This is a genomic window from Ferrovibrio sp. MS7, from assembly GCF_038404985.1.
GTDB classification, from domain to species: domain Bacteria; phylum Pseudomonadota; class Alphaproteobacteria; order Ferrovibrionales; family Ferrovibrionaceae; genus Ferrovibrio; species Ferrovibrio plantarum.
Genome location: NZ_JBBKBA010000003.1, coordinates 1 through 52845 on the forward strand (window position 1 = coordinate 1; position 52845 = coordinate 52845).

General features: G+C 64.7%; 68 protein-coding genes (1 of these 68 only partly in view). 51 read left to right on the forward strand and 17 right to left on the reverse strand.

Going from position 1 to position 52845, the window contains the following annotated elements; genetic code table 11:
• The 28 genes from V6B08_RS18145 to rplQ all read left to right on the forward strand — a co-directional run.
• On the forward strand, positions 1-262 hold a 262-nt coding region (locus V6B08_RS18145), incomplete at its 5' end, for an EF-Tu C-terminal domain-related protein (protein ID WP_502258303.1).
• 23 nt (positions 263-285) lie between these two features.
• Positions 286-594: a 30S ribosomal protein S10 gene (rpsJ, locus tag V6B08_RS18150; RefSeq protein WP_291002842.1), complete on the forward strand. Its 309-nt coding sequence runs from the start codon at positions 286-288 to the stop codon at positions 592-594.
• A 10-nt stretch (positions 595-604) separates the two neighbouring features.
• Positions 605-1288: a 50S ribosomal protein L3 gene (gene rplC / locus V6B08_RS18155; protein WP_341983545.1), complete on the forward strand. Its 684-nt coding sequence runs from the start codon at positions 605-607 to the stop codon at positions 1286-1288.
• A gap of 22 nt (positions 1289-1310) precedes the next feature.
• Positions 1311-1931 (forward strand): 50S ribosomal protein L4, encoded by a 621-nt coding sequence (rplD, locus tag V6B08_RS18160; RefSeq protein WP_440588828.1) that lies wholly within the window; start codon positions 1311-1313, stop codon positions 1929-1931.
• Entirely contained in the window at positions 1928-2221 is a 294-nt protein-coding gene (locus V6B08_RS18165; RefSeq protein ID WP_341983549.1) for a 50S ribosomal protein L23, read from the forward strand. Before rplD ends, V6B08_RS18165 begins: the two co-directional genes overlap by 4 nt.
• Before the next feature lie 4 nt (positions 2222-2225).
• Entirely contained in the window at positions 2226-3062 is an 837-nt protein-coding gene (gene rplB, locus V6B08_RS18170; protein ID WP_341983551.1) for a 50S ribosomal protein L2, read from the forward strand.
• Between the two features lie 18 nt (positions 3063-3080).
• Positions 3081-3356, forward strand: a complete 276-nt coding sequence (gene rpsS, locus V6B08_RS18175) for a 30S ribosomal protein S19 (protein ID WP_341983553.1) — start codon at positions 3081-3083, stop codon at positions 3354-3356.
• Positions 3357-3358: 2 nt separating this feature from the next.
• Positions 3359-3790 (forward strand): 50S ribosomal protein L22, encoded by a 432-nt coding sequence (gene rplV / locus V6B08_RS18180; RefSeq protein WP_341983555.1) that lies wholly within the window; start codon positions 3359-3361, stop codon positions 3788-3790.
• On the forward strand, positions 3790-4476 hold the full coding sequence (rpsC, locus tag V6B08_RS18185) for a 30S ribosomal protein S3 (RefSeq protein WP_341983557.1): 687 nt from the start codon (positions 3790-3792) through the stop codon (positions 4474-4476). Before rplV ends, rpsC begins: the two co-directional genes overlap by 1 nt.
• Before the next feature lie 17 nt (positions 4477-4493).
• On the forward strand, positions 4494-4913 hold the full coding sequence (gene rplP / locus V6B08_RS18190; RefSeq protein ID WP_341983558.1) for a 50S ribosomal protein L16: 420 nt from the start codon (positions 4494-4496) through the stop codon (positions 4911-4913).
• Between the two features lie 4 nt (positions 4914-4917).
• Positions 4918-5118, forward strand: a complete 201-nt coding sequence (gene rpmC / locus V6B08_RS18195; protein WP_341983560.1) for a 50S ribosomal protein L29 — start codon at positions 4918-4920, stop codon at positions 5116-5118.
• 12 nt (positions 5119-5130) lie between these two features.
• On the forward strand, positions 5131-5367 hold the full coding sequence (rpsQ, locus tag V6B08_RS18200) for a 30S ribosomal protein S17 (RefSeq protein ID WP_341983562.1): 237 nt from the start codon (positions 5131-5133) through the stop codon (positions 5365-5367).
• A gap of 33 nt (positions 5368-5400) precedes the next feature.
• Entirely contained in the window at positions 5401-5769 is a 369-nt protein-coding gene (rplN, locus tag V6B08_RS18205; RefSeq protein ID WP_341983564.1) for a 50S ribosomal protein L14, read from the forward strand.
• A gap of 3 nt (positions 5770-5772) precedes the next feature.
• Positions 5773-6096, forward strand: coding sequence for a 50S ribosomal protein L24 (rplX, locus tag V6B08_RS18210; RefSeq protein ID WP_341983566.1), 324 nt, complete (start codon positions 5773-5775; stop codon positions 6094-6096).
• 11 nt (positions 6097-6107) lie between these two features.
• Positions 6108-6650 (forward strand): 50S ribosomal protein L5, encoded by a 543-nt coding sequence (gene rplE / locus V6B08_RS18215; protein ID WP_341983568.1) that lies wholly within the window; start codon positions 6108-6110, stop codon positions 6648-6650.
• A 20-nt stretch (positions 6651-6670) separates the two neighbouring features.
• On the forward strand, positions 6671-6976 hold the full coding sequence (rpsN, locus tag V6B08_RS18220) for a 30S ribosomal protein S14 (protein WP_341983569.1): 306 nt from the start codon (positions 6671-6673) through the stop codon (positions 6974-6976).
• Between the two features lie 15 nt (positions 6977-6991).
• The gene (gene rpsH / locus V6B08_RS18225) at positions 6992-7387 is read left to right on the forward strand and encodes a 30S ribosomal protein S8 (RefSeq protein WP_341983570.1); all 396 of its coding nucleotides are present in this window, start codon (positions 6992-6994) and stop codon (positions 7385-7387) included.
• Between the two features lie 14 nt (positions 7388-7401).
• On the forward strand, positions 7402-7935 hold the full coding sequence (rplF, locus tag V6B08_RS18230) for a 50S ribosomal protein L6 (RefSeq protein WP_341983571.1): 534 nt from the start codon (positions 7402-7404) through the stop codon (positions 7933-7935).
• Positions 7936-7946: 11 nt separating this feature from the next.
• Complete coding sequence (gene rplR, locus V6B08_RS18235) at positions 7947-8318, forward strand: 50S ribosomal protein L18 (RefSeq protein WP_341983573.1); 372 nt, start codon at positions 7947-7949, stop codon at positions 8316-8318.
• 15 nt (positions 8319-8333) lie between these two features.
• Positions 8334-8912, forward strand: a complete 579-nt coding sequence (rpsE, locus tag V6B08_RS18240; RefSeq protein ID WP_341983575.1) for a 30S ribosomal protein S5 — start codon at positions 8334-8336, stop codon at positions 8910-8912.
• 6 nt (positions 8913-8918) lie between these two features.
• Positions 8919-9101, forward strand: a complete 183-nt coding sequence (rpmD, locus tag V6B08_RS18245) for a 50S ribosomal protein L30 (protein WP_341983577.1) — start codon at positions 8919-8921, stop codon at positions 9099-9101.
• 29 nt (positions 9102-9130) lie between these two features.
• Positions 9131-9667 (forward strand): 50S ribosomal protein L15, encoded by a 537-nt coding sequence (rplO, locus tag V6B08_RS18250; RefSeq protein ID WP_341983579.1) that lies wholly within the window; start codon positions 9131-9133, stop codon positions 9665-9667.
• Positions 9668-9768: 101 nt separating this feature from the next.
• Positions 9769-11118 (forward strand): preprotein translocase subunit SecY, encoded by a 1350-nt coding sequence (gene secY, locus V6B08_RS18255; RefSeq protein ID WP_341983581.1) that lies wholly within the window; start codon positions 9769-9771, stop codon positions 11116-11118.
• Positions 11115-11765: an adenylate kinase gene (locus V6B08_RS18260; RefSeq protein ID WP_341983583.1), complete on the forward strand. Its 651-nt coding sequence runs from the start codon at positions 11115-11117 to the stop codon at positions 11763-11765. The genes secY and V6B08_RS18260 overlap by 4 nt, the downstream gene beginning before the upstream one ends.
• 195 nt (positions 11766-11960) lie before the next feature.
• Positions 11961-12338 carry a 30S ribosomal protein S13 gene (gene rpsM, locus V6B08_RS18265; RefSeq protein WP_341983585.1) on the forward strand — a complete coding sequence of 126 codons (378 nt, stop codon included), beginning with the start codon at positions 11961-11963 and terminating at the stop codon, positions 12336-12338.
• Between the two features lie 95 nt (positions 12339-12433).
• Positions 12434-12826, forward strand: coding sequence for a 30S ribosomal protein S11 (gene rpsK, locus V6B08_RS18270; RefSeq protein ID WP_341983587.1), 393 nt, complete (start codon positions 12434-12436; stop codon positions 12824-12826).
• Positions 12827-12938: 112 nt separating this feature from the next.
• On the forward strand, positions 12939-13955 hold the full coding sequence (locus V6B08_RS18275) for a DNA-directed RNA polymerase subunit alpha (protein WP_341983589.1): 1017 nt from the start codon (positions 12939-12941) through the stop codon (positions 13953-13955).
• Positions 13956-13991: 36 nt separating this feature from the next.
• Positions 13992-14411: a 50S ribosomal protein L17 gene (rplQ, locus tag V6B08_RS18280; protein ID WP_341983591.1), complete on the forward strand. Its 420-nt coding sequence runs from the start codon at positions 13992-13994 to the stop codon at positions 14409-14411.
• Between the two features lie 61 nt (positions 14412-14472).
• On the opposite strand, the gene V6B08_RS18285 is transcribed toward rplQ, so the two are convergent.
• On the reverse strand, positions 14473-14919 hold the full coding sequence (locus V6B08_RS18285; protein ID WP_341983592.1) for a PAS domain-containing protein: 447 nt from the start codon (positions 14917-14919) through the stop codon (positions 14473-14475).
• A gap of 89 nt (positions 14920-15008) precedes the next feature.
• Here V6B08_RS18285 and V6B08_RS18290 point away from each other — a divergent pair, with 89 nt between their 5' ends.
• The 5 genes from V6B08_RS18290 (at position 15009) to V6B08_RS18310 (ending at position 20542) form a co-directional block, all read left to right on the forward strand.
• Positions 15009-16457 carry a DegQ family serine endoprotease gene (locus tag V6B08_RS18290; RefSeq protein WP_341983595.1) on the forward strand — a complete coding sequence of 483 codons (1449 nt, stop codon included), beginning with the start codon at positions 15009-15011 and terminating at the stop codon, positions 16455-16457.
• Positions 16454-17764 (forward strand): replication-associated recombination protein A, encoded by a 1311-nt coding sequence (locus V6B08_RS18295; RefSeq protein ID WP_341983596.1) that lies wholly within the window; start codon positions 16454-16456, stop codon positions 17762-17764. Before V6B08_RS18290 ends, V6B08_RS18295 begins: the two co-directional genes overlap by 4 nt.
• Positions 17765-17845: 81 nt before the next feature.
• A complete protein-coding gene (locus tag V6B08_RS18300; protein WP_341983597.1) occupies positions 17846-18247 on the forward strand; it encodes a hypothetical protein in 402 nt (133 codons plus the stop codon).
• A gap of 13 nt (positions 18248-18260) precedes the next feature.
• Positions 18261-19244: an RluA family pseudouridine synthase gene (locus tag V6B08_RS18305; protein WP_341983598.1), complete on the forward strand. Its 984-nt coding sequence runs from the start codon at positions 18261-18263 to the stop codon at positions 19242-19244.
• On the forward strand, positions 19232-20542 hold the full coding sequence (locus tag V6B08_RS18310) for a DUF3422 family protein (protein WP_341983599.1): 1311 nt from the start codon (positions 19232-19234) through the stop codon (positions 20540-20542). Before V6B08_RS18305 ends, V6B08_RS18310 begins: the two co-directional genes overlap by 13 nt.
• On the opposite strand, the gene V6B08_RS18315 is transcribed toward V6B08_RS18310, so the two are convergent.
• Entirely contained in the window at positions 20539-21312 is a 774-nt protein-coding gene (locus V6B08_RS18315) for an SDR family oxidoreductase (protein ID WP_341983601.1), read from the reverse strand. The genes V6B08_RS18310 and V6B08_RS18315 overlap by 4 nt on opposite strands.
• 55 nt (positions 21313-21367) lie before the next feature.
• On the opposite strand from V6B08_RS18315, the gene V6B08_RS18320 reads away from it, so the two are divergent.
• Entirely contained in the window at positions 21368-21733 is a 366-nt protein-coding gene (locus tag V6B08_RS18320; protein ID WP_341983603.1) for a winged helix-turn-helix transcriptional regulator, read from the forward strand.
• On the opposite strand, the gene V6B08_RS18325 is transcribed toward V6B08_RS18320, so the two are convergent.
• Positions 21730-22614 carry a LysR family transcriptional regulator gene (locus tag V6B08_RS18325; protein ID WP_341983605.1) on the reverse strand — a complete coding sequence of 295 codons (885 nt, stop codon included), beginning with the start codon at positions 22612-22614 and terminating at the stop codon, positions 21730-21732. The two genes, V6B08_RS18320 and V6B08_RS18325, sit on opposite strands and share 4 nt — an antisense overlap.
• Before the next feature lie 79 nt (positions 22615-22693).
• Here V6B08_RS18325 and V6B08_RS18330 point away from each other — a divergent pair, with 79 nt between their 5' ends.
• Together V6B08_RS18330 and V6B08_RS18335 are read left to right on the forward strand one after the other, a co-directional pair.
• Entirely contained in the window at positions 22694-23290 is a 597-nt protein-coding gene (locus V6B08_RS18330; RefSeq protein ID WP_341983607.1) for a cysteine hydrolase family protein, read from the forward strand.
• A 3-nt stretch (positions 23291-23293) separates the two neighbouring features.
• On the forward strand, positions 23294-23851 hold the full coding sequence (locus V6B08_RS18335; protein WP_341983609.1) for a histidine phosphatase family protein: 558 nt from the start codon (positions 23294-23296) through the stop codon (positions 23849-23851).
• Positions 23852-23853: 2 nt separating this feature from the next.
• Here the strand turns inward: V6B08_RS18335 and V6B08_RS18340 are convergent, their stop codons facing one another.
• A complete protein-coding gene (locus V6B08_RS18340; RefSeq protein WP_341983611.1) occupies positions 23854-24672 on the reverse strand; it encodes a hypothetical protein in 819 nt (272 codons plus the stop codon).
• A 3-nt stretch (positions 24673-24675) separates the two neighbouring features.
• Positions 24676-25164: a preQ(1) synthase gene (queF, locus tag V6B08_RS18345; RefSeq protein WP_341983613.1), complete on the reverse strand. Its 489-nt coding sequence runs from the start codon at positions 25162-25164 to the stop codon at positions 24676-24678.
• Positions 25165-25376: 212 nt separating this feature from the next.
• On the opposite strand from queF, the gene V6B08_RS18350 reads away from it, so the two are divergent.
• The 4 genes from V6B08_RS18350 to V6B08_RS18365 all read left to right on the forward strand — a co-directional run bounded on the left by V6B08_RS18350 (position 25377) and on the right by V6B08_RS18365 (position 29586).
• Complete coding sequence (locus V6B08_RS18350; protein ID WP_341983615.1) at positions 25377-25712, forward strand: hypothetical protein; 336 nt, start codon at positions 25377-25379, stop codon at positions 25710-25712.
• Positions 25713-25854: 142 nt separating this feature from the next.
• Positions 25855-26550: an HAD-IA family hydrolase gene (locus V6B08_RS18355; protein ID WP_341983617.1), complete on the forward strand. Its 696-nt coding sequence runs from the start codon at positions 25855-25857 to the stop codon at positions 26548-26550.
• Positions 26551-26567: 17 nt separating this feature from the next.
• Positions 26568-28889 (forward strand): AsmA family protein, encoded by a 2322-nt coding sequence (locus V6B08_RS18360; RefSeq protein ID WP_341983618.1) that lies wholly within the window; start codon positions 26568-26570, stop codon positions 28887-28889.
• A 7-nt stretch (positions 28890-28896) separates the two neighbouring features.
• Complete coding sequence (locus V6B08_RS18365) at positions 28897-29586, forward strand: ATP12 family chaperone protein (RefSeq protein ID WP_341983620.1); 690 nt, start codon at positions 28897-28899, stop codon at positions 29584-29586.
• Here the strand turns inward: V6B08_RS18365 and corA are convergent.
• The 3 genes from corA to V6B08_RS18380 form a co-directional block, all read right to left on the reverse strand.
• Positions 29583-30551 (reverse strand): magnesium/cobalt transporter CorA, encoded by a 969-nt coding sequence (gene corA / locus V6B08_RS18370; RefSeq protein ID WP_341983621.1) that lies wholly within the window; start codon positions 30549-30551, stop codon positions 29583-29585. The two genes, V6B08_RS18365 and corA, sit on opposite strands and share 4 nt — an antisense overlap.
• A gap of 64 nt (positions 30552-30615) precedes the next feature.
• Positions 30616-31263, reverse strand: a complete 648-nt coding sequence (locus V6B08_RS18375) for a uracil-DNA glycosylase (RefSeq protein WP_341983622.1) — start codon at positions 31261-31263, stop codon at positions 30616-30618.
• Between the two features lie 18 nt (positions 31264-31281).
• Positions 31282-31947: a LabA-like NYN domain-containing protein gene (locus V6B08_RS18380; RefSeq protein WP_341984473.1), complete on the reverse strand. Its 666-nt coding sequence runs from the start codon at positions 31945-31947 to the stop codon at positions 31282-31284.
• A 95-nt stretch (positions 31948-32042) separates the two neighbouring features.
• On the opposite strand from V6B08_RS18380, the gene folK reads away from it, so the two are divergent.
• The 9 genes from folK (at position 32043) to era (ending at position 40062) form a co-directional block, all read left to right on the forward strand.
• Complete coding sequence (gene folK / locus V6B08_RS18385) at positions 32043-32588, forward strand: 2-amino-4-hydroxy-6-hydroxymethyldihydropteridine diphosphokinase (RefSeq protein ID WP_341983624.1); 546 nt, start codon at positions 32043-32045, stop codon at positions 32586-32588.
• 73 nt (positions 32589-32661) lie between these two features.
• Positions 32662-33039 carry a DNA-directed RNA polymerase subunit omega gene (gene rpoZ, locus V6B08_RS18390; protein ID WP_430398544.1) on the forward strand — a complete coding sequence of 126 codons (378 nt, stop codon included), beginning with the start codon at positions 32662-32664 and terminating at the stop codon, positions 33037-33039.
• Positions 33040-33416: 377 nt separating this feature from the next.
• Positions 33417-35609, forward strand: coding sequence for a RelA/SpoT family protein (locus V6B08_RS18395; RefSeq protein ID WP_341983626.1), 2193 nt, complete (start codon positions 33417-33419; stop codon positions 35607-35609).
• 94 nt (positions 35610-35703) lie between these two features.
• Complete coding sequence (gene pyrE / locus V6B08_RS18400; protein WP_341983628.1) at positions 35704-36291, forward strand: orotate phosphoribosyltransferase; 588 nt, start codon at positions 35704-35706, stop codon at positions 36289-36291.
• An 11-nt stretch (positions 36292-36302) separates the two neighbouring features.
• The gene (locus V6B08_RS18405; protein WP_341983630.1) at positions 36303-37049 is read left to right on the forward strand and encodes a pyridoxine 5'-phosphate synthase; all 747 of its coding nucleotides are present in this window, start codon (positions 36303-36305) and stop codon (positions 37047-37049) included.
• 7 nt (positions 37050-37056) lie between these two features.
• Positions 37057-37482 carry a holo-ACP synthase gene (gene acpS, locus V6B08_RS18410; RefSeq protein ID WP_341983632.1) on the forward strand — a complete coding sequence of 142 codons (426 nt, stop codon included), beginning with the start codon at positions 37057-37059 and terminating at the stop codon, positions 37480-37482.
• Positions 37483-37650: 168 nt separating this feature from the next.
• Positions 37651-38412 carry a signal peptidase I gene (lepB, locus tag V6B08_RS18415; RefSeq protein WP_341983633.1) on the forward strand — a complete coding sequence of 254 codons (762 nt, stop codon included), beginning with the start codon at positions 37651-37653 and terminating at the stop codon, positions 38410-38412.
• Position 38413: 1 nt separating this feature from the next.
• On the forward strand, positions 38414-39160 hold the full coding sequence (gene rnc / locus V6B08_RS18420; RefSeq protein ID WP_341983634.1) for a ribonuclease III: 747 nt from the start codon (positions 38414-38416) through the stop codon (positions 39158-39160).
• Positions 39157-40062 carry a GTPase Era gene (gene era, locus V6B08_RS18425; RefSeq protein WP_341983635.1) on the forward strand — a complete coding sequence of 302 codons (906 nt, stop codon included), beginning with the start codon at positions 39157-39159 and terminating at the stop codon, positions 40060-40062. Before rnc ends, era begins: the two co-directional genes overlap by 4 nt.
• Here era and V6B08_RS18430 read toward each other — a convergent pair.
• The 5 genes from V6B08_RS18430 to V6B08_RS18450 form a co-directional block, all read right to left on the reverse strand.
• Positions 40059-40982 (reverse strand): AEC family transporter, encoded by a 924-nt coding sequence (locus V6B08_RS18430; RefSeq protein ID WP_341983637.1) that lies wholly within the window; start codon positions 40980-40982, stop codon positions 40059-40061. The genes era and V6B08_RS18430 overlap by 4 nt on opposite strands.
• 9 nt (positions 40983-40991) lie before the next feature.
• Positions 40992-41498 (reverse strand): hypothetical protein, encoded by a 507-nt coding sequence (locus tag V6B08_RS18435; protein ID WP_341983638.1) that lies wholly within the window; start codon positions 41496-41498, stop codon positions 40992-40994.
• Positions 41499-41583: 85 nt separating this feature from the next.
• Positions 41584-42816 carry an ABC transporter permease gene (locus tag V6B08_RS18440; RefSeq protein ID WP_341983640.1) on the reverse strand — a complete coding sequence of 411 codons (1233 nt, stop codon included), beginning with the start codon at positions 42814-42816 and terminating at the stop codon, positions 41584-41586.
• Positions 42813-43535, reverse strand: coding sequence for an ABC transporter ATP-binding protein (locus V6B08_RS18445; RefSeq protein WP_341983642.1), 723 nt, complete (start codon positions 43533-43535; stop codon positions 42813-42815). Before V6B08_RS18445 ends, V6B08_RS18440 begins: the two co-directional genes overlap by 4 nt.
• A gap of 10 nt (positions 43536-43545) precedes the next feature.
• On the reverse strand, positions 43546-45087 hold the full coding sequence (locus tag V6B08_RS18450; protein ID WP_341983643.1) for an efflux RND transporter periplasmic adaptor subunit: 1542 nt from the start codon (positions 45085-45087) through the stop codon (positions 43546-43548).
• Between the two features lie 216 nt (positions 45088-45303).
• Here V6B08_RS18450 and ilvD point away from each other — a divergent pair, with 216 nt between their 5' ends.
• Both ilvD and V6B08_RS18460 read left to right on the forward strand, forming a co-directional pair.
• A complete protein-coding gene (gene ilvD, locus V6B08_RS18455) occupies positions 45304-47091 on the forward strand; it encodes a dihydroxy-acid dehydratase (RefSeq protein ID WP_341983644.1) in 1788 nt (595 codons plus the stop codon).
• 128 nt (positions 47092-47219) lie between these two features.
• The gene (locus tag V6B08_RS18460; RefSeq protein WP_341983645.1) at positions 47220-48728 is read left to right on the forward strand and encodes a M81 family metallopeptidase; all 1509 of its coding nucleotides are present in this window, start codon (positions 47220-47222) and stop codon (positions 48726-48728) included.
• A gap of 2 nt (positions 48729-48730) precedes the next feature.
• On the opposite strand, the gene V6B08_RS18465 is transcribed toward V6B08_RS18460, so the two are convergent.
• The 4 genes in view from V6B08_RS18465 to ggt are tightly spaced (at most 40 nt apart) and all read right to left on the reverse strand, a layout consistent with a single transcriptional unit that may run on beyond the window.
• Positions 48731-49150: a VOC family protein gene (locus V6B08_RS18465; protein ID WP_341983646.1), complete on the reverse strand. Its 420-nt coding sequence runs from the start codon at positions 49148-49150 to the stop codon at positions 48731-48733.
• A gap of 2 nt (positions 49151-49152) precedes the next feature.
• The gene (pcaF, locus tag V6B08_RS18470; RefSeq protein WP_341983647.1) at positions 49153-50355 is read right to left on the reverse strand and encodes a 3-oxoadipyl-CoA thiolase; all 1203 of its coding nucleotides are present in this window, start codon (positions 50353-50355) and stop codon (positions 49153-49155) included.
• A gap of 40 nt (positions 50356-50395) precedes the next feature.
• The gene (locus tag V6B08_RS18475; protein ID WP_341983648.1) at positions 50396-51409 is read right to left on the reverse strand and encodes a threonine ammonia-lyase; all 1014 of its coding nucleotides are present in this window, start codon (positions 51407-51409) and stop codon (positions 50396-50398) included.
• Between the two features lie 30 nt (positions 51410-51439).
• On the reverse strand, positions 51440-52845 hold the 3' portion of the coding sequence (gene ggt / locus V6B08_RS18480; protein ID WP_341983649.1) for a gamma-glutamyltransferase. 310 nt of this gene lie beyond the right edge of the window; only the last 1406 of its 1716 coding nucleotides appear in the window; its start codon lies off the right edge, out of view — the gene reads right to left on this strand; it ends in the stop codon at positions 51440-51442.

The following is a 52845-nucleotide window of genomic DNA, read 5'->3' on the forward strand; positions in this document are numbered from 1 at the left end:
AGCCTACATCCTGACCAAGGAAGAGGGCGGCCGCCACACCCCGTTCTTCACCAACTACCGTCCGCAGTTCTACTTCCGCACCACCGACGTGACCGGTGTGGTGTCGCTGCCGGAAGGTGTCGAGATGGTGATGCCGGGCGACAACGTGACCATGCAGGTCGAGCTGATCGCGCCGATCGCCATGGATGACGGCCTCCGCTTCGCTATCCGCGAAGGCGGCCGCACCGTCGGCGCCGGCGTCGTCGCCAGCATCTCCGCCTAAGCGGGAACCGGAAAGCGAAAGTCATGGACAGCCAGAATATCCGCATCCGCCTCAAGGCTTTCGATCATCGCGTGCTCGATCAGAGCACCAGCGAGATCGTCAGCACGGCGAAGCGCACCGGGGCCCGTGTGCGGGGCCCGATCCCCTTGCCGACGCATATCGAGAAGTTCACCGTGAACCGCTCGCCGCACGTCGACAAGAAATCCCGTGAGCAGTTTGAAATCCGCACGCACAAGCGGTTGCTCGACATCGTCGACCCGACGCCTCAGACCGTGGACGCGCTGATGAAGCTCGACCTGGCTGCTGGCGTCGACGTCGAGATCAAGCTCTGAGGTGGATGTGATGCGTACCGGATTGGTGGCACGCAAGCTGGGCATGACCCGGCTGTTCGCGGACGATGGGAGCCATGTTCCCGTCACCGTGCTTAAGGTGGACAACCTGCAGGTCGTTGCTCAGCGCACGGCCGACAAGGATGGCTACAACGCAGTGCAGCTCGGTCTTGAGACCGTGAAGCCGAAGAACGTCTCGAAGGCCATGCGCGGCCACTTCGCCAAGGCGAATGTGGAACCGAAGCGCAAGCTGGTCGAGTTCCGCGTCGAGGCCGATGGCCTGGTCGATGTCGGTGCTGAACTGTCGGTCGAGCATTTCGTCGTCGGTCAGTTCGTCGATGTGACCGGCACGACCGTCGGTAAGGGCTTCGCCGGTGCGATGAAGCGGCACAATTTCCGTGGTCTGGAAGCCAGCCACGGTGTGTCGATCAGCCACCGCAGCCATGGTTCGACCGGTAACCGCCAGGATCCGGGCCGTACCTTCAAGAACAAGAAGATGGCCGGCCATATGGGCGACCGTCAGCGGACCCAGCAGAATCTGGTCGTGGTGCGCACCGATGCCGCCCGGGGCCTGATCATGCTGAAGGGCAGCGTTCCGGGTTCGGAAGGTCAGTATGTGCTGGTCAGCGATGCGGTGAAGAAGCCGCGCGCCAAGGACCTGCCGATGCCGGCCGCTCTGAAGTCGGCCGAGAAGTAAGGGTTAGACCATGACCGAGACCATCGAAGTCAAGGTGACGGACCTGGACAACAAGGCGAGCGGCACGCTCGCCCTGTCCAAGGCTGTCTTCGGCCTGCCGGCGCGTGCGGATATCCTGCAGCGCATGGTGATCTGGCAGCTTGCCAAGCGCCAGCAGGGCACCCACAAGACCAAGACCTACGGCGAGGTCGCTGGTTCGACGCGTAAGATCGTCAACCAGAAGGGTTCCGGTGGCGCCCGTCACGGCGGCATCCGTGCCCCGCAGTTCCGCGGCGGCGGCAAGGCCTTCGGTCCGGTGGTGCGCAGCCATGCCATCGACCTGCCGAAGAAGGTCCGCAAGCTGGCGCTGAAGACCGCGCTGTCGGTCAAGCTCGCCGAAGGTAAGCTCGTGGTGCTGAACGACGCCGCCATCGGCGCTGCCAAGACCAAGGAACTGGCCGGCAAGCTCAAGACCCTCGGCCTGCAGAGCGCCCTGGTGATCGACGGCAAGACGCTGAACGACAACTTCGCGCTCGCGGCCCGCGCGATCCGCAACATCGACGTGCTGCCGGAGCAGGGCGCCAATGTGTATGACATCCTGCGCCGCGACACCCTGGTCCTGACCAAGGCCGCGGTCGAAGCCCTGGAGGCTCGCCTGAAATGAGCACTCTGAACCACTACGATGTGATCATCAGCCCGGTGATTACCGAGAAGGCCACCCGTACTTCCGAGTACAACCAGGTGACCTTCCGCGTGCCCCTCGATGCCACTAAGCCGCAGATCAAGGCGGCCGTCGAGGCTCTGTTCAAGGTTAAGGTCAAGGCCGTCAACACCCTGCGGGTGAAGGGCAAGACCAAGTTGTTCCGTGGCCGTCCGGGCCAGCGCTCGGACTACAAGAAGGCGATGGTCACCCTCGCCGAAGGCCAGCGGATCGACGTGACGACGGGGATCTGAAGTCATGGCGTTGAAGAACTTTAAGCCGGTCACGCCGTCCACCCGCGGCCTGGTGCTGATCGATCGCTCGCAGCTCTACAAGGGCCGCCCGGTCAAGGAACTGACCGAAGGCCTGAAGAAGAGCGGCGGCCGCAACAATTCCGGCCAGGTGACCACCCGCCATATCGGCGGTGGCCACAAGCGCCGTTACCGCATGGTGGATTTCAAGCGTCGCAAGTTCGACGTGAGCGCCACCGTGGACCGCATCGAGTATGACCCGAACCGTACCGCTTTCATCGCGCTGCTGAAGTACGATGACGGCGAGGTGGCTTACATCCTGGCGCCGCAGCGCCTGAAGGTGGGCGACCGCGTGGTGGCCGGCGACAAGGCCGACATCAAGCCGGGCAATGCGATGCCGATGAAGTCGATCCCGGTCGGCACCATCATCCACAATGTGGAACTGAAGCCGGGCAAGGGCGGCCAGATGGCCCGTTCCGCCGGCGCCTATGTGCAGCTGGTCGGCAAGGACCAGGGCATGGCGCTGGTGCGCATGCCGTCTGGCGAGCAGCGCCTGGTGCGGGCTGAGTGCATGGCTACCATCGGTGCCGTGTCCAACCCGGATAACCAGAACCAGAATCTCGGCAAGGCTGGCCGCAAGCGCTGGATGGGCATCCGCCCGACCGTGCGTGGTGTGGCCATGAACCCGATCGACCATCCGCATGGCGGCGGCGAAGGCCGCACCTCGGGCGGCCGTCATCCGGTCACCCCGTGGGGCAAGCCGACCAAGGGTAAGCGTACGCGTACTAATAAGCGTACACAGAAGATGATTCTGCGCCGCCGTCCGGCGGGCGCGCATAGCTGATCGGCTTAGGAGGCTGTCGTGGCACGTTCTGTTTGGAAAGGCCCGTTCGTTGACGGGTATCTGCTGAAGAAGGCCGACACCGCGCGTTCGTCGGGCCGCAAGGAGGTCATCAAGACCTGGTCGCGGCGTTCGACTGTGATGCCGCAGTTCGTTGGTCTGACCTTCGGTGTTCACAACGGGCACAAGTTCATCCCGGTGATGGTGACCGAGGAAATGGTGGGTCATAAGCTGGGCGAATTCGCCCCGACCCGCAGCTTCCCCGGCCACACCGCCGACAAGAAGGCGAAGAAGTAACCATGAGCAAGCAGGCACACGAATCCCGCCTCGGCGAGAACGAGGCCATGGCGATTGGTCGCAACATCCGCGTCAGCCCGCGCAAGCTCGGCATTGTTGCCGGCCTGATCCGTGGCATGCGCGTCGAGGCTGCCCTGTCGGAACTGACCTTCTCCAAGCGCCGCATCGCGCAGGACGTGAAGAAGGTGCTGCAGTCCGCCATCGCCAATGCCGAGAACAACCATCAGCTCGACGTCGATCGTCTGGTGGTCTCGGAAGCCAGCGTCGGCAAGGGCCTGGTGATGCGCCGCTTCCATGCGCGCGCCCGCGGCCGTGGTACCCGCATCGAGAAGCCGTTCAGCCATCTCACCATCGTGGTGCGTGAGCGCAGCGAAGAAGAGAAGAAGGCTAAGGGCAAGAAGGCTGCTAAGGCCAAGGCCGAGGAGCAAGCGTAATGGGTCAGAAAGTCAATCCGATCGGTCTCCGCCTCGGGATCAACCGCACCTGGGACTCCCGCTGGTACGCCAGCGACAAGGAGTATTCCACGCTGCTGCATGAAGACCTCAAGATCCGCAAGTATCTTGAGCAGCGTCTGGCCCAGGCCGGCGTCGCCCGCATCGTCATTGAGCGTCCGGCGAAGAAGGCCCGCATCACCATCCACTCGGCGCGTCCGGGCGTGGTGATCGGCAAGAAGGGCGCCGACATCGAGAAGCTGCGCGCCGAACTGGCCAAGATGACCAAGTCGGAAGTGCATCTCAACATCGTTGAGATCCGCAAGCCGGAACTGGATGCCCGCCTGGTGGCCGAGAACATCGCGCAGCAGCTCGAGCGCCGCGTGGCGTTCCGCCGCGCCATGAAGCGCGCCGTGCAATCGGCGATGCGTCTGGGCGCCGGCGGCATCCGTATCAACTGCTCGGGCCGCCTCGGCGGCGCCGAAATCGCCCGCATCGAGTGGTATCGCGAGGGCCGCGTGCCGCTTCACACCCTGCGCGCCGATGTCGATTTCGCTCGTGGCACCGCCAAGACCGCCTATGGCACTTGCGGCGTCAAGGTGTGGGTGTTCAAGGGCGAGATCATGGCCCATGACCCGATGGCCCAGGACAAGCGGCTGGCCGAACAGCCCAGCGGCCGTCAGGGCTGAGACCGGAGTAACGCGTCATGATGCAACCGAAGCGTACCAAGTTCCGCAAGGCCTTTAAGGGCCGTATCAAGGGCGTCGCCAAGGGCGGCACCGATCTGAATTTCGGCGCCTATGGCCTCAAGGCCCTGGAGCCGGCGCGTCTCACCGCGCGTCAGATCGAAGCCGCGCGCCGTGCGATCACCCGCCACATCAAGCGTCAGGGCCGCATGTGGATCCGCATTTTCCCGGATCTGCCGGTGTCCTCCAAGCCCGCCGAAGTGCGCATGGGCTCGGGCAAGGGCTCGCCGGAATTCTGGGTGTGCCGCGTCAAGCCGGGCCGCGTGATGTTCGAACTCGACGGCATTCCGGGCCAGCTGGCCAAGGAAGCCTTCCTGCTCGGCGCCGCCAAGCTGCCGATCAAGACCCGCGTCGTCACCCGTCTCGGTGAAGGAGCCTAATGCCATGAAGACCAGCGACCTGGTCGGCAAGACCAAGGATGAGCTTAAGGCCAAGCTCGTCGACCTGAAGAAGGAGCAGTTCAACCTGCGCTTCCAGAAGGCGACCGGCCAGCTCGAGAACACCGCGCGCGTCCGCCAGGTGCGCCGTGATATCGCCCGTGTGCGCGGCCTGCTGGACAAGCAGACCGCCGCCGCCCGGGCTTAAGGAGAGCAAGAGATGCCGAAGCGCGTATTGCAGGGCGTCGTCGTGAGCGACAAGGGCGAGAAGACCATCGTGGTCAAGGTCGAGCGTCGCATCATGGACCCCATGTACAAGAAGTTCATCCGCCGCTCGAAGCGCTATCATGCGCATGATGAGAACAACGCCCACAAGGTGGGCGATGTAGTCTGGATCGAAGAGACCCGCCCGCTTTCCAAGTTGAAGCGGTGGATCGTCGTCGAGAACCAGGCCTGAGCCGCAGTTAAGTAGAAGCGAGGTACAGGTCCAATGATCCAAGTGGAAACCAATCTCGACGTCGCCGATAATTCGGGCGCGCGCCGGGTCCAGTGCATCAAGGTGCTGGGCGGCTCCAAGCGCAAATATGCCCAGGTCGGTGATGTCATCGTCGTGTCCGTGAAGGACGCCATTCCGCGCGGTCGCGTGAAGAAGGGTGACGTGCATCGCGCCGTCATCGTCCGCACCGCCAAGGAAATCCGTCGTGCCGATGGCAGCGCCATCCGCTTCGACCGCAATGCCGCTGTGCTCATCAACAAGCAGAACGAGCCGATCGGCACCCGCATCTTCGGGCCGGTGACGCGCGAGCTGCGCGCCAAGAGCCATATGAAGATCATCTCGCTGGCCCCGGAGGTGCTCTAAGCCATGGCTGAGAAGCTGAAGATCAAGAAGGGCGACAAGGTCGTCGTCACCACTGGCCGCTCCAAGGGCGTCAAGGGTGAAGTGCTGAGCGTCGACCGCGACGCCGGCCGTGCCGTGGTTGCCGGCGCCAACAAGCTGACGCACCACACCAAGCCGAGCCGCACCGCGGCCGGTGGCATTGAGCAGCGCGAAGCTTCCATCGACCTGTCGAACCTGATGCATCAGGATCCGAAGGACGGCAAGCCGACCCGCGTGGGTTACAAGTTCCTGGATGACGGCCGCAAGGTGCGCTTCGCGAAGCGTTCCGGCGAAGTCATCGACCGCTAAGGAGGCAGACAATGGCTACCCGTCTGCAAGACTTCTACCAGAACGAGGTGCGCAAGCAGCTCATCGAGAAATTCGGCTACACCAATCCGATGGAAGTGCCGAAGATCGAGAAGATCGTGGTCAACATGGGCGTCGGCGAGGCCGCTTCGGACTCCAAGAAGGTCCAGGTTGCCGCCGTCGAACTCGCCGCCATCACCGGCCAGAAGCCGGTGCTGACCCGGGCCCGCAAGGCGATCGCGAACTTCAAACTCCGCGAAGGCCAGGCGGTCGGCTGCAAGGTCACGCTGCGCCGCGACCACATGTACGAATTCCTGGACCGTCTGATCAACATCGCGCTGCCGCGCGTCCGCGACTTCCGCGGCGTCAACGGCAAGAGCTTCGATGGTCGGGGCAACTACGCCCTGGGTCTCAAGGAACAGATCATTTTCCCTGAGATCGATTACGACAAGGTCGATGCCGTGCGCGGCATGGATATCATCATCTGCACGTCGGCGAAGACGGATGAGGAAGCCAAGGCGCTGCTCGCCGGTTTCCGCATGCCGTTCCAGAACTGAGCCGGAAAGGATCGCTGATCATGGCGAAGAAGAGTTCCGTCGAAAAGAATGAGCACCGCCGCAAGCTGGCGGCCCGTTATGCTGCGAAGCGCGCCCGCCTGAAGGCGGCCGTGTCGAGCAAGACCGCCGAACCGGAAGAGCGTTTCGCGGCGGCCCTTAAGCTGGCGGAGATGCCGCGCAATTCCGCGAAGATCCGCGTGCGCAACCGTTGCGAACTGACCGGCCGTCCGCGCGCCTTCTATCGCAAGCTGAAACTGTCGCGCAACATGCTGCGTGAGCTGGCCTCGAACGGCCAGATCCCCGGCATGGTGAAGTCGAGCTGGTAAGGAGGGCAGAGGAAAATGGCTCTTTCCGATCCGTTGGGCGATCTGCTCGCCCGTATCCGCAATGGCCAGCAGGCCGGCAAGTCGAGCATTGAATCGCCGGCTTCCAAGCTGCGCGCCAATGTGCTCGAGGTCCTGAAGAAGGAAGGCTATATCCGCGGCTACGAGCTGCTGGAAGATGGCAACAAGCGCAACCTGCGCATCGAGCTGAAGTATTTCGAGGGCGAGCCGGTGATCAAGGCGATCAACCGCGTCTCCAAGCCTGGCCGTCGCGTCTATTCCGGCATCTCCGAGTTGCCGAAGGTGCGTGGTGGCCTTGGCATCTCGATCCTGTCGACCCCGCGCGGCGTGATGTCGGATATCGAGGCTCGTTCCGCCAATGTCGGCGGCGAAGTCCTCTGCCGCGTGTTCTAAGGGAGTAGGGGAACATGTCGCGTATCGGCAAACATCCCGTTGCGGTGCCCCAGGGCGTCCAGGTCCAGCTTGCTGGCCAGACCCTGACCGCCAAGGGCCCGAAGGGCGAGCTGAAGCTCACCATCGTCGATGACCTCTCGGTCGAACTGGCTGACAACAAGGTCACCGTCAAGCCGCGCAGCATTAACCGCCGCTCGCGCTCCATGTGGGGCATGCAGCGCACGCTGGTCAGCAATCTGCTGAAGGGCGTGAAGGACGGTTACAGCCGCGAGCTGGACATCAACGGCGTCGGCCTGCGTGCTGCGCTGCAGGGCAAGAACCTGCAGCTCAACATGGGCTTCAGCCATGACGTGAACTATCCGATCCCTGCTGGCATCGAGATCAAGGTGGAAAAGCCCACCTCGATCAAGATCTCCGGCGCTGACCGCCAACTCGTCGGCCAGGTGGCTGCGGACATCCGCGCCATCAAGCCGCCCGAGCCTTACAAGGGCAAGGGCATCAAGTATTCCGACGAGACCATCCTGCGTAAGGAAGGCAAGAAGAAGTAAGGAATGGCCGCATGAGCAAGCTCACTCGCCTCAATGCGCTGAATGCGCGCCGCAAGGAACGGAACCGCACCCGGATCGTGGAGGCGGCCCATGGCCGTCCGCGTCTCAGTGTGCATCGCACCTCGCGCTTCATCTACGCCCAGATCATCGACGACACCAAGGGTGTGACGCTGGCCTCCGCCTCCTCGCTGGAGAAGGACCTGCGTTCCACGCTGAAGGCTGGCGGCAACAAGGATGCCGCTGCCGAGGTCGGCAAGCTGATCGCCGTGCGCGCCAAGGCCGCCGGCATCAACGACGTGATCTTCGACCGTGGCGGCTACCTCTACCATGGGCGCGTCAAGGCGCTCGCTGAGGCGGCTCGCGAAGGCGGCTTGAACTTCTAAGAAAGGTTTTCGGACATGGCTGGTAATCAACGGGAGCGGGGCGAACGCGGCGAGCGCGGTGAGCGCGGCGGCGAGCGCGGCGAGCGCGGCGACAGCGAGTTCGTCGACAAGCTGGTCTCCATCAACCGCGTCGCCAAGGTGGTGAAGGGCGGTAAGCGTTTCGGTTTCGCCGCCCTGGTGGTGGTGGGTGATCAGAAGGGCCGCGTCGGCTACGGTTCGGGCAAGGCCCGCGAAGTGCCGGAAGCGATCCGCAAGGCCACCGAGCATGCCAAGCGCAACCTGATCCGCGTCAATCTGCGCGAAGGCCGCACGCTGCATCACGACATCGAAGCGCGTCATGGCGCCGGCAAGGTGGTGCTGCGCGCCGCTCCGGCCGGTACCGGCATCATCGCCGGCGGCCCGATGCGCGCCGTGTTCGAGACGCTGGGCGTTGCCGACGTGGTGACGAAGTCGATCGGCAGCTCGAACCCGCATAACATGGTGAAGGCGACTTTCGCCGCCTTGCAGGCGTTGAACGCTCCGCGTCACATCGCCAACAAGCGCGGCAAGAAGGTGGCCGACATCCTCGGCCGCCGCGCCGACAGCGAGGAGTAATCTGTCATGGCGAACAAGAAGGTGAAGGTCACCTGGATCCGCTCCGCTAACAAGCGCACGGAAGACCAGCAGCAGACCATCAAGGGCCTGGGCCTGCGCCGCCTGCACGACAGCCGCGAGCTGGAGGATACTCCGGCGGTGCGCGGCATGATCGCCAAGGTGAGCCACCTGGTCCGCGTCGAAGGCTGATTTAGTCAGCCGCAGGAAGGAATAGGAACATGCGTCTCAATCAGATCGCCGATAACGAAGGTGCGCGCAAGAACCGCATGCGCGTCGGTCGCGGCATCGGCTCCGGCAAGGGCAAGACCTCGGGCCGTGGCGTCAAGGGCCAGAAGGCGCGCACCGGCGTGTCGATCATGGGCTTTGAAGGCGGCCAGACCCCGATCCATCGTCGTCTGCCGAAGCGTGGTTTCAACCCGCTCAACCCGCAGGATTTCGATCTGGTCAATCTCGGCCGCCTGCAGGCCGCGATCGACAAGGGCAAGCTCGATGCTTCCAAGCCGGTCGACGGCGCGGCGCTGAAGGCTGCCGGCCTGATCTCGGGCAAGGCCGCCGATGGCGTGCGCCTGCTCGGCACCGGTGCCGGTGAGCTGAAGGCCAAGATCGCCGTGTCGGTGCAGGGCGTCTCCGCCACTGCCCGCGAGGCGGTGGAGAAGGCCGGCGGTTCGGTCACCGTGCTGGAGACCCGCAAGGTCAAGGCGCTGGCCCGCTCCGCAGCCGTCAAGGCCGAGAAGGCCAAGAAGAAGAAGAAGTAAGCCATCCACTTGGCGTGGGCTGAGGCCCACGCCATATGGTTGGTTAGTCGTTTCGTTTCCCCCCAGGCATCGCCTCCCGGGCGTTGGATCAAGGAGCTACGATGGCGTCGGCCGCAGAACGTATGGCAGCCAGCCTGAATCTTGGGGCCTTTGCCAAGGCCACCGAGCTGAAGAAGCGCATTTGGTTCACCCTGGGCGCGCTGATCATCTATCGGCTTGGCACTTACATCCCGCTGCCGGGTATCGACCCGACGGTGCTGGCCGACATTTTCAAGCAGCAGTCCGGCGGCATCCTTGGCCTGTTCAATGTTTTCGCCGGTGGCGCGCTCGAGCGCATGACCATCTTCGCGCTCAACATCATGCCGTATATCTCGGCCTCCATTATCATGCAGCTTCTGACGACCGTGGTGCCGTCATTCGAGGCGATGAAGAAGGAAGGCGAGGCCGGCCGCAAGCGCATCAATCAATTTACCCGCTACGGCACCGTGCTGCTCGCTGTGGTGCAGGCCTATGGCATCGCGATCGGCCTTGAGGGCATGACCGGCGGCCGCGGCGTCGGCGCCGTGATCGAGCCGGGGATGTTCTTCCGCCTCGTCACGGTCGTGACGCTCACCGGCGGCACCATGTTCCTGATGTGGCTGGGCGAGCAGATCACCCAGCGCGGCGTCGGCAACGGCATTTCGCTGATCATCTTCGCCGGCATCATCGCCGAGCTGCCGCGTGCGCTCGCTGCCACCTTGGAACTGGGCCGCACCGGCGCGCTCTCCATGGCGGTGATCGTGGTGGTGCTGGTTGGTGCTGTTGCCGTGATCTACGGCATCGTGTTCATGGAGCGCGCCCAGCGCCGCATCCTGATCCAGTATCCGAAGCGCCAGGTCGGCGCCCGCATGTTCGGCGGCGAAAGCTCGCATCTGCCGATGAAGCTGAATTCGGCCGGCGTCATTCCGCCGATCTTCGCTTCCTCGCTGCTGCTGATGCCGATGACCATTGCGCAGTTCACCGCTGGCGCCGGCGGTCCGGAATGGCTCACCACCGTCACGGCCCTGCTGGGCCATGGCCAGCCGCTCTACATGCTGATGTATGTGGCGCTGATCGTGTTCTTCTGCTTCTTCTATACCGCCGTGGTGTTCAACCCGGTGGAGACCGCCGATAACCTGAAGAAGCATGGCGGCTTCGTGCCGGGCATCCGCCCTGGCCAGCGCACCGCCGAGTATTTCGATTATGTCCTGACCCGCATCACCGTGGCTGGCGCGGTTTATATCGCCGCTGTCTGCTTGCTGCCGGAAATCCTGATCTCGCGCTTCTCGGTGCCGTTCTACTTCGGCGGCACCTCGCTGCTTATCGTGGTCAGCGTTACCATGGACACCGTGGCGCAGGTCCAGTCGCACCTGCTGGCGCATCAGTATGAGGGCCTCATCAAGAAGGCCAAGCTGAGGGGAGCACGCAAATGAGGCTTATCCTGCTCGGACCGCCAGGCGCCGGTAAAGGCACCCAGGCCCAGCGTCTGACCCAGAGCCATGGCCTCGTGCAGCTCTCCACCGGCGATATGCTGCGTGCCGCCGTCAAGGCCGCCACCGCCATCGGCCTGAAGGCCAAGGCGATCATGGACCAGGGTGGCCTGGTTTCCGACGATATCGTGGTTGGCATCATCGCCGACCGCATCGACCAGCCGGATTGCCGCAAGGGCTTCATCCTGGACGGTTTCCCGCGTACCACCAAGCAGGCCGAGGCGCTGGACAAGATGCTGTCCGAGCGCAAGCTGAAGCTTGATGCCGTGATCGAGATGAAGGTGGACGACAAGGTGCTGGTATCCCGCATCACCGGCCGCTTCACCTGCGCCAAGTGCGGCGCCGGCTATCACGACACTTTCCAGCCGACCAAGCAGCCGGGCGTGTGCGACCGCTGCGGGTCGACCGAGTTTACCCGCCGTGCCGACGACAAGGCCGAGACCGTAGTTCCCCGGCTCAAGGCCTACCATGAACAGACTGCACCACTTCTCCCGTACTATGAGGGGAAGGGTATACTCCGTCAGGTTGATGGCATGGCGGAAATCGATGAGGTGACGCGTCAGATTGATGGAGTTCTGAAATCGATCTGAGGCGAAAAGCCTTTTAGAGTTGACTAGTTACGGAGAGTTTCTATAATCGCGCCCCTTGGGCAGCGGGTGCGATCAAACAACTGGATGGCCGCTCAGCGTAAATCACTGTTTACGTTGAGTTTTTCTGTTGGCTATCAGGTCGCCCGGATTGACCGACTCAAGCGGGCTTGAGTCGTTGACGCGAGGAGAGAAGGCGTGGCGCGTATCGCAGGCGTGAACATCCCGACCAATAAGCGGGTCGAGATCGCACTGACCTACATCTACGGCATTGGCCGGGTGAAGGCGAAAGAGATTTGTGAAAAGGTCAACATCCCGGCCGAGCGTCGGGTGAATCAGTTGACCGATGCGGAAGTGCTTCAGATCCGCGAAGCCATCGACCGCGAGTACAAGGTCGAGGGTGATCTCCGTCGCCAGATCGCGATGGACATCAAGCGCCTGATGGACCTGGGCTGCTATCGCGGCCTGCGTCACCGCAAGGGCCTGCCGGTCCGCGGTCAGCGCACCCACACCAACGCCCGCACCCGCAAGGGCAAGGCTGTCGCGATCGCCGGTAAGAAGAAGGCGCCGCGCTAAAGAATTTTGGTGGCGGCCCAGGCTGATCCGGCCTGGGCCGCCATTACCATATGCGGCATTCGCCGCAGGAATGATGCAAGGATAGTAGGATCGCCATGGTCAAGGACAAGGCTGCGCGCCCCCGGCGCAAAGAGAAGAAGAACATCACCTCTGCCGTCGCGCATGTGAATGCCTCCTTCAACAACACGATGATCACCATCACCGATGCGCAGGGCAACACCATTGCCTGGTCGTCGTCGGGCAGCCAGGGCTTCAAGGGCTCGCGCAAGTCGACTCCGTATGCCGCGCAGGTCGCCGCCGACGTAGCCGGCCGCCGCGCCGCTGAGCATGGCGTGCGTACCCTGGAAGTGGAAGTGAAGGGCCCGGGTGCTGGCCGTGAGTCCGCTCTGCGTGCCCTGCAGGCCGTTGGTTTCGTGATCACCAGCATCCGCGACGTGACGCCGATCCCGCATAACGGCTGCCGTCCGCCGAAGCGCCGCCGCATCTGATCCCAGCCGGCACCGGCTTTGCTGGTGCCGGGTTTATATTCCGGCCGCGTCGCCGGGCACTTGGCTGTGAGCCAGGGCTCTTGCGCGATGCGGCAACAGAACGAGGTCGCAGGTGATCCAGAAGAATTGGACCGATCTGATCAAGCCGAACAAGTTGGTGATCGAGCCGGGCGCCGTGCCGGGCCGTACCGCGACGATCGTCGCGGAGCCGCTGGAGCGTGGTTTTGGCCTGACGCTGGGCAACGCACTGCGTCGCGTGCTGCTGTCGTCGCTGCAGGGCGCTGCCGTCACCTCGATCAAGATCGACGGCGTGCTGCATGAATTCTCCTCCATCCCGGGTGTGCGCGAGGATGTCACCGACATCGTGCTGAACATCAAGTCGATGGCGCTGCGCATGCACGGCGAAGGCCCGAAGCGCATGTACCTGAATGCCAAGGGTCCGTGCGAAGTCACCGCCAAGATGATCGAGACCGGCCATGACATCGAAGTCATGGATCCGGACCATGTGCTGATGACGCTGGATAACGGTGCCGCCATCCGCATGGAACTGACCGTCGAGACCGGCAAGGGCTACGTGCCGGCTTCGGCCAACCGCCCGGAAGACGCGCCGATCGGCCTGATCCCGGTGGATGCGCTCTACAGCCCGGTGCGCAAGGTTTCCTACAAGGTCGAGAATACCCGCGAGGGCCAGATCCTCGACTATGACAAGCTGACCATGCAGGTCGAGACCAACGGCTCGATCAAGCCGGAAGACGCCGTGGCCTATGCCGCGCGCATCCTGCAGGACCAGCTGCAGCTCTTCATCAACTTCGAGGAGCCGAAGAACGAAGTTCGCGAGAAGTCGATTGCCGAGCCGGAATTCAATCCGAACCTGCTCCGCCGCGTCGACGAACTCGAACTCTCGGTGCGTTCGGCGAACTGCCTGAAGAACGACAACATCGTCTACATCGGCGACCTGATCCAGAAGACCGAGGCGGAAATGCTCCGCACGCCGAACTTCGGCCGCAAGTCGCTGAACGAGATCAAGGAAGTGCTGTCGCAGATGGGCCTCCATCTCGGCATGCATGTGCCGAACTGGCCGCCTGAGAATATCGAAGAGATGGCCAAGAAATATCAGGATCAGTACTGATCCAAGGCCGATAAGAAAGACTAAGGAGAGTTTCCCATGCGCCATCGTAATGCCGGCCGCAAGCTGAACAAGTCCAGCTCCCACCGCCGCGCCATGTTCGGCAACATGGTTGCCGCGCTGATCAAGCACGAGCAGATCACCACCACGCTGCCGAAGGCCAAGGAGCTGAAGCCGCTGATGGACAAGCTGATCACGCTCGGCAAGCGCGGCGATCTGCATGCCCGCCGTCAGGCTCTGGCCTTCATCCCCGAGAAGTCGGCGGTGGACAAGCTGTTCAAGACCCTGAACGCCCGCTATGCCTCGCGCCAGGGTGGCTACACCCGTGTGCTCAAGGCCGGCTTCCGCTACGGCGATGCCGCCCCGATGGCAGTGATCGAGCTGGTCGACCGCGATCCGGCCGCCAAGGGCCTGGACTCGGGCCCGGTGCAGGTGGCCGAGGAAGCCGAAGCGGCATAAGTCGCTTCAGGCATACCGAATTGAAAAGGCCGGTGCTCACGCGCCGGCCTTTTTCTTTTATCTAGATTGCCTCGAAGGCAACGCCGATCAACAGCATGCTGACAGTGCCATCCTGGCCCAGTGGCAGCAGCAGCGACTGGTGGCGGAATGAGCGGCCATCGAGTTCCTGTTCGCGGGTGAAAATCTCCGGCCTGCCGCTGGCCACCACGCGGTCGTAGCTGGGAGTGATCTCGGCGGCGAAGGCCGGCCAGGGATGCTGCTCCAGGAACTGCCCTGTCAGGTCGAAGCCCTGGCGTTCCACCACGTTGGAACCATAGAGCCGGTAGCGGTAGCGCCAGCCGCCTCCGGGCTTCGGCAGCACGTCAATCAGGATCAGGTCGCCGAGGATGAAGGTCATCCCGGCGGGATCGATCTTGGCGCGGCTGGGATAGGGCAGGGTACCGGCACGCTCGCGCCAGTAGGTATGCAGCCGGCGCAACCGGCCACTTTCAAGGGGTGGGTTGATCATTGCCCCTAGCATAACCGAGCAGAGGTGGCGGTAAACCAGGACACCGCTCCCGGCTTGAATTTTCCCGCAACGGCTCCTTATCATCCAACATGACGAAACGCTTTTTCCTGACTTCCGGCCGGCTGGCAGCGCTGCTGCTTTCGGCCCTGGCTCTCCTGCTGAATGCCGGCACGGTGTTCGCCCAGGCATCCCTGCCGGCCCAGCGCGTGCCGCAGAGCCGCACCGAGATCCAGCTTACGTTTGCGCCGCTGGTACGCCAGGTGGCGCCGGCTGTGGTGAATGTCTATACGCGCAAGGTGGAACGGGTGGTGCAGCGTTCGCCGCTGCTCGACGATCCGATCTTCCGCCGTTTCTTCGGCGACCAGCAGATGTTCGGCATCCCGCGCGAGCGCGTGGCACAGTCGCTCGGTTCCGGCGTGATCGTGGAAGCCGATGGCGTCATCGTCACCAACAACCATGTCATCGATGGCGCCACCGAGATCGTGGTAGCCCTGGCCGACCGCCGTGAATTCGAGGCCAAGGTGATCGCCGCCGATCCCAAGACCGACCTGGCGATCCTGCGCATCGAAACGCGCGGCGAGGTGCTGCCGGCGCTTGAGTTCCGCGATTCCGACGATCTCCAGGTCGGCGAACTGGTGCTGGCTATCGGCAATCCTTTCGGCGTCGGGCAGACCGTGACCCAGGGCATCGTCTCGGCTTTGGGCCGCACCGATGTCGGCGATGCCGATGCGCAATCCTTCATCCAGACCGATGCCGCGATCAATCCGGGCAATTCCGGTGGCGCGCTGGTGACGATGGATGGCCGGCTTGCCGGCATCAACACCGCGATCTTTTCCAAAACCGGCGGCAGCGTCGGCATCGGCTTCGCCATTCCCTCCAACCTTGTTGCCGCCACAGTGGCCAGCGCGCTTTCCGGCAAGGGCATCCGTCGCCCGTGGTTTGGCGCCAGCGCCACGCCGGTAACGGCGGAAGCGGCACAGGGCCTCGGCATGGAGCGGCCGAACGGCGTGCTGGTCGGCCAGACCTTCCCCGGCGGCCCGGCCGACCGCGCCGGCCTGCGCACCGGCGATGTGGTGCTGAAGGTGGATGGCCGCGAGGTGAACGATCCGCGCGCACTGAAATTCCGCATCGCCACGCGCAAGCTCGGCGAGAACGCGACGCTCGACGTGCTGCGCCAGGGCCGTATGCGCACATTGTCCATTCCGCTGATTGAGGCGCCGGAAACGCCGCCGCGCGAACTGACCCAACTCAATGGCAATCATCCTCTGGCCGGCGCCACGGTGGGCAACCTCTCGCCGGCCTTTGCCGAGGAGATCGGCTTCGATGCCCTGGCCAGCGGTGTCATCGTGCTGAATCTGGCAGGTGGTTCGCCGGCCAACCGCATCCGGCTGCGACCGGGCGATGTGGTGGTCAAGATCAACAACACTGACATCAAGGATGTTGCCGACTTGCAGCGCGCGCTGCGCAACAGCCCGCAGCAATGGCTGCTGGTGCTGAAGCGCGGCGACCAGTTGCTGCAGCTTCAGGTCCGCGCTTGAGCAACCTGTTCCAGCAGGCGGGCCTGGAGCCGGCGGGGCCGCTGGCCGACCGGCTGCGGCCGAAGGCGCTGGACGAGGTGATCGGCCAGGACCATCTGCTGAAGGGCGAGGGGCCGCTGGCCCGCATGGTGGCAGCAAAGCGGCTGTCCAGCCTGATCCTGTGGGGACCGCCGGGCACCGGCAAGACTTCCATCGCGCGGTTGCTGGCGGAAGCCACCGGGCTTTATTTTGCGCCGCTCTCGGCGGTGTTCTCCGGTGTTGCCGATCTGCGCAAGGCTTTCGATGCCGCCCGGGCGCGGCGTGAGCAGGGCCAGCGTACGTTGCTGTTCGTGGATGAAATTCACCGCTTCAACCGGGCGCAGCAGGATGGCTTCCTGCCTTATGTGGAAGACGGCACCGTGGTGCTGGTTGGCGCCACCACGGAGAATCCCAGTTTCGCGCTGAACGGCGCCTTGCTGTCGCGGGCCAGCGTGCTGGTGCTGCACCGCCTGGATGATGCGGCGCTGGATGCCTTGCTTGCGCGCGCCGAGGCCATTGAAGCCAAGCCGCTGCCATTGACGCCGGAGGCGCGCGCCGCACTCCGCGCCATGGCCGATGGCGATGGCCGCTACCTGCTGAACATGGCCGAGCAGGTCTTCAGTCTGAGCACCGGCGGCGACCTCGATCCGGCACGGCTGGCAACCCTGCTGCAGCGCCGTGCGCCGCTCTACGACAAGAGCCAGGAAGAGCATTACAACCTGATCAGCGCGCTGCATAAATCGCTGCGCGGTTCCGATGTCGATGCCGCGCTCTACTGGCTGGCGCGCATGCTGATCGGCGGCGAGGAACCGCTCTACATCATGCGCCGGCTGGCGCGCTTCGCCGCCGAGGATATTGGCATGGCCGATCCCAATGCGCTGCTGCAGGCGATGGCGGCCAAGGAGCTGTATGATTTCCTCGGCAGCCCGGAAGGCGAGATCGGCCTGGTGCAGACCGTGGTGTATCTCGCCACAGCGCCGAAATCGAATGCCGTCTACAAGGCCGAGAGCGCCGCCAAGCGGGCCGCCAAGGAGCATGGCTCGCTGATGCCGCCGATGCATATCCTGAATGCGCCAACCAAGATGATGAAGCAGCTCGGCTATGGCAGCGGCTATGCCTATGACCACGATGCCGAGGACGGCTTCTCCGGCCAGAACTACTTCCCCGATGGGATGGACCGCCAGCAACTCTACCGCCCGGTTGAGCGCGGCTTTGAGCGGGAAGTCATTAAGCGCTTGGAATATTGGCAGAAATTGCGCGCCAAGCGACAGGAAGAGGGCGATCTTTAAGGGAATATCCCCGCCGGGGGTGACTTTACCGGAAAGGCTCCCTAACTATTTGGTAAGGCTAGGGAGATAGGGTTTGCCATCATGGCCCAGCTCGCCAATCTGCTGCCAGACAAGAATTCCCCGGTCGCGCGCCTGCTGACCGGCATGGGTGCCGTGTTGCTGTTGGCCGTGCTCTCGGGCTATATCGGCATGTCCATCGTGAAGGACGATGACAAGCCGTACTATCAGCCCGGCGTCATTCCCTCGCGCGAGGAATGCTTCATCGAGAAGCTGTCGCGGTTCTCCAAGATCAACAAGCAGATCCTTTTCCAGGTCGGCCAGGAATGCGAACTCGAAGTCCAGTCGATAGAGGGTCACGAGCAACGCCGCCTGGAATGGCTGGAGGAGCAGGCGGAGAAGCGCCGCCAGCAGAAGCAGGAAGTCCCCGTGGCCCAGCCCGAGCCGCAAGCCCCCGTCGATACCGTGCGCCGAGTCTGGCGCTGATCGGACCAACACCATGAATCAGATTACCACCCGCGTCGTCGCCGACGATGAGGCTGACCTGCGGCTCGACCGCTGGTTCAAGCGCCATTATCCCTGGCTTGGCCATGGCAAGCTGGAAAAGCTGCTACGCACCGGGCAGGTGCGCGTGGATGGCGGCCGCGCCAAGGCAGCCACCCGGCTTGAAGCCGGCCAGACCTTGCGCATTCCGCCACTGGGCGATCCGCCGGCAGCGGATTCCAAGCCGGCGCCGCGCATCCTGAAGATCGACCCCGAGCGGATCGAGGCTTTGCAGGCCGCCGTGCTGCACAAGGACGACGCGGTGATCGTGCTGAACAAGCCGCCGGGCCTCGCCACCCAGGGCGGCACCGGCCTGAACGAGCATCTCGACGGCCTGCTGGATTACCTGCGCTTCGAGGCAGCGGAACGGCCGCGCCTGGTGCATCGCCTGGACAAGGATACCAGCGGCGTACTGGTGCTGGCGCGCACCGCCAAGGCTGCCGCCAAGCTCACCGCCGCCTTGCGCAAGCGCGAAGCGCACAAGCTCTACTGGGCGCTGGTGACCGGTGTGCCGACGCCACGCCAGGGCAAGATCGACATGCCGCTGGCCAAGCTGCCTGGCCCCTTGGGCGAGCGCATGGCCGGCGACCCGGAAGCAGGTAAATCTGCAATCACGCTCTACCGCACGGTTGCCACCGCCGGCCGCCGCGCCGCCTGGCTGGCCATGGCGCCAGTGACCGGCCGCACACACCAGCTCCGCGTCCACTCGGCTTTCATCGGCACGCCAATTGCCGGCGACGGCAAATATGGCGATGCCGAGAAGCAGCTTACCGGCGGCATCAGCCGCAAGCTGCACCTGCATGCCCGCGCCCTGCGGCTTGAGCATCCGGATGGCGATATCTTCCAGGTGCGTGCGCCGATGCCGCCGCATATGCTGGCGTCCTGGGATTTTCTCGGTTTCGATCCGGAAGAAGACGACGCCGATTCATGGCTGGAATAGACGGCAGCAACGCCGGCGCGATGCCGGCCACTATCCATCCGCTGCGCCAGGCGCTGGCAGACGAACTGCATGCGCGGCCGCCGGTGCCGCTGTCCGCCCCCGCAAGGGTACTGAATTTCGTGCTGTTCGGCCCGGCCAGCCTGACGGGCGATCCGTTGCGCAGCCTGGCGCTGGCGCAGGGTGTCGAAGCTGCCGAGACCATCGCCAAGCATGCCGTGCTGACGCTCGGCCCCTATGTGGCCATTCAAGAGCGCCGCACCGAATTCACCACCTACACGCTCTACCTTCCGCGCGCCGCCGGCTCGTCGGTGGAAGCAGCCGCCGATCTACCACCGGCCTTGCAGGCCTGGATCGCCAGCCTGCCGGGTGAACTGATCGCGGCCTCTGATCTGGTGATCCTGGCGCCCAATGAGCCGGCCCCCGATACCGCCTTGCTGGCGCGGCTTTATGACGAGAATGCCCTGGTCGCCTCGCGCGCGGTTTCTGGCCGCGCCGATGTGTGGACCGATTTCAAGTTGCGGCAGGGCAAAACCATGCTGCTGATCCACGATCACGGCCTCACCGATGCGCAGCGTGGCCGCCTGGTGCTGCGCCTGCTGGATATCGAGAGCTACCGCATGATGGCGCTGCTGGCTTTGCCGCTGGCGCAGAAGGTGGCGCCACGCATCACCGCGCTGGAGCAGGGGCTGGGTCGGCTCGCCAGCCGCATGGTGGATGTGGAGCATCAGGAAAGCGAGCAGACCCTGCTGCGCGAGATCGCCGGTGCGGCAGCCGAGGTCGAGACCCTGGCGGTGGACACGCCATTCCGCTTCGGCGCCGCGCGCGCCTATCACGCGCTGGTGTCGCGCCGCATCGAGGAATTGCGCGAGGAGCGCATCGAAGGCTTGCCGACGCTTGGCGAATTCATGGAGCGGCGTCTCAGCCCTGCGATGCGCACCTGCGAGACCATGGCCGAGCGTATCGAGGGCCTGTCGCGCCGCGCCACCCGCATGGCGAACCTGCTGCGCACCCGCGTCGATGTGGCGCTGGAGCGGCAGAACGTGGCGCAGCTCGATGCCATGAACCGCCGGCTGAAATTGCAGCTACGGCTGCAGGAGACCGTGGAAGGGCTTTCGGTTGCGGCGATCACCTATTACGCCGTCGGTCTGGTCGGCTATGCCGCTCAGGCGCTGCATGCGGTCGGCGTGCCGATCCACAAGGAAGTCGCCATCGGCGTCGCCATTCCACTGGTCGCCGGCACGGTATGGCTCGGGCTGCGCCGCCTGCGCCGCAGCCTGCAGAAGGATGGATTGCACTAAACCGTCGGTACCGTGCCGCCATCGATGACGAATTCCGAGCCGGTAATGCTGGCGGCGGCCGGCGAAACGAGAAATGCGATTAGGTCCGCCACTTCCCGTGGCCGGGCGGGGCGGCCGATGGGAATGCCGCCCAGCGACTGCATTAGCTGGGATTTTGCCCCGTCGTAATCGGTCCCGCTGTTGTGCGCCAGTTCCCGCACAAAGTTGATCGCGGCTTCGGTTTCCACCCAACCGGGCGATACCCGCACCACGCGGATGCCGCGTGGCCCCACTTCCTTCGACAGGCCCTTGCTGTAGTTCGATAGCGCGGCCTTGGCAGCGGCATAGGCCAGGGTTGCCTCATGCAACGGCAATTGCCCTTGAATCGAGGTAACATGCACGATCACACCGCTGCCCCGCGCCAGCATTGCCGGCAATAGAGCGCGGTCAAGACGCATCGCTGCTAGCAGATTAAGGTCGAGTGCCTTTTGCCATTCCGTGTCATCGAGCGTGGCGAAGCCACCGGCTGGTGCTGAGGAACCGCCAGCGACATGTACCAGAATATCCGGTGCCCCGAAGCGTTGCCGCACCGCATCGGCTAATTTCGCGCAGCCACCAGGGGTCGAGAGGTCCGCGGCGATGCAGTCGGGATCCTCACCGATATTGCGCGCCGCGGCCAGAACATTGACTCCGGCTTCCCGCAAGGCCGCAACTGTTGCGGCACCAATACCTTTCGTTCCGCCAGTGACCAGGGCAGAACGGCCAGACAGCGGCGCTGTGGGAATAGTCATCGATGTACCTCCGGTTCGATTTGCGTGGCCCGGAAGGTGGAGATAAGATTCCGCAATGGCAAGAACGCACGAAAAAGTAAGCTACACACCGAAAAGTAAGGATGATGCCTACACGCCGCAGACCGCTGCGCTCGGCGTCGAGCACGCGCTTGGCATGCTTGAAGGGCGTTGGAAGCTGACCATCCTGTTCCATCTGTTCGGGGGCAAGTTGCTGCGCTTCTCGGAGTTGGAGCAAGCGATCCCGACGATTTCACAGAAAATGCTGGCGCAACAACTGCGGCAATTGGAGCGCGACGGTATTGTGCGCCGTATCGTATATCCACAGGTGCCGCCGAAGGTTGAATACCATCTCACCGATTGGGGGCAGTCGCTTTGTCCCGCCCTCGACAGCCTGCTGCAGTGGCTGGAGGCGAAACCCTAGACTTCCGACTGCTTGAGCTGGCGGACGATGCTCTCAGCTATCGCATCGGCGGCGGCGCGCAGCCGTGGCGCCTGGCGCGTGTCCTTGTGCCGCACCAGCCATAGCTCGCGGCTTAAGGCCGGGGCTTTTTCCAGCGGTATCAGATCGGGCCATTGCCGTGCGGCGAATTCCGGCAGCAGGCCAGCGCCGAGGCCGGCGCGCAACGCGGAAAGCAGCACCGGCATGCTGTTGCAGCGGAACACAAAGCGGAATCGCTCCGGTTGCTTGAGCAGCCAGCGCTGTTCCGGCAATTCGTCCAGGCTTTCGTCATAGCCGAGTGTCGGCAATGGTTGGGCGCTGGCCTGGAAGCCATCGCGCACGTAAAGCCGGAACGGCACCTCGCCGAGCTTGCGGGCATAGAGTTCGCCGCCGCGCGGCCTGGCCCAGCGCAGTGCCAGATCGGCCTCGCGCCGCGCCAGGCTCAGCGGCTTGTGGTCGGTGAGCAGCGTGACGGTCAGGCCCGGATGGCGCCGGCGCAGTTCCAGCAGGGCCGGCACCAGCAGCAGCATGGCGGCGCCCTCGGTGCCGGTGAGGCGCAGATGGCCGCCATAGCTGGCATTGCGCCCGGCGGCCAGCCGCTCGATCTGCAAGGCCGGTTCCTCGATGCGCGAAGCGGCGGCCAATGCTTCCTGGCCCAAGGCGGTGAGGCGCCATTGTCTGCCGGCGCGTTCGGTCAGCGCCGCGCCAAGCTGCTGTTCCAATGCATCCAGGCGGCGGCCGACCGTGGCGTGGTTGACGCCGAGCGCGCGCGCCGCACCGGAAAGGCTGCCCTGGCGCGACAGCTCCAGCAGGTAGCGCAGATCGTTCCAGTCCAGGCTATTTGTGCGTTTTTGCACAGTCATGGCGCGAGAATAGCGACTATCGGTTCGCAAATCGACCAATTAGGCTGCTTCCACTGTTACGCAACAAGGAATCAGTCCGATGACCATGCCCAAGACCCTGCTTGAAATGGCCGGTGCGCCGAAGCTGCCGCTGACCTGGGCGGCCTCCGCCCTGGTGCTGATCGACCATCAGCAGGAATACACCATCGGCAAGCTGCCGCTGGTCGGTATCGATGCCGCCGTGGCCGAGCTTAAACTGCTGATCGCCGCCGCGCGCAAGGCCGGTGCGCCGGTGGTGCATGTGCGCCACCAGGGCAAGCCAGGCGGCGCCTTCGATCTCGACGGCGTAGGCGGCCAGTTCATTCCCGGCATGGAGCCGGTGGCGGGCGAGACGGCCATCACCAAGGGGCTGCCCAATGGTTTCGCCAACACCAATCTGAAGGATGTGCTGGCCGGCTTGGGCCGCAAGGAAATCATCGTCGGCGGCTTCGCCACCCATATGTGCATTTCCGCCACGGTGCGGTCAGCGGTGGATAATGGCTTCCGCGTCGGCGTGGTGGCGAATGCCTGCGCCACCCGCGACCTGCCGGATCCGCTCGGCGGCGTGCAGACGGCTGACATGGTGCATCGTGCCACCATGGCGGCACTGAATGACCGTTTCGCCACCGTGGTGGCGGAGACCAGCGCGGTCGTTTAAGCGATGCTGCGGCTCTTCCTGTTGCTGGCGCTGGCCTTGATGGTAGCGCCAGCCGCTGCCAACGAGACGGCCTGGAGCGCCTTGCAGCAGGGCGGCCAGGTGGTCGTGATGCGCCATGCCAGCACGGTGCCGGGGACGGGGGATCCGCCGAATTTCCGCCTTGGCGACTGCACCACGCAGCGCAATCTCTCGGAAGCCGGCCGGGCCGAGGCGCGCAGCCTGGGGGAAGCCTTTCGTCGGCGTGCCATCGTGATCAGTGCCGTATTGAGCAGCGAATGGTGTCGTGGCATCGAGACCGCCGAATTGGCTTTCGGGCGGGTGGAAGCCTGGTCTGGCGCCAATTCATTCTTTGATAACACGGCTGACCGTGAAGGCCGCACAATGGCACTGCGCCAGCGCGCTGCGGCGCATCGCGGGCCGGGCAACCTGGTAATCGTGACGCACCAGGTGAACATCACCGCGCTTACCGGGATATTCCCGCAGCAGGCCGAATTCGTGGTGCTGACACCGGATCAGGCCGGCGGTTTCAAACTGGTCGGTAGCGTCAAGCCTGGGGCGTGATTTCAGCGGCGCGGTGCCGGCAGTGGTGTTGAGTCGACGCCGCCGCGCGGCGCTGCCTGCACCTGCGGCACCGGCGCCAGGGCCGGCTGGCCGCCACTCGGGCGCTGGCGCGGTTTGCGGTCGGCGGGCAATTCGGCCCATAGCCGGTCGGCTTCCGCCATCGCCAATTGCTGGTCGCCGGGGCGGCAGGCGCGGCTGCGATAGAGCACACGGCGACCGCTGAAAAAGCACCAGGCGGCCTGTTCAAGCGCGGCACGCTGCAGGGCTTCGGCTTCCGGCGTGTCGATCCAGCGGCTGCCTGGCGGGCATTGGTCGGCACCGAAAATCTGCTGCCGGCTGTCGTCATAGCACAGCGCCTGGCCGCTCTGGCGCAGGGCTTCCGGCGGCTGGATGCCGGCGCCCAAGGTGGCAACCTGCGGCGTTGCTGGCTGCCCCGGTTGAGGTTCGGTGGGCAATGGGCCTTCGCGCAACGGCAGCAGGCGGCGCTGCTGCGGGGCGGCGGTTGTGCTGCCGCTGGTATCGGCATCGCGCCGCGCCAGTTGGCGCTCGGCGTCGCTGGCCGGAATATCGACATAGCCCGGCGCGCAGCGGCCGGTCTGGCTGAAATACAGCATGCCGTTTTCGGTGTTGAGGCAGGCGGTGAGCGGCCCGCTGGCGCCGCTGGCATTGCGGGCGGCGGCGGAGGGGCGTTCCTGGGCGCCGCCGATGCCGCGATAGAGGCTGCGGTTGAGGTCGCGGATGGAATCCTCCATGCCGCCGCAGCCGGCCAGCCACAGGCAGGCCAGGAAAACGGCAAAAGCGCGGGGGAGTGCCGCCCGCAAGCTTCAGCCCCGGCCGCGATAGGACGGCACGCCCTGGTCCGGCAGCCAGAGGCCGGCAGGCGGCTTGCCGGTTTGCCAGAACACATCGATCGGGATGCCGCCGCGCGGATACCAGTAGCCGCCGATGCGCAGCCAGCGCGGCTTCATCGTCGCCGCCAGGCGTTCGCCGATATAGACCGTGCAATCCTCATGGAAGGCGCCGTGATTGCGGAAGCTGCCGAGGAACAGCTTCAGCGACTTGCTTTCCACGATGCGCTTGGCCGGTACATAGTCGATCACCAGATGGGCGAAATCCGGCTGGCCGGTGAGCGGGCAGAGGCTGGTGAATTCCGGCTGCACCAGGCGGATGGCATAGAGCCGGCCGGGCTTCGGATTGGGCACGGTTTCCAGCACAGCCGCTTCCGGGGAAGCGGGCAGGCGGGTGGCCTGACCGAGCTGGGTGAGGGCGGAGAGACCCTTGCTGTCTTTGGAACTGTCTTTTGTCTTTGCCATGATGGATAGCTGCCTTGTTTACCCGGCAGGATACCGCCCCCTCCGGTGATTTGCACCCCGCAGACGGCGCCACTATTCGGCCACAACAATACCCCGGAGTCACCCCTATTGCGGCTCAAGGCCGCCATGTTCGGCGGCGATAACCTGTCTCACGCACCGGCCAGGGCGAGCCCGCCCAGCCCAGCGTGATACGACCCGGAGGAAGTTCAATCATGATCACCCGTTTCAAGACCCTTGCGACCGCCCTGCTGGTGAGCAGCGGTCTTGCGTTCGGTACCGCTGCCGCCTATGCCCAGGCGCAGACCCCGGCCCCCTCGGTGACCACTGGCGTGACCGCGCCGGTCGCCGTGCAGGCAACCCAGCCGACCCCGACCCCGGCGGCGCCCGCTAAGGTGGAGCAGAAGGCCGCTGAGAAGAAGGCCGATGCCCACAAGACCGACGCCAAGAAGGCCGAGCACAAGGCGGAAGCCAAGAAGGCCGAGGTGAAGAAGGCTGAGGCGAAGAAGGCCGAGGTCAAGAAGGACGAAGCCAAGAAGGCCGTGAACTAACCGTTCCGCGGTCTGGCGTCGCGTTCAGTAAGTAGGGCCCCCCGTTCTCCAGGACGGGGGGCTTTTATGTTGCAGTGCGGGGGGGTGAATTTGATCCCCTCACCACATTGAGCCCCGGCGGTGAGCATGCTTTTCTCTTCAAATGATTCTCGCCACGGATGCGTTTTCGCCCCCCTGCCTGGTGCTGTTCGATTGCGACGGCACGCTGGTGGATAGCCAGCACCACATCATCGCTGCCATGCGGCAGGCCTTCGCGGCATTCAACCTGCCGGAACCGGCCGCAGACGATGTGCGCCGCCTGGTCGGGTTGCCGCTGGATATCTCGGTACGCCGGTTGCTTGAAGCTGGCGCCGCCAATGCCGATCAGGTGGTGGCGGCCTATCGCGAGGCGGCTTTTTCGATGCGCCACCAGCCCGATCATGAGGAGCCCTTGTTCCCCGGCTTGCGCGAGGTGCTGGACAAGCTTGAAGCAGATGGCTGCCTGCTCGGCATCGCCACCGGCAAGGCGCGGCGCGGCCTGGATGCAACGCTGGCGATGCACGGCCTGACGAATCGCTTCATCACCTTGCAGACGGCGGATATCGCGCGCGGCAAACCGGATCCCGACATGGTATTTCGCGCCATGCGTGAAACCGGTGCGTCGGCGGGTTCCACCCTTGTCATCGGCGACACGACTTTCGATATGCATATGGCACGCAATGCCGGAGCGCGTGCCATCGGCGTCGCCTGGGGGTATCATGATCCAGCCGAACTGATGCAGGCTGGCGCCCAGACGGTGATTCGCCGTTTTGCCGAGTTGCCGCCGCTGGTGCAGCAATTGATGGGACGCGACCGCTGATTAATTAGGAGGCCGCCATGCGTTACGTGAAATGGATCGTTCTTGCCCTGGTGCTGCTGATTGGTGGCCTCGTCGCCGTGGCCTTGAGCATCGACGTCAACCGCTTCAAGCCGCAGATTCTGGCGCAGGCGCAGAGCGCCGTGGGTCGCAAGGTGGATGTGGCCAGCGACCTGAAACTGGCGATTTTCCCGAAGCCGGCGGTGACGGTGAAGGGCGTGACGCTGGCTAATCCTTCCTGGGCCTCGCGGCCCAACATGCTCACTGTCGGTGAATTCTCCGCCGAACTGGACCTCTTCGCGCTGCTTGGCCGGCAGCTCAAGATCGACCGCCTGGTGCTGGCCGATGTTGACCTGCTGCTGGAGAAGGACCGCCAGGGCCGCGCCAACTGGGAATTCGGCGAACCGGCGAAGCAGGCCGCCCAGACTCAGGCACCGGTGCAGGCCGAAGCCGATGGCGTGACCCTGACCATGCCGACGATTTCCGATCTGCTGCTGAAGAATATCAAGCTGACCTACCGCGATGCCCAGGCCGGGGCGTCGAATGACGTGCTGCTGAGTGAACTCTCGCTGAAATCGAATTCGGCCGGCATGCTCGCCGCCAAGCTCGCCGCCAAGGTGGACGGCAACGACATCACTGCCGACGGCACTTTCGGCACGCTCGCCGAGATGATGGCACCGACCAAGCCCTGGCCGGTGAAGCTGAACCTCGCGATTCCAAATGCCGGCCTCAAGGCCACGGTGGATGGCAGCGTGAAGGATCCCGTCGGTGGCAAGGGCTATGCGCTGAAATTCACCGCCGAGGCGCCGGATATCGCCAAGCTGGCGGCGCTGGCGAAGCAGACCGCACCGAGCTTCGGCCCGCTGAGCGCGGCAGGGACGTTGCGCGACGATGCCGGCGAGCCGGGTGTATTCGACCTCAAGGCCGGCCTGGGCAGCGACGATATCGGTCGTGTTTCCGTGACCGGCAGCGTACGGCAATTGATGCAGCAGAAGGGCCTGGCGCTGGAGATCGATTTCGCCACGCCGAATGCCAAGGCCTTCGCCGCCAAGTTCGGCGCCGAAGTGGCGCAGGCGGTGCCGGTGAAGCTGAAGGCGCAGGTGAAGGATACCGGGCCGAAGCGCTATGCCTTGAGCAATATCAGCGCCGATATCGCCGGCAGCGATCTGGCCGGCAATGGCGAGATTGCGCTCGTGGGGGCGAAGCCGGCGGTGAAATTCGACCTGGCCTCGAAGTCGCTCGACCTGATGCCGCTGCTCGGCGATGGCAAGGGCGGCACGGCCGGCGGTGCCGGTGGGGCTGGCGGCAAGGCGGCGCCGAAGCAGAGCGACCGGGTGTTCAGCGATGAACCGCTGCCGCTCGATGGCCTCAATGCAGCCGACGCCGATCTGCGCTTCAAGGCCGATAAGTTCCGCGCCCCGATGCTCGCGGCGCAGAATGTGACTGTCGCGCTGACGCTCAAGGATGGCGTGCTGAATGTGAAGCCCTTCGGGCTTGGCGTTTCCGGTGGCAGCATCGGCGGCGAGCTTGGCCTGAACGGCAAGAGCAAGGCGCTGACGGTGAAGCTGGATGGCAAGAATTTCGGTCTGAGCGACTATCTCAAAAGTGAGAAGATCACCGACATCATCAGCCGCGACGCCCGCACCGATCTGACCGCTGACCTCACCAGCCAGGGCGGCAGCGTGCGTGCGCTGATGGCCGGCCTGAACGGCAAGGTGCTGATCAAGGTGGGCGAGGGCGAGTTGCGCGACCAGTATCTCGATTTCCTCGGCGCCGATATCCTGCGCACGCTTGGCCGTATCGGTCAGGCCACCGCCAAGACCAAGCTGGAATGCGTTGTGACGGCGCTGGAAATCAAGGGCGGCGTGGCAACGCCGAAACCGCTCTTTGTCGAAACCGGCCGCATCACCATTGCCGGCGAAGGCGCGATCAACCTCGGCACCGAGCAGCTTGATCTCAAGATCGTGCCGTCTTCGCGCGAGGCGGCGCTGGCCAGCCTGGCGGTGCCGATCAAGATCGGCGGCACGCTGGCTAATCCCAGCGGCTATCCCGATCCGGTGGCGACCGCCAAGGGCGTGGTCGGCGCTTTGGCTGGCGCGGCCCTGCTCGGTCCGGCGGCGATCCTCTCGCCGCTGATGAGCAGCGGCAGCAGCGAGACCGGCCAGCAGGCCTGCGCCAAGGCAGTGGCATTGGCGGAAGGCAAGCCGGTGCCGGGCGGCACGGCGCGTCCGGCTCAGCAGGGCCAAGGACAGCAGGGGGCGCAGCAGCAACAGGCGCCGGCGCAGAACAACAATCCGGTCGAGAATCTCGGCCGCAGCCTCAACAACCTGTTCCGCCGCTAAGGGTCGCATGAAGCGTTTCTATAAGACCGCCACCGCCGAACAGCGCGAGGATGGTGCCGTGGTGCTGCTGGATGGCCGTGTGCTGAAAACGCCGGCGAAGCTGGACATGACGCTGCCCAACCTGGCGCTGGCCGAGGCTATTGCTGAGGAATGGGCGGCACAGGGCGAGAGCATCCAGCCGCAGACCATGCCGCTGATGAAGCTGGCGGCCACGGCGATCGACCGCACGGCCGTCGATGCGGCGCCTGCCACCGCCGATATCGTGCGCTATAGCGGCTCGGACCTGCTGTGCTACCGCGCTGACATGCAGGTGGAACTGGCGGCACGCCAGGACGAGGTCTGGCAGCCCTTGCTGGACTGGTTCCAGCGCCGCTACGACCTCACCATGCACACCACCAAGGGCATCGTGGCGGTGGCGCAGCCGCCGGAACTGGCCGAGCGCCTGCGCCGGCTGTGCGCTGGCCTCGATCCGCTGCGGCTGACGGCATTGCATACCGCCACCACGGTTTGCGGCTCGGCGGTGATCGGCCTTGCCCTGCTGGAAGCGCATCTCGATGCCGAGGCCGCCTATGAGGCCGCCTTCCTGGACGAACTGCACCAGGCGCAGCTTTGGGGCGAGGATGAGGAAGCCGCCGAGCGTCGTGCCGACCTCAAGGCCGAGATTGCATCCTTGGAGCGGTTCCTGAAGCTGCTTTAGAGCCAGCCGGACTTGCGGAAGCGCCAGTAGAGGAAGCCGGCGGCGCCGGCGATTACCAGCAAGGCTGTCGGGTAGCCGTATTCCCACTTCAGTTCGGGCATGACTTCGAAATTCATGCCCCAGATGCCGGCGAAGGCGGTGGCGACGGCGAAGATGCCGGCCCAGGCGGCCAGCCGCTTGTTCACTTCGCCTTCCTCGATGGTGACCATGGACAGGTTCACCTGCATCGCGGTGTTGATGGTCTCGCGGATGACATCGGTGAGCTGGTTGATGCGGATCAGGTGATCATAAACGTCGCGGAAATAGACCTGCATGTCGGTACAGGCCAACGGCACGCGACCGCCGCCGGTGAGTTTGCCAACGGCATCCATCAGCGGCGCAACGGCATGCTTCAGCACCTGCACCTTGCGCTTGAGCGCATAGAGCCGCTCGATATTGGAGCGCGCCGAACCCTGGCTGAAAATCTGCTCCTCGATCTCCTCGAGTTCAGTTTCCAGCGCATCGACGATAGGGAAGTAGCGGTCCACCACGGCGTCGATCAGGGCATAGAAGACGAAGCCGGAGCCGAGTTTGAGCAGATGCTGCTCGCGTTCGGCGCGGGCGCGCACGCCGAGGAAATTCTGCTGGCTGCGGTTGCGCACCGACAGCACATAGTTTTTGCCGACGAAGATATCGACTTCACCGACCTGCAATTCACCGTCGACGATCTCGACAAGCTGGATCACGGCGAACAGCGAGTCGCCGTATTCCTCCACCTTGGGCCGCTGGTGGCCGTGCTGTGCGTCTTCCACCGCCAGTTCATGCAGGCCGAATTCTTCCTGCATCGTTTTCAGTTCGGCGATATCGGCATCCTTCAGCGCCACCCAGACGAAGGCGTCCTTGCGGCTGACATAGTCGCTGATTTCGCCGATTCCGGGTTCGGCGAGCTTGTGGCCGTTCTGGTAGGCAACGCAATTGATCAGCATGGCACCCCCGGTCCGCTGGGCGGATTCTCGACCGCGCTAGAATAAGCGCGAACGGCGCTGAGGGCTAGCCGAGGTGGGCGGCGATGCGGTCGAAAACCGCATGGAACATGGCCTCGGTGAGGCGGCCTGTATTGGTATTGTAACGTGAGCAATGGTAGCTGGAGAACAGCGTCGCGCCATTGGGCATCAGGTAGGCGGTGTTATGCCCGAAGGGCGCCGCCGCCCGCTTCATCTTCAGCGTATCCAGCACCGCCACATGGGCGATCTGGCCCAGCGCCAGGATGGCGCGCAGCTTGCTCATGGCGGCGATTTCCGGCGCCAGGAAATGGCTGCGGCAGATCTTGGTTTCCGCCGGGGTCGGCTTGTTTTCCGGCGGCACGCATTTCACGGCATTCGAGATGCGGGCGCGGCGCAGTACCAGGCCGTCATTCGGGTCGGCGCGGAATTCGCCTTCCGAGAAGCCGTATTTTTTCAGCGTGCTGTAGAGCAGGTCGCCGGCATAGTCGCCGGTGAAGGGCCGTCCGGTGCGGTTGGCGCCTTTCAGGCCCGGCGCCAGGCCGACCACCAGCAATTGCGGCTCAGGATCGCCCCAGGCCGGTACCGGTGCATTGAAGAAAGCCGGGTAGGCGGCGCGGTTGTCGGTGCGGAACTGCGCCAGCCTTGGGCAGAGGCCGCAATCGCGGCCAGGGACCGGCGCGGCCTCTAGGGTCACGGCGCTCAATCTTGCTGCTTAGCGGCCGTAGCCGCGCGGATTCGCGGTGTCGATCTCATCGTCATCGTCATAGGCGCCGGCCGGCGTGGTATTGCCGACGCGGAGCGTGGCATTGAGGCCGGCGGTGCGCTGGGCATGTACCTGGTCGCGCCCACCGCCCTCGCGCATGATCTTCGGCATCAGGTCCTGCAGTTCAACGAAGGTGTCGGCCTGGCGGCGCAGTTCATCGGCCACCATCGGCGGCTGGCTCTTGGTGGTGGCAACCACCGAGACACGGACGCCGCGGCGCTGCACGGCTTCCACCAGACGGCGGAAATCGCCATCGCCGGAGAACAGCACGGCATGATCGAGATGCGGCGTCAGGTCCATCATGTCGATGGCCAGTTCGATATCCATGTTGCTCTTGAAGCGGCGGCGGCCGGTGGCGTCGGTATATTCCTTCGCCGGCTTGGTCACCATGGTGTAGCCGTTATAGTCGAGCCAGTCGATCAGCGGGCGCAGCGGCGAGTAATCGGCGTCTTCCACCAGCGCGGTGTAGTAGAAGGCGCGCATCAGATGCGCTTCCTTGCGGAAATGCTCGAGCAGGCGACGGTAATCGATCTCGAAACCGAGGCTGCGGGCGGCAGAATAGAGGTTGGCGCCATCAATAAAGAGCGCCACGCGCTCCTGCGGATAAAATTTCATCATTAGCATCACTCCTACTGCAGAGAAGAAAGACGGTTTATCGAAATAGATATAATGGGCTAATTAAATCATCAGATAGACTACACAAGGCTTCCATGCCGGAAAATCCCTCGAATGATCTAGTTTTCATAGCACTTGGCGCAAATCTGCCCGCTGAGGGTCAGGCGGATATTCGCGCCACAATCATCGCGGGCATGAATGACTTGAGTGCAGGCGATTCTCATGTTGTCGCGCGCTCCAGCTTGTGGCGTTCTCCAGCCTGGCCGCCACCCCGCACGGGCGAAACGAAACAGCCCGATTACCTAAACGCAGTGGTAGCGCTGCGCACGGCGCTCGATGCCGATGCCTTGCTGCGGCGGTTGCATGAGATCGAGGCGGCGTTTGGCCGTCGCCGTGCCGGCCGTTGGGATGCGCGGCCGCTGGATCTCGACATACTTGATTACCGCGGCCTGGTGCAGCCAATGGAGGGGCCGGGGCGGGCGGTGCTGCCGCATCCGCGCATGAGCCGCCGGCTGTTCGTGCTGCTGCCGCTGCAGGAAGTTGCCCCAGACTGGCGCCACCCGGTCAGCGGGGCTGCCTTGCCGGCCCTTATCGCCGCGGCAGAGCCTATTGAAATCAATAGGTTGGAGGAGGGGCGCTGAATAGCCCTTGCATGCTGCCAGGGAAGGCGCTAGGAAGCGCAATTCCCCGGATGGTCACTAAGGATGAGCCGCCATGGCCCGCGTTACCGTTGAAGATTGCGTCATCAAGGTTCCGAACCGCTTCGAGCTGGTGATGCTCGCCGCCCAGCGTGCCCGTGCCGTGTCGGCTGGCGCGCCGCTGACCGTGGACCGCGACAACGACAAGAACCCGGTGGTGGCCCTGCGCGAAATCGCTGATGAAACCGTGGATATCGAAACCCTGCGCCAGCGCATGATCGGCGGCATGCAGAAGCATGTCGAGGTCGATGAGCCGGAAGAGGACAACATGGCCGCCCTGATGGAATCGGCCGAGTGGTCCGGTGTTCAGCAGGCAGACGACCTGGCCGAGGGCATGGGCATCGAGGAAGACGGCGCCGACGAGCCCGACCTTGGGGATGCCGTCGAGGAGTAATCCTCGTCCTTTCGACCGAGAGCATGATGACACCATATTGACGCACTACGCCGAGGTGAATTTGGTCTTCGGGTAGGAGTGCGGCGCAGTGCGTAGTGGGACTACGGGCAAGCCGCACGACGCCCCCGAAGGCCAAATTCGCCCGGCCCGGAGGGTTTCGTCTGAAGGCGGCATCCACGTCGTCGAAGCGCTTGCAGGTACCCACCAGGTACCTGCCGCGCGCCTCTCCTAGTGGCTACCGCCTCCAGACGAAACGTAGGGCATCAATATGGTGTCATCATGCTCTGGAATCATTCCAGGGTCTTGCCCTGGACTAATTTTCGCCCAAAATTCAGGGTGTTGTGAAACCGTTTCCCGTTGAAGGAGGGCGGGACGGCATGGCGCGCGCTCGGATTCTGCGGCAGGTTGAATTGGTGGAGAAGGTTCTGGCGTACGATCCCGGCGCCAACGAGGACCTGTTGAACCGCGCCTACGTGTTTTCCATGAAGGCGCATGGCGCCCAGATGCGCGCCTCCGGCGACCCGTATTTCTCCCATCCCGTGGAAGTGGCCGGCATCCTCGCCGGCATGAAACTCGACGACAAGACCATTGCCACCGGCCTGCTGCATGACACGCTGGAAGACACCGTGGCGACGCCGGTCGAGATCGAGAAGAATTTCGGCGGCGATGTGCTGCGCCTGGTCGACGGCGTCACCAAGCTGTCGCGTATCGAGCAGCAATCCGACCGCACGCGGCAGGCGGAGAATTTCCGCAAGCTGCTGCTGGCGATGTCGAACGACATCCGTGTGCTGCTGGTGAAGCTGGCTGACCGGCTGCACAACATGCGCACGCTGCATTACATCAAGACGCCGGAAAAGCGCAAACGCATCGCCAAGGAGACGATGGAGATCTACGTTCCGCTTGCCGACCGCATCGGCATGCAGGAACTGAAGGAGGAACTGGAAGACCTGGCCTTCGCCGAACTCAATACCGATGCGCGTGCCTCGATCATCACGCGCCTGGAACAGTTGCGCAGCGAAGGCGGCAGCCTGACCCAGCGCATTTCCGACAAGATCAAGCGCACCCTGGCGGAACAGGGGCTGGATGCCTGGGTCTCGGGCCGCGAGAAGCGCCCATTCTCGATCTGGGAGAAGATGCAGCGCAAGAACATCCCGTTCGAGCAGCTTTCCGATATCATGGCCTTCCGCATCGTGGTGCGCGATATCACCGCCTGCTATCAGGCACTGGGCATCATTCACGGCACCTGGCCCTCGGTGCCCGGCCGCTTCAAGGATTATCTCTCGACGCCGAAGCAGAACGGCTATCGTTCGCTGCATACCACGGTGATCGGGCCTGAGAACAAGCGCATCGAAATCCAGATCCGCACCCAGGACATGCATGAAGTGTCCGAACTCGGTGTCGCGGCGCATTGGCAATACAAGCAGGATGGCAATGGCGGCGGCACCGCGCCGGATGCCGAGGCGAAGCAATATCGCTGGCTGCGCGAATTGCTTGAAATCCTGGAGCAGGCATCCGATCCGGAAGAATTCCTCGAGCATACCAAGCTCAACATGTTCCAGGATCAGGTGTTCTGCTTCACGCCGAAGGGCGACCTGATTGCCCTGCCGCGCGATGCCACGGTGGTTGATTTTGCCTATGCGGTGCATTCCGGGGTCGGCGATACGGCGGTGGGCGCCAAGGTGAACGGCCGCGTGGTGCCGCTGCGCACCGTGCTGCGCAATGGCGACCAGGTGGAAATCCTGCGCTCCAAGGTGCCGGCGCCGCATCCGAACTGGCTCAACTTCGTCAAGTCGGGTCGTGCCAAGTCGTGCATCAACCGTTTCATCCGCCAGCAGCAGCGCGGCCAGTATGTCGAGCTCGGCAAGGCAATCCTGAAGAAGACCTTCCATGAGCGCGAGCAGCAGCTCACCGATAAGGGTCTGGAAGCAGCGGTGAAGGTGCTGAAGCTGCGCGGTGTCGACGACGTATATGTCGGCGTTGGCGATGGCTCGATCACTGCACGCCAGGTGCTGCATATCGTCTATCCCGGCGAGAAGGAAAACGACCGCGAGGCCGACAAGCTGCCGCCGCTGCCGCGCCAGCAGCACAAGGCGCCGGAGGCGAAGCATAACGGCATCCCGATCCGCGGGCTGATCCCCGGCATGGCGATGCATATTGCCGGCTGCTGCCATCCGTTGCCGGGAGACCGTATCGTCGGCATCGTCACCACCGGCAAGGGCGTCACCATCCACACCATCGACTGCGAGGCGCTGGGCCAGTTCTCCGACCAGCCGGAACGCTGGCTCGATCTCGCCTGGGACGCCCCGGGCGACGGCGACAAGAGCGGCCAGGTGCATTTGGGCCGCGTCATCCTGCTGGTGGCCAACGAGCCGGGTTCGCTCTCGGCGCTTAGCACGGTGATCGCCAAGCACAAGGGCAATATCACCAACCTGAAGATCACCAACCGGACCCAGGAATTGTTCGAGATGTATGTCGATGTCGAAGTGCGCGACGTGAAACACCTCTCGAACATCATCGCCGCGCTGCGGGCCACCCCGAATATCAGTAGTGTCGAGCGCGCCAGGGGGTAAAAGCCCCGGCCTAGCTTTGAATCGGTTGTCCCGTCTTGAACCCGGGGGCGCCTGCGCTTAGGCTGCGCCCGGTTAGTTCAAGGGACCCTAGACCATGACGCGTGACGAAGTTTTGCAGCATTACCGCGAATCCGGCGCCTTGCTGGAGGGGCATTTCCTGCTCACCTCCGGCCTGCACAGCCCGGTCTACATGCAGTCGGCCAAGGTGCTGTCGCATCCGGCCCGGGCCGAGGCGATGTGCCGCGCGCTGGCCGACAAAATCCGCGCCAAGCTGGGGCCGAAGCCGGTGGATATCGTCTGCTCGCCGGCCATGGGCGGCGTGGTGGTGGGCTATGAACTGGCCCGTCAGCTTGGCGTGCCGGCGATCTTCACCGAGCGCGTGGATGGCAAGTTCGCGCTGCGGCGCGGCTTCGAAATCGCCCCCGGCGCCCGCGTGCTGATGGCTGAGGACGTAGTCACCACCGGCAAATCCAGCCGTGAATGCATCGACTGCATCGCCGAGCATGGCGGCGTGACGGTGGCGGCATCCTGCATCGTCGATCGCTCGGATGGCGAGGTGCAGCTTGGCGTGCCGATGTTCGCGCTGTGCGGCTTTAAGGTGCCGGCCTATCGCGACGACGAATTGCCGCCGGAGCTGGCGAAGCTGCCGGCGGTGAAGCCCGGCTCGCGCGGCCTGAAGTAGGGGATAACGAGATGAGCAAGCTGCGGCTGGGCGTCAATATCGACCACGTTGCCACCATCCGCAACGCGCGCGGCGGCAAGCATCCCGATCCGGTGCGCGCCGCGATCATGGCGGCGGCTGCCGGCGCCGATGGCATCACGGCGCATCTGCGCGAAGACCGCCGCCATATCTCGGATGGCGATATCGACCGGCTGATGGCCGAGATCAAGCTGCCGCTGAACCTGGAAATGGCCGCCACCGCCGAGATGCTGGGCATCGCGCTGCGCCACAAGCCGCATGCCTGCTGCATCGTGCCGGAACGCCGCGAGGAACGCACCACCGAGGGCGGCCTGGATGCGGCCGCGCAGCATAATCACCTGGCACCGATCATCACTCGGCTGGTGGATGCCGGCATCCGTGTGTCGTTGTTCATCGAGCCGTCGCGGGTGCAGCTTGCCGTTGCCAAGGCGCTTGGCGCACCGGTGGTGGAATTGCATACCGGCCGTTATTGCGAGCTGGAAGGCGCGGCGCGCGAGACCGAGCTGAACCGCATCCGTGCGGCCGCCGACTATGCCGCTGAACTCGGCCTGGAATGCCATGCCGGCCATGGCCTGAGCTTCGACAATGTGGGCGCCATCGCCGCGATCCCTACCGTTGTCGAACTCAATATCGGCCATTTCCTGATCGGCGAGGCGATCTTCGGCGGCCTGGATGGCACTATCCGCCGCATGCGTGCATTGATGGATGCGGCGCGCGGCGACCGCAGCCTCAGCGCCTGACAGAGCCATGACCATTCTTGGCATCGGCTCCGACCTGATCGACATCAGGCGGATCGACAAGACCATCGCCCGCTTCGGCGACCGCTTCCTCAACCGCGTGTTCACCGCCACCGAGAAGGCGCGCTCGGAACGCCGGCCGCTCACCCGCATCGCTTCTTATGCCAAGCGTTTCGCCGCCAAGGAGGCCTGTTCCAAGGCGCTTGGTACCGGTTTTCGTAAGGGCGTGTTCTGGCGCGACATGGGGGTGGTGAACCTGCCCGGCGGCAAGCCGACCATGCAGCTCAGCGGCGGCGCCCTGGCGCGGCTGCAAAGCCTGCTGCCGCCCGGCCATGTGGCGCAGATCGATATAACCATCACCGACGAGCCGCCGCTGGCCCAGGCGCTGGTCATCATCTCGGCCGTGCCGGCGCCCCCGATTCAGCCAAATACCTGAAATAAAATCAATGCCTTAACTGGCGGCAATATCTTGGCCTGCGGCACTTGGGTCACTTGACTTGCCCAGTGCCAGCGGGCTTGATGCCGCTTGCCAGCGGGCTGTATGCCGGTGGGTTGTGCCGCGCCGGCTTGGGCGCCGGCGGTGGCGTAGCGCAGGAGTGAACGAGTGGCGAAGAGCAAGGCGGATCGCGAGCAGGGCACGGGCCTGTGGGAAAACCTGCAGACCCTGATCTATGCCCTGGTGATTGCTGGCGGCATCCGCACCTTTGCCTATGAGCCGTTCCATATCCCGTCTGAATCGATGCTGCCGACCCTGCTGGTCGGCGATTTCCTGTTCGTGTCGAAATACGCCTACGGCTATTCGCGCTTTTCGCTGCCGGGCAGCCCGGACCTGTTCAAGGGCCGCGTGCTGGAAGGCCAGCCGGAGCGCGGCGACGTGGTCGTGTTCCGCTATCCCGGCGACACGTCGCTGGATTACATCAAGCGCGTGATCGGCGTGCCGGGCGACCGGGTGCAGATGCGCGATGGCGAATTATGGCTGAACGGCGAGAGGGTGCAGCGCCGCCGCGTGGCCGATTTTGAACTGCATGACCGTTTCGGCATGGTGCGCCGCGAGCGCCAGTATGAGGAAACCCTGCCGGGTGGCCGCAGCTACATGACCATCGACCTGCGCACCAGCGAAGGCGACAACACCCCGGTCTTTACCGTGCCGCCGGGCCATTTCTTCGTGATGGGCGACAATCGCGACAATTCGCAGGATAGCCGCTTCCAGGTGATCCATGGCGGCGTCGGTTTCCTGCCGGCGGAAAACCTGGTCGGTCGCGCCAATATCCGCTGGCTGTCGGTGGATGGCTCGGCCTCGCTGTTCAAGCCGTGGACCTGGCCCGGCGCCTGGCGCTTCGAGCGCATGTTCACCAGCATTCACTGACGTGTCGGACGACGCCCAAAAATCCGGCCTCGACATCCTGCAGCAGACGCTCGGCCATCGCTTCAGCGAGCCGAAACTGCTGGAGGAGGCGCTGGTGCATCCCTCGGCCAATCCGCGCCGCTCGCGCGCCAAGTCGGCCCGTCGCGGTGCGGCCAAGGCGGAAGCCGCCCGCGACTATAATCGGCTTGAATTCATCGGCGACCGCGTGCTCGGCCTGATCGTTGCCACCTTGCTGGCGAAGATGTTTCCCGATGCCGCCGCCGGCGAACTGGCGCTGCGCTACAATGCATTGGTGCGGCAGGAAAGCCTGGCGCGCTTCGCCCAGGATCTGGGCTTGGGTGAGCATATCCAGCTTTCGCGTTCCGAGCGCGATTCCGGCGGCGCCGGCAAGCCGGCGATCCTGGCCGATGCGCTGGAAGCGGTGATCGCCGCTTTGTATCTCGATGGCGGCCTGGCGGCCGCCGAGCAATTCGTGTCGCGCCACATGGCGCCACGCCTGGACGATTCCTCCTATGCCGGCGCTGCCAAGGACGCAAAAACCGCCTTGCAGGAATGGGCCGCCGCGCGGGGCATGAATGTGCCGCGCTACCAGGTGGCCGGTATCGAAGGTCCGCCGCATGAGCCGCGCTTCACCGTGGAAGTGGCGCTGGGCGATGGCGAACCGGAACAGGGCAAGGGCGGCTCCAAGCGGGCTGCTGAACAGGAAGCCGCCGGCCGGCTATTACGCCGTCTGGAGCAAAATACATGAGTGAAACCCCCACCACTTGCGGCTATGTCGCCATTGTCGGTGCACCGAATGCCGGCAAGTCGACCTTGCTGAACGCTTTGGTCGGCGCCAAGATTTCCATTGTCTCCTCCAAGGTGCAGACGACGCGGGCGCGCATCACCGGCATCGGCATGGAAGGCCAGACGCAGCTCATCTTCCTGGACACGCCCGGCATCTTCGCGCCGAAGCGGCGGCTCGACCGCGCCATGGTGCAGGCGGCCTGGGGCGGCGTGGATGATGCCGATGTGATCCTGCTGGTGGTGGATGCGGCGCGCGGCTATGACGACGAGACGCGCGAAATCCTCAAGCGCCTGAAGGAACAGAAGACGCCGGTGGTGCTGGCGCTGAACAAGGTGGACAAGCTGCTGCGCGAGAAGCTGCTCGGTCTGACCCAGGCGATGAACAACGATTTCCCCTTCGCCGCCACGTTCATGATATCGGCGGAGAAGGGCGATGGCGTCGGCGATCTGCGCCGCGACCTTGCTCGCCGCATGCCTGAAGGCCCCTGGCTCTATCCGGAAGACCAGCTTGCCGACGTCCCGATGCGTTTCCTTGCCGCCGAGATCACGCGCGAGAAGCTGTTCAACGCGCTGCGCCAGGAACTGCCCTATGCCGCCACGGTGGAAACCGAGGATTGGAAGGACCAGAAGGACGGCGCCGCCAAGATCAACCAGGTGATCTTTGTTGAGCGTGAGACGCAGAAGAAGATCGTCATCGGCGAGGGTGGTGCCATGCTCAAGCGCATCGGCGCCAATGCCCGGCGCGAGATGGAAGAACAATTCGAGCGCCGCGTGCATCTTTTTCTGTTTGTGAAGGTGCGCGGCGACTGGGGCGACGATCCCGAGCGCTACGAGGCCATGGGCCTCGATTTCCCCAAAGCCTAAAGCCCCATCAGGCCGAGCAGGATCGGCATGGTGATGAAGGCGCCGAGCGTGGTGGCGGTGACAATCGCCGCCATCAGCGGCGCGTCGCCGCCCATCTGGCGGGCCAGGATGTAGCTGGCGCTTGAGGTTGGCAGCATCGCCCACAGCACCAGCACCTGTGTCTCGAGCAGGGTGAGGTGCCATAGCCGAGAGAGGCCGAACATCGCCGCCGGATAAAGCAGCAGCTTCAGCACCAGGGTTGCCGCCACCGCTGGGCCGCCCCGGCGCAGGGCGTCAAGCTGCAAGGCGGCGCCGACCGTGAGCAGGCCGAGCGGGGCCGCGACATCGCCGAGTGTCTTGAACACCGCGTCGATGCCGCGCGGCAGGCCGATGCCGGTCTGGTTCAGGAAGATGCCGACAAGGCAGGCGATGATCAGCGGGTTCTTCGCCAGCGCAAAGAACTGGTCGCGCAGCGAGGCGCCGCCCTGGGCATGGCTGCCGAACCGCATCATCACCAGCACGGTGAGGATATTCAGCACCGGGATTGCCACCGAGATCACCACGGCATAGAGCGTGATACCCGCATTACCGGCCAAAGCCGCCACGGCACCGAAGCCGACGAAAGTGTTGAAGCGGATCGAGCCCTGGAACAGGCTGGTGAAGGCCGGGCCGTCCAGCCTGAGAGGCCGGCGCAAGCCGTAGCCGATGGCGGCGATCAGCAGGATCGAGCCGAACAGCGTGCCGAACAGGCCGGTGGGATCGAGGTCGCCGAGATCGGCGCGCGCCAGGTTGTGGATCAGCAGCGCCGGGAAGAACAGGAAATAGACGCTGCGGTCGGCCAGCGGCCAGAAGCCTTCGCCGGGAAAATTCCAGCGCCGCATGCCAAGGCCGATCAGGATCAGCAGGAAGATCGGCAGAATCGCGAAGATGACGTCGAGCATCCGAAAAGTTTAGGCGCCCTGCATCAGGATGGCGAGGTCGAGCAGGCGGTTGACCAGCGAATAGGCGAAATACAGCATCAGCGCCCGCAACAGGGTTTCGCCCCAGCCGAGCGGGCGGGAGGCTTCGCTGGGGGATGCGCTGGTGCGGCGGCGCTGCTGGCTTTTGGTCGGCCGCGGCATTGGTTTGGGCATGGCCCCGGCGATATCGTTGGCCGGTTCCGGCACCACGTCGATGATCACCGGCAGATTGGTAATGGGCAGAGTGGCGACCGGTGTGGCTTCCGGCGGTACCGGCTGCGCCTGGTCCTGGCTGCCCCCCTGATTCACGGCGGCGATGCGGGTGCGTTCGGGGCCATAGATGCGGCGCCAGCGGAAGGCTTCGGCCTGGGCCGCCTCCACATCCTCATGCACGGTACGCAGAATCCAGCTATCGCCGAGCTGCGTCAGCACGATGAAGCAGCCACCGGAAAAAAAGCCTCCCGGGGCGTTGCCCGGTATGTCGGCCATGAAACGCATGGCAACATTTTGTCAGATCAGCGTTAACGGATGTTAAACAGCGGTTAATTTTTCTCGGGCTTTGCAACCTCTGTTAAAAGCGGGCTTATTCGAAGCGGAGGGCTTCCATGGGTTCCAGTCTCGAGGCTTTGCGGGCCGGATAGAAGCCGAAAAACACCCCCACGGCGGCGGCGAAACCCACTGCCAGTATAATCGCTGCCGGGGCGATGCGCACCGGCCAGTCGGTGAAATAGGCGATGCCGATGGCGGCACCGATGCCGAGGCCAACGCCGATCAGGCCGCCGATCGCTGCCAGGGTCACGGCTTCGATCAGGAATTGCGCCAGGATGTCGCGCCGCCGGGCGCCCACCGCCATGCGTAGGCCGATCTCGCGGGTGCGTTCGGTGACGCTGACCAGCATGATGTTCATGATGCCGATGCCGCCGACCACCAGCGACACCGAGGCCACGGCGGCCAGCAGCAGGGCCATGACGCGCTGCGCCGCCTGCTGCGTCTCCAGTACCTCGGAGAGATTGCGCAGCCAGAAATCGTCATCCTGGTTCGGCTGCAGGCGATGGCGCTGGCGCAGCAGGTCGCGGATCTGGCTCTCGGCCTCGGCCATGTCGGCGCCATCATGCACCTTCACGGAAATCGCCACCACGGCGCGCTGGCGTGCCTGCTGGCCGCCGAGCAGGCGCTTGCGCGCGGTGCTGATCGGCACCAGCACCACGTCGTCCTGGTCCTGACCTTGCATGCTCTGGCCCTTCTTGGCCAGCACGCCGATCACCGTGAACGGCACCTTGCGGATGCGGATGGTCTGCTCGATGGGGTCGGCATCGCCGAACAGGTTGTTGGCCACCGTCTGGCCCAGCAGCACCACCTTGGCGGCGCTGTCGATTTCCTCTTGGGCGAGACTACGGCCACTGGCCATTTCCCAATCGCGCACATCCAGGTAATCCGGCGTGATGCCCATGACCACGCTGGACCAGTTCTGATTGCCGAACACGATCTGCGCCGTGCCGCGCGACACCGGCGCCGCTGCCTGCACCAGATCGACCTCGCGGGCGATGGCATAGCCGTCATCCTCGGTGATGGTGAGCTGTGAGCCGAAACCGAGCCGGGCGCCGCCGCTGGTGACAGCGCCAGAGAGGATCACGATCAGGTTGGAGCCGAGACTTTTGATCTGTTCGCGCACGCGCTCCTGCGCGCCTTCGCCCACCGCCACCATGGTGATCACGGCGGCCACGCCGATCACGATGCCGAGCATGGTGAGGCCGGAGCGCAGCATGTTGACGCGCAGCGCGCGGAGCGCGACCAGCAGGCTGGCGAGCGGGCTCATAATTCCTCCGCTGCCTGGCGCGGGGCCGGGTTGCGCTCGTCGCTCACCAATTTGCCATCGCGGAACAGCAGCTTGCGGCTGGCATAGGCGGCGATATCCGGCTCATGGGTCACCAGCACGATGGTGATGCCGCGCTGGTTCAGCGCCTGGAACAGCGCCATGATCTCCACCGAGGTGCGGCTGTCCAGCGCGCCGGTTGGCTCGTCGGCGAGTAGCAGGGCCGGATCGTTGACCAGGGCGCGAGCAATGGCGACGCGCTGCTGCTGACCGCCGGAAAGCTGCGAGGGTTGATGGTGGCCGCGTTCGGCAAGGCCGACTTCCTTGAGGCGCCCGGCAGCCCGCGCACGGCGTTCGGCTGCCGGCATGGCGGCGCCACGGCGGTAGAGCAGGGGCAAAGCCACATTGTCCAGCGCCGTGGTGCGCGGCAGCAGGTTGAAGCTCTGGAACACGAAGCCGAGCAGCCGGTTGCGCAGGTCGGCGCGGGCATCCTCGTCCATGGCGGCAACATCCTCGCCATCCAGGCGGTAGGAGCCGCCGGTGGGTGAATCGAGGCAGCCGACCATGTTCATGAAGGTGGATTTGCCCGAGCCGGACGGCCCCATCACGGCGACGAAATCGCCGCGCGCGATGCTCACGTCGATGCCGGCCAGCGCCAACACCTCGTTGTCGCCGAGGCGGAACACCTTGCGTAGGCCGGCCACTTCGATGAGGGCGCTCATGGCGTCGGGTTCAGAGCCGCAGGCGCGGTGCGTTGCCGCCGCCCGAGCCAGACGATACGGCACCCTGCACCCCGATCACGATTTCATCGCCTTCCTTCAAGCTGCCGCCGATGATCTCGGTGAAGCTGCCATCGCTGATACCGATGCGCAGGCTGTGGCTGACCAGTCCGGCACCCTTGGCCTGGTAGGCGCGGCCATCGCTGCCGCGCGCCGCATTCGTACCGGCAGCGGGCGCCATGGCCTGATAGCGCTGGCGCTGTTCCGGCGTCAGCATGGCGGCGATCTTGTGCCGGTTCTCGGCGCGTAGCCGTTCAATGGCGGCGCGGCGCTGGTTTTCATTCAAGTCAGGTCCGAGGGCGGCGATCCTGCCGCGCAGCTCGTTGAACGCATCGTCCAGCGCCTGGGCCTGGGCGTCGTTGAGCTGCAACTCGCGCACCAGCCGTTCGCGCACGGCCTGCAAACCGGTGCCCTGGGAGGCGTTTGCCGCCACTGCCGGCTGGCTGCCACCGGCGGCCTCGATGGTAACACCCGCCGGCGCCCGGAACCGCAGCGCGGCATTGGGCAGCTTCAGGGTATTGGCACGCTGTTCCACGACAATGCGGACATTCGCGGTCATGCCCGGCAGCAGTTTGAGGTCCGGGTTGTCGGCGGCAATCACCACTGTATAGGTCACCACATTCTGCACCACTTGCGGCGATTTGCGGATCTGGCGGATCTGGCCCTCGAAGGTGCGGCCGGGCAAGCTGTCCACTGTGAAGGTTGCGGCCATGCTCTCGCTGAGCCGGCCGATATCGGCCTCATCGACGCTGGTTTCCACCTGCATCTTGGTCAATGTCTCGGCGATGGTGAACAGGATCGGCGCCTGCAGGCTGGCGGCCACGGTCTGGCCGGCGTCGATATTGCGCAGGATAACCACGCCATCGACCGGTGAACGGATATAGGTGCGCTCCAGGTCGATGCGCGACTGGCGCAGGGCGGCCTCGCGCTGGCGCACGGCGGCCACGGCATTGGCAAGCTGCGCCTCGGCCATGGTGGTGGCGGCGCGCGCGCCCTGCACCTGCGCCTGGGCGCCCAGCGCATTGGCCTCCTGGCGGTCCTTGTCGGCGGTGGAGCCGACGCCGCGATCCGCCAGGTCGCGCTTGCGGCTGTATTCGCGCTCGGCATCGACGCGGGTGATCTCGGCGCGCTGGGTGTCGGTGCGCGCGCGGTCCAGGCTGGCGCGCTGCATCAGCACGGCGGCCTGCGCCACCTCAAGCTCGGCGGCGGCCTGGGCGACGCGGGCCTCGAAGGATTCCGGGTCGATGCGGGCGATCACCTGGTTGGCGCGGACCTCGGAGTTGAAGTCCGCCAGGATTTCCTTGACCTGTCCGGATACCTGGCTGCCGACCTGCACCTGGGTCACCGGCGCCAGCGTGCCGGAGGCGGAAACGCTGGCGACAACGCTGCCGCGCTCGACTTTTGCAATGCGGTAGCGCGGGCCGTCGCCGGTGGCGAAATTCTGCCGCCAAAGCAGGAAGCCGCCGCCGGCCACGGCCAGCAGCAGCACAAGCATGGCCAGCAGTCGCACTGGCCCGGATTTACGCTGCCGGTATTTTAGATTCTCTGGCATTTTCCCCCATGATGCTCCCCATCACGCTGCCTTATACCACGGAATGAAACCAGGATTCCTGCGCTGCTCCAGTGGCCTAGGACTGGCGGCAGCCCCGGGCTCTGGCTATGCTCCGCCGCGAACCAGCCAGTTTCCGTAGCTTAGGGAGAAACCAGAGCCATGAAGGGCAAGTCCAAGAAAGCCGCCGCCCCCAAGAAGCCTGCCGCGAAATCGAAAGCGAAGGCGAAGACGAACGGCTTCGACAAATCCAAGCTGCCCAGCCGTTTCGTCAGTGTCGGCCCCGAACGTGCACCGCACCGCAGCTTCTACTATGCGATGGGCATGAAGGAGGAGGAGATCTACCAACCGCTGGTCGGCGTGGTCACCACCTGGAATGAGTCGGCGCCGTGCAATATCTCGCTCGGCCGCCAGGCGCAGAAGGCCAAGGCCGGCGTGAAGGCCGCCGGCGGCACGCCGCGCGAATTCACCACCATCACCGTTACTGACGCCATCGCCATGGGCCACCAGGGCATGAAGGCCTCGCTGGTCAGCCGCGAAGTGATCGCTGACTCGGTTGAACTCTCGGTGCGCGGCCATTGCTACGACGCCCTGGTCGGTTTCGCCGGCTGCGACAAGTCGCTGCCCGGCCTGATGATGGCTATGGTGCGCCTGAACGTGCCCTCCGTGTTCGTCTATGGCGGCTCGATCCTGCCTGGCCGCTTCAAGAATCGCGACGTCACCATCGTCGATGTGTTCGAGGCCGTGGGCCAGGTCGCCGCAGGCACCATGAACGAGGACGAGCTGCACGAACTGGAATGCGTTGCCTGCCCGTCGGCCGGCTCCTGCGGCGGCCAGTTCACCGCCAACACCATGGCCTGCATTTCCGAAGCCATCGGCCTGGCGCTGCCGGGTTCCAGCGGCGCCCCGGCGCCGTATGAGAACCGCGACGATTACGGCTATGCCTCGGGCAAGATGGTGATGGAGCTGATCAAGCGCAATCTTCGCCCGCGCGACATCGTCACCCGCAAGGCGCTGGAGAATGCCGCCATGATCGTGGCGGCCACCGGCGGCAGCACCAATGCCGGTCTGCATCTGCCGGCCATCGCCAGCGAATGCGGCATCAAGTTCGACCTCGAGGACGTGGCCCGCATCATGAAGCGCACGCCCTACATCGCTGACCTCAAGCCGGGCGGCAAGTATGTCGCCAAGGACCTCTACGAGGTCGGCGGCGTGCAGGTGGTGATGAAGCAGTTGCTCGATGGCGGCTACCTGCATGGCGACTGCATCACCGTTACCGGCAAGACCATTGCCGAGAACCTCAAGGGCGTGAAGTTCCCGAAGAACCAGGACGTCATCCGTCCGATCACCAACCCGCTCAGCCCGACCGGCGGCGTGGTCGGCCTCAAGGGCAACCTGGCGCCGGAAGCCGCCATCGTGAAGGTGGCCGGCCTGAAGAAGCTGAAGCATGTTGGCCCGGCCCGCGTCTTCGACTGCGAGGAAGATGCCTTCGCCGCCGTGCAGGCGCGCAAGTACAAGGAAGGCGATGTCATCGTCATCCGCTATGAAGGCCCGAAGGGCGGCCCCGGCATGCGCGAAATGCTCGCCACCACCGGCGCCATCTACGGCCAGGGCATGGGCGAGAAGGTGGCGCTGATCACCGATGGCCGCTTCTCCGGCGGCACCCGTGGCTTCTGCGTCGGCCATGTCGGCCCGGAAGCTGCCGTCGGCGGTCCCATTGCCTTGATCAAGAATGGCGACATCATCACCATCGACGCCGAGAAGGGCGTGCTGAGCGTGAACGTGTCGGCCAAGGAATTCGCTGAGCGCAAGAAGAAGTGGAAGCCGCGCAAGCATGAATTCCAGTCGGGCACCATCTGGAAGTATTCCCAGACCGTGTCGACCGCCGCCCATGGCGCCGTGACCCATCCGGGCGCCGCCAAGGAAACCCACGTTTACGCGGACATCTGAGTTTTCGGCATTGCTGCTATGACGGCAGGGAAGGGCGCCTATTCAAGGCGCCCTTTTTTGTTGCCTCTGAGGGTGTGGCCTGCATAATCATTCGTCTGCCAACGATCCGATAACAGGACGCGCCCCGCATGCCCTTTACCGTAGCCATTGCCGGCTTCCAGCATGAGACCAACACCTTCGCGCCGCAGAAGGCCGAACTGAAAAAGTTCATCGACGGCGAGGGCTGGCCCGCCCTGACCATGGGCAAGGACATCCTGGATGTTTTCCCGCCAGCCAATATCCCGATTGGCGGCTTCATAAACGCCGCGACCAGCCTTGGCATGGCGCTGGAGCCGATTGCCTGGGCGGCGGCACAGCCGTCGTCCTATGTCACGGTCGAGGCCTTCGAGTATGTCGCTAAGCTGATCTGCGACGGCATCGCGGCCCTGCGCGGCCGCATCGACGCGGTCTATCTCGACCTGCATGGCGCCATGGTGACGGAGCATTTCGAGGATGGCGAGGGCGAGTTGCTGCGCCGCATCCGTGCCATCGTCGGGCCGGACCTGCCGGTCGTGGTCAGCCTGGACCTGCATTGCAACATGACTGAGGTGATGCTGCGCGAGGCGGATGTGCTGATCGCCTACCGCACCTATCCGCATCTCGACATGGCCGTTACCGGTGGCCGCGTCGCCAAGCATCTCGCCAAGCTGTTGAGCCGCGAGCGGCCGCGCCAGGCCAAGGCGATGCGCCGGCTGCCCTTCCTGATCCCGCTGACCGCGCAATGCACCTTCATCGAGCCATGCAAGAGCATCTATGACCGCATCCAGGAAATGGAATTCGGCGGCGTCTCGTCGATGAGCTTCACCCCCGGCTTCCACCCGGCGGATATCCGCGAATGTGGCCCGGCGGTGTTTGCCTATGCCGACAGCCAGGAAGCCGCCGACAAGGCCGCCGATGCCCTGGCCCGCCATATCACCGAGCGTGAGAATGAATTCGCCACGCGGCTGCTGAAGCCGCATGAAGCCATCGAGGAAGCGCGCCGGCTGATCACCGGCGGCGCCAAAAAGCCGATCGTGCTGGCCGATGTGCAGGACAATCCCGGTGCCGGCGCCACCTGCGACACCACCGGGCTGCTGCAGGCCATGGTGGAGGCCGGCGTGCCGGATGCGGCACTCTGCCTGATGTTCGATCCGGAAGCGGCGCTGGCGGCGCATCAGGCCGGCGAGGGCAGCAGCATCGATTTCCCGCTCGGTGGCAAGCTGTTCGCCGGCTCCAAGCCCTATCGCCAGCGCTATACCGTGGCCAAGACCGGCGATGGCCGCTTTCTCTGCACCGGGCCGTTCTATGGTGGTACGCGGATGAATCTCGGGCCGATGGCGCTCTTGCGCTGCAATGGCGTCGATACCGTGGTGTCATCCACCCGCGTGCAGGCGGCGGACAAGGAGATGTACCGCCATCTCGGCATCGAACCTGTGCAGCGCCAGATTCTCGGCCTGAAAAGCACCGTGCATTTCCGCGGCGACTTCACCGATATCGCCCATGACATCCTGATCGTGGAAAGCCCCGGCGCCTTCATCGAACGCGCCGAAACACTGCCCTACAAGCGCCTGCGCTCAGGCATCAAGCTGAAGCCGCTGGGGCCGGTGCATAAGGGGTGATTCTAAGGCGCCTGGCGCAGTTCGATCATGGTGCCATGCGTCTGGCGCGCATCCACCACCAGCACGTGGTGGCCATCGCCCTCGATGCGCGGCTCTGACGGGCCGACGATGGCCGCGCCTTGCGCCACCAGATTGGCGGCAGCGGCACGGACATCCTCCACCAGATAGGCGAGGTGATAGACACCGCCTTGCGGATGGCTCTCAAGATAGCGCGCCGCCGTGCTGGTCGTGGTGGTGGGCTGCACCAGTTCCAGCTTGGCGCCGCCAATCTCGACATAAACCAGGCGGTAGGCGAGGCCCGGAATGGTGAATTCCGGGCCAACCATGGCGCCTGGGATTTTGCTGTACTGCAAGACTGCCGCGTCGAGGTCGGGAATTGCGAGGCCGATATGGTGCAATGCGCCGATGGCAGTCTTGCTCATGCTCATACCCGTTCGATAATCATGGCGATGCCCTGGCCGACGCCGATGCACATGGTGCAGAGCGCGTAACGGCCACCGGTACGCTCGAGTTGGTTCAGTGCCGTGGTGATTAGCCGTGCGCCGCTCATGCCGAGCGGATGGCCGAGCGCGATGGCGCCGCCATTCGGATTTACGTAGGTGGCATCGTCGGGCAGGCCGAGGCCACGCATCACGGCCAGCGCCTGGGCCGCAAAAGCCTCATTCAGTTCAACCACATCCATGTCGCGGATGCTCAAGCCCGCTTTGGCCAGCACCTTCTCGGTGGCCGGCACCGGGCCATAGCCCATGATGCGCGGCGCCACGCCGGCAGTGGAGGTGGCGATGATGCGGCCGCGCGGGGTGAGGCCATGGCGGCGCGCGGCATGATCGGAGGCCAGCAGGATGGCGCAGGCGCCATCATTGACGCCGGACGCATTGCCCGCCGTGACCGTGCCGCCCTGGCGGAACGGGGTCGGCAGCTTGGCCAGCGCCTCGATGGTGGTATCGCGCGGATGCTCGTCGCGGTCCACAACGGTCGGATCGCCCTTGCGGCTCGGGATCGTCACCGGGGTGATCTCGGCCTCGAACAGGCCGAGCCGCTGCGCGTTGATGGCGCGCTGCTGGCTGCGCAGCGCGAAGGCATCCTGGTCGGCGCGGTTGATCTGGAACTGCTCGGCCACATTCTCCGCCGTCTCCGGCATGGAATCGACGCCATACTTCTGCTTCATCAGTTTATTGACGAAGCGCCAGCCGATGGTGGTGTCGTATATTTCCGCCGTGCGCGAGAACGGGCTTTCCGCCTTGCCCATCACGAAGGGCGCGCGGCTCATGCTCTCGACGCCGCCGGCGATGCAGAGATCGGCCTCGCCGGTGCGGATGGCGCGGGCAGCGGCGGATGTTGCCTCGATGCCGGAACCGCAGAGGCGATTCACGGTGGCGCCGGGGATGCTGTCGGGCAGACCGGCCAGCAACAGCGACATGCGCGCCACGTTGCGGTTGTCTTCGCCGGCCTGGTTGGCACAGCCATAGGTGACGTCGTCGACCTGGCTCCAGTCGACGCTGGGATTGCGCAGCATCAACGCCTTGATCGGAATGGCGCCGAGATCGTCGGCGCGTACCGAACTGAGCGCGCCGCCGTAGCGGCCGATGGGGGTGCGAATAGCATCGCAGATGAAGGCTTCTGTCATTTGTCTCTCCCTAGGGTCTCTCGACTGACAGGTTGCGGATTCAGGAAATCGGTGCCGTGCGCGCCAGGATCTGTGAGAACAGCGCGGCATCGACATTGCCGCCAGAGGCCACGGCGACCACGGTCTTGCCCTTTATCATGTCGCGGCGATGCAGCAGCGCGGCGAGGGCCGCAGCACCGCCCGGCTCGATCACCAGCTTGAGATAGTGGAAGGCAGTGGCCATCGCGACTTCGACTTCCGCGTCGCTGGCGGTAATACCGCCCTTCAGCACGCGGCGCATCACGGCGAAGGTGATGTCGCCCGGCGTCGGCGCCATCAGCGCGTCGCAGAAACTCGGCGGTGCATCAGCAGCCACCTTCTGCTTGCTGCCCGCACTGAGCGAGCGGGTGATGTCGTCGAAATCCTTGGGCTCGCCAGCATAGACCTCGGTTTTCGGGTGGCGTGATTCCATCACCAGCGCGATGCCGGAGATCAGGCCGCCGCCCGACGAGCCGGCGGTGATGATATCCGGCACCAGGCCGCGCTCGGCAAGCTGGGCATCCACTTCCAGGCCCACGGTGCCCTGGCCGCAGATGATATGCGGATCATCGAAGGGCGGCACCAGCACCATGCCGCGATCCTGCATGTACTTGGTGGCGATGCCTTCGCGACTTTCCTTCCAGCGGTCGTAAAGCACCACCTCGGCGCCATAGGCGCGGGTATTCGCCACCTTGATCTGCGGCGCGTCGGATGGCATCACGATCACCGCCGGCAGGCCGCAGAGCTTGGCGGCATAGGCGACGCCCTGGGCATGGTTGCCGGACGAGAAGGCGACTACGCCACGCTTGCGCTCGTCGGCTGAAAGCTGACAGAGGCGGTTATAGGCGCCGCGGAACTTGAACGAGCCGGTAAGCTGCAAAGTCTCGGCCTTCACGAACAGGCGGCAGCCGAGGATTTCATTCAGCAGCGGGCTTTCCACCAGCGGCGTCGGCGCCGCGATACCGCGCAGGCGTTTCGCCGCCGCCTCCACATCCGCGACAGTGGGCAGGGGCGGCAGGGTGACGGGCGCGTTCATGGCGGTTTCCTCGAGACTTTCTGGCGGTAATCAGTCGCCGAGCGCCACGCCTTCACGGCGTGGATCGGCTCCGCCGGCAAGCAGCCCGCCGGCGCGGCGCCAGATTACATGCAGGCCGCTGGTCATTTCCAGGGTCTGGGTCTTGTGGCCCAAGCGCCCAAGCGCCTCGGCCCAAGCGGGATCGGCGCCGGCTTCGATCTCGGTCGGGCCGTTGCGGCTGCCGATATGCGGCAAGGCCACGGCGGCCTGCGGGCCATAGCCCTTGTCGAGCAGCAGCAGCAGGGTCTGCGCCACATAGCCGATGATCTGGCTGCCGCCTGGCGAGCCGGCGACACCAAGCAGGTCTCCAGTCGGGGCAAAGACCAGAGTGGGCGACATCGAACTGCGCGGCCGCTTGCCGGCCTCGACCCGGTTCGCCACGGCGCGGCCATCCTGTTCCGGCAGGAAAGAGAAATCGGTAAGCTGGTTGTTGAGCAGGAAGCCGCCGACCATCAGGCGCGCGCCGAAGACATCCTCTATGGTGGTGGTCATGCTCAGCGCATTGCCCCAGGCATCGACGATGGAGACATGGCTGGTGCCGGGCGGGCCATCATGCGGCGCATTGCCGGGCAACGCGCCGCGCCGGCCGGGCGGCTCACCGGGCTGGGCACTGCCGAGGCTGGCATCGGGGCGCACCAGCCGGGCGCGTTCGGCGAGATAGGCCTTGTCGATCAGCCCGGCCACCGGCACCGGCAGAAAGTCGCTGTCCGCCACATAGAGGTTGCGGTCGGCGAAGGCGAGCCGGCTGGCTTCCGCCAACCGGTGCAGGTCGGCGGTCTCGAGCCGGGTCGACGGGCTGGGATCGAGGGCTTCCAGGATGCTGAGGATTTGCAGTACGGCGATGCCGCCCGAACTCGGCGGACCGAAGCCGCAGATCTTGTAGAGCCGGAATGTGCCGCAGAGTTCGGGTCGCCGCTTGGCCTCGTAGCCGGCAAGGTCGGCTGCCGTCATGTCGCTGCCGCGGGCCTGCAGTGCCGTTAGCATCGCCTGGGCTAGTGGGCCGCTTTGTAACGCGCGGGCGCCGTCAGTGGCAACGCGCCTGAGGCTTTCGGCCAGCGCCGGATTGCGCAAGCTGGCGCCGACCTGCAAAGGTTCGCCGCCGGGATAGTAGAGCGCTGCGGCTGCCGCATCTTGCCACAGGCGTTGTTCAAGTTTCAAAAGGCCGGCGAGGCGCGGCGTCACCTTGAAGCCGGCCTCGGCGCGGGTGATGGCCGGCTGGAACAGCGTTGCCCAGGGCAGCTTGCCATGGGCCTTGTGCGCCAGTTCCAGGGCGGCAACCGCGCCGGGCACGCCGGTCGATAGCCCGCTGAACACCGCCTCGCGGAAGGGCAGCGGCGTGCCATCCGGTTTCAGGAACCGGCGCGGCGTCGCGGCAGCCGGCGCGGTCTCGCGGCCAT

Excerpts from the sequence above, each read along its gene's own strand:
- rpsJ (WP_291002842.1), top strand. The coding sequence starts at position 286 with ATGGACAGCCAGAATATCCGCATCCGCCTCAAGGCTTTCGATCATCGC.
- rplC (WP_341983545.1), top strand. The coding sequence starts at position 605 with ATGCGTACCGGATTGGTGGCACGCAAGCTGGGCATGACCCGGCTGTTC.
- V6B08_RS18165 (WP_341983549.1), top strand. The coding sequence starts at position 1,928 with ATGAGCACTCTGAACCACTACGATGTGATCATCAGCCCGGTGATTACC.
- rplB (WP_341983551.1), top strand. The coding sequence starts at position 2,226 with ATGGCGTTGAAGAACTTTAAGCCGGTCACGCCGTCCACCCGCGGCCTG.
- rplV (WP_341983555.1), top strand. The coding sequence starts at position 3,359 with ATGAGCAAGCAGGCACACGAATCCCGCCTCGGCGAGAACGAGGCCATG.
- rpsC (WP_341983557.1), top strand. The coding sequence starts at position 3,790 with ATGGGTCAGAAAGTCAATCCGATCGGTCTCCGCCTCGGGATCAACCGC.
- rplP (WP_341983558.1), top strand. The coding sequence starts at position 4,494 with ATGATGCAACCGAAGCGTACCAAGTTCCGCAAGGCCTTTAAGGGCCGT.
- rpmC (WP_341983560.1), top strand. The coding sequence starts at position 4,918 with ATGAAGACCAGCGACCTGGTCGGCAAGACCAAGGATGAGCTTAAGGCC.
- rpsQ (WP_341983562.1), top strand. The coding sequence starts at position 5,131 with ATGCCGAAGCGCGTATTGCAGGGCGTCGTCGTGAGCGACAAGGGCGAG.
- rplN (WP_341983564.1), top strand. The coding sequence starts at position 5,401 with ATGATCCAAGTGGAAACCAATCTCGACGTCGCCGATAATTCGGGCGCG.
- rplX (WP_341983566.1), top strand. The coding sequence starts at position 5,773 with ATGGCTGAGAAGCTGAAGATCAAGAAGGGCGACAAGGTCGTCGTCACC.
- rplE (WP_341983568.1), top strand. The coding sequence starts at position 6,108 with ATGGCTACCCGTCTGCAAGACTTCTACCAGAACGAGGTGCGCAAGCAG.
- rpsN (WP_341983569.1), top strand. The coding sequence starts at position 6,671 with ATGGCGAAGAAGAGTTCCGTCGAAAAGAATGAGCACCGCCGCAAGCTG.
- rpsH (WP_341983570.1), top strand. The coding sequence starts at position 6,992 with ATGGCTCTTTCCGATCCGTTGGGCGATCTGCTCGCCCGTATCCGCAAT.
- rplF (WP_341983571.1), top strand. The coding sequence starts at position 7,402 with ATGTCGCGTATCGGCAAACATCCCGTTGCGGTGCCCCAGGGCGTCCAG.
- rplR (WP_341983573.1), top strand. The coding sequence starts at position 7,947 with ATGAGCAAGCTCACTCGCCTCAATGCGCTGAATGCGCGCCGCAAGGAA.
- rpsE (WP_341983575.1), top strand. The coding sequence starts at position 8,334 with ATGGCTGGTAATCAACGGGAGCGGGGCGAACGCGGCGAGCGCGGTGAG.
- rpmD (WP_341983577.1), top strand. The coding sequence starts at position 8,919 with ATGGCGAACAAGAAGGTGAAGGTCACCTGGATCCGCTCCGCTAACAAG.
- rplO (WP_341983579.1), top strand. The coding sequence starts at position 9,131 with ATGCGTCTCAATCAGATCGCCGATAACGAAGGTGCGCGCAAGAACCGC.
- secY (WP_341983581.1), top strand. The coding sequence starts at position 9,769 with ATGGCGTCGGCCGCAGAACGTATGGCAGCCAGCCTGAATCTTGGGGCC.
- V6B08_RS18260 (WP_341983583.1), top strand. The coding sequence starts at position 11,115 with ATGAGGCTTATCCTGCTCGGACCGCCAGGCGCCGGTAAAGGCACCCAG.
- rpsK (WP_341983587.1), top strand. The coding sequence starts at position 12,434 with ATGGTCAAGGACAAGGCTGCGCGCCCCCGGCGCAAAGAGAAGAAGAAC.
- rplQ (WP_341983591.1), top strand. The coding sequence starts at position 13,992 with ATGCGCCATCGTAATGCCGGCCGCAAGCTGAACAAGTCCAGCTCCCAC.
- V6B08_RS18285 (WP_341983592.1), bottom strand. The coding sequence starts at position 14,919 with ATGATCAACCCACCCCTTGAAAGTGGCCGGTTGCGCCGGCTGCATACC.
- V6B08_RS18290 (WP_341983595.1), top strand. The coding sequence starts at position 15,009 with ATGACGAAACGCTTTTTCCTGACTTCCGGCCGGCTGGCAGCGCTGCTG.
- V6B08_RS18300 (WP_341983597.1), top strand. The coding sequence starts at position 17,846 with ATGGCCCAGCTCGCCAATCTGCTGCCAGACAAGAATTCCCCGGTCGCG.
- V6B08_RS18305 (WP_341983598.1), top strand. The coding sequence starts at position 18,261 with ATGAATCAGATTACCACCCGCGTCGTCGCCGACGATGAGGCTGACCTG.
- V6B08_RS18310 (WP_341983599.1), top strand. The coding sequence starts at position 19,232 with ATGGCTGGAATAGACGGCAGCAACGCCGGCGCGATGCCGGCCACTATC.
- V6B08_RS18315 (WP_341983601.1), bottom strand. The coding sequence starts at position 21,312 with ATGACTATTCCCACAGCGCCGCTGTCTGGCCGTTCTGCCCTGGTCACT.
- V6B08_RS18320 (WP_341983603.1), top strand. The coding sequence starts at position 21,368 with ATGGCAAGAACGCACGAAAAAGTAAGCTACACACCGAAAAGTAAGGAT.
- V6B08_RS18325 (WP_341983605.1), bottom strand. The coding sequence starts at position 22,614 with ATGACTGTGCAAAAACGCACAAATAGCCTGGACTGGAACGATCTGCGC.
- V6B08_RS18330 (WP_341983607.1), top strand. The coding sequence starts at position 22,694 with ATGACCATGCCCAAGACCCTGCTTGAAATGGCCGGTGCGCCGAAGCTG.
- V6B08_RS18335 (WP_341983609.1), top strand. The coding sequence starts at position 23,294 with ATGCTGCGGCTCTTCCTGTTGCTGGCGCTGGCCTTGATGGTAGCGCCA.
- queF (WP_341983613.1), bottom strand. The coding sequence starts at position 25,164 with ATGGCAAAGACAAAAGACAGTTCCAAAGACAGCAAGGGTCTCTCCGCC.
- V6B08_RS18350 (WP_341983615.1), top strand. The coding sequence starts at position 25,377 with ATGATCACCCGTTTCAAGACCCTTGCGACCGCCCTGCTGGTGAGCAGC.
- V6B08_RS18355 (WP_341983617.1), top strand. The coding sequence starts at position 25,855 with ATGATTCTCGCCACGGATGCGTTTTCGCCCCCCTGCCTGGTGCTGTTC.
- V6B08_RS18360 (WP_341983618.1), top strand. The coding sequence starts at position 26,568 with ATGCGTTACGTGAAATGGATCGTTCTTGCCCTGGTGCTGCTGATTGGT.
- V6B08_RS18365 (WP_341983620.1), top strand. The coding sequence starts at position 28,897 with ATGAAGCGTTTCTATAAGACCGCCACCGCCGAACAGCGCGAGGATGGT.
- corA (WP_341983621.1), bottom strand. The coding sequence starts at position 30,551 with ATGCTGATCAATTGCGTTGCCTACCAGAACGGCCACAAGCTCGCCGAA.
- V6B08_RS18380 (WP_341984473.1), bottom strand. The coding sequence starts at position 31,947 with ATGAAATTTTATCCGCAGGAGCGCGTGGCGCTCTTTATTGATGGCGCC.
- folK (WP_341983624.1), top strand. The coding sequence starts at position 32,043 with ATGCCGGAAAATCCCTCGAATGATCTAGTTTTCATAGCACTTGGCGCA.
- rpoZ (WP_430398544.1), top strand. The coding sequence starts at position 32,662 with ATGGCCCGCGTTACCGTTGAAGATTGCGTCATCAAGGTTCCGAACCGC.
- V6B08_RS18395 (WP_341983626.1), top strand. The coding sequence starts at position 33,417 with ATGGCGCGCGCTCGGATTCTGCGGCAGGTTGAATTGGTGGAGAAGGTT.
- pyrE (WP_341983628.1), top strand. The coding sequence starts at position 35,704 with ATGACGCGTGACGAAGTTTTGCAGCATTACCGCGAATCCGGCGCCTTG.
- V6B08_RS18405 (WP_341983630.1), top strand. The coding sequence starts at position 36,303 with ATGAGCAAGCTGCGGCTGGGCGTCAATATCGACCACGTTGCCACCATC.
- acpS (WP_341983632.1), top strand. The coding sequence starts at position 37,057 with ATGACCATTCTTGGCATCGGCTCCGACCTGATCGACATCAGGCGGATC.
- era (WP_341983635.1), top strand. The coding sequence starts at position 39,157 with ATGAGTGAAACCCCCACCACTTGCGGCTATGTCGCCATTGTCGGTGCA.
- V6B08_RS18430 (WP_341983637.1), bottom strand. The coding sequence starts at position 40,982 with ATGCTCGACGTCATCTTCGCGATTCTGCCGATCTTCCTGCTGATCCTG.
- V6B08_RS18435 (WP_341983638.1), bottom strand. The coding sequence starts at position 41,498 with ATGCGTTTCATGGCCGACATACCGGGCAACGCCCCGGGAGGCTTTTTT.
- V6B08_RS18440 (WP_341983640.1), bottom strand. The coding sequence starts at position 42,816 with ATGAGCCCGCTCGCCAGCCTGCTGGTCGCGCTCCGCGCGCTGCGCGTC.
- V6B08_RS18445 (WP_341983642.1), bottom strand. The coding sequence starts at position 43,535 with ATGAGCGCCCTCATCGAAGTGGCCGGCCTACGCAAGGTGTTCCGCCTC.
- V6B08_RS18450 (WP_341983643.1), bottom strand. The coding sequence starts at position 45,087 with ATGCTTGTGCTGCTGCTGGCCGTGGCCGGCGGCGGCTTCCTGCTTTGG.
- ilvD (WP_341983644.1), top strand. The coding sequence starts at position 45,304 with ATGAAGGGCAAGTCCAAGAAAGCCGCCGCCCCCAAGAAGCCTGCCGCG.
- V6B08_RS18460 (WP_341983645.1), top strand. The coding sequence starts at position 47,220 with ATGCCCTTTACCGTAGCCATTGCCGGCTTCCAGCATGAGACCAACACC.
- V6B08_RS18465 (WP_341983646.1), bottom strand. The coding sequence starts at position 49,150 with ATGAGCAAGACTGCCATCGGCGCATTGCACCATATCGGCCTCGCAATT.
- pcaF (WP_341983647.1), bottom strand. The coding sequence starts at position 50,355 with ATGACAGAAGCCTTCATCTGCGATGCTATTCGCACCCCCATCGGCCGC.
- V6B08_RS18475 (WP_341983648.1), bottom strand. The coding sequence starts at position 51,409 with ATGAACGCGCCCGTCACCCTGCCGCCCCTGCCCACTGTCGCGGATGTG.